General features: G+C 64.7%; 34 protein-coding genes and 1 pseudogene. 17 read left to right on the top strand and 18 right to left on the bottom strand.

Features of this window, described 5'->3' with window-relative positions; translation table 11 throughout:
• Positions 1-578: 578 nt before the first annotated feature.
• Positions 579-1124, bottom strand: coding sequence for a WG repeat-containing protein (locus tag GIW57_RS17290; RefSeq protein ID WP_236512111.1), 546 nt, complete (start codon positions 1122-1124; stop codon positions 579-581).
• Positions 1121-2827, bottom strand: a complete 1707-nt coding sequence (locus GIW57_RS17285) for an alkaline phosphatase (protein WP_100461153.1) — start codon at positions 2825-2827, stop codon at positions 1121-1123. Before GIW57_RS17285 ends, GIW57_RS17290 begins: the two co-directional genes overlap by 4 nt.
• Before the next feature lie 154 nt (positions 2828-2981).
• Here GIW57_RS17285 and GIW57_RS17280 point away from each other — a divergent pair, with 154 nt between their 5' ends.
• The 7 genes from GIW57_RS17280 (at position 2982) to GIW57_RS17250 (ending at position 10070) form a co-directional block, all read left to right on the top strand.
• Complete coding sequence (locus tag GIW57_RS17280) at positions 2982-4316, top strand: dicarboxylate/amino acid:cation symporter (protein WP_100461150.1); 1335 nt, start codon at positions 2982-2984, stop codon at positions 4314-4316.
• A gap of 230 nt (positions 4317-4546) precedes the next feature.
• Positions 4547-5086, top strand: coding sequence for a hypothetical protein (locus GIW57_RS17275; protein WP_100461146.1), 540 nt, complete (start codon positions 4547-4549; stop codon positions 5084-5086).
• Positions 5083-5697 (top strand): hypothetical protein, encoded by a 615-nt coding sequence (locus GIW57_RS17270; RefSeq protein ID WP_100461143.1) that lies wholly within the window; start codon positions 5083-5085, stop codon positions 5695-5697. Before GIW57_RS17275 ends, GIW57_RS17270 begins: the two co-directional genes overlap by 4 nt.
• A gap of 44 nt (positions 5698-5741) precedes the next feature.
• Positions 5742-7124, top strand: coding sequence for an adhesin (locus tag GIW57_RS17265; protein WP_236512109.1), 1383 nt, complete (start codon positions 5742-5744; stop codon positions 7122-7124).
• Positions 7125-7264: 140 nt separating this feature from the next.
• Positions 7265-7969, top strand: a complete 705-nt coding sequence (locus GIW57_RS17260; protein WP_100461139.1) for a C39 family peptidase — start codon at positions 7265-7267, stop codon at positions 7967-7969.
• A gap of 13 nt (positions 7970-7982) precedes the next feature.
• Positions 7983-8735, top strand: a complete 753-nt coding sequence (locus GIW57_RS17255; protein WP_100461136.1) for a hypothetical protein — start codon at positions 7983-7985, stop codon at positions 8733-8735.
• A 45-nt stretch (positions 8736-8780) separates the two neighbouring features.
• Complete coding sequence (locus GIW57_RS17250; RefSeq protein ID WP_100461134.1) at positions 8781-10070, top strand: transporter; 1290 nt, start codon at positions 8781-8783, stop codon at positions 10068-10070.
• A 44-nt stretch (positions 10071-10114) separates the two neighbouring features.
• On the opposite strand, the gene GIW57_RS17245 is transcribed toward GIW57_RS17250, so the two are convergent.
• The 3 genes from GIW57_RS17245 to GIW57_RS17235 form a co-directional block, all read right to left on the bottom strand.
• Positions 10115-11467 (bottom strand): sigma-54 dependent transcriptional regulator, encoded by a 1353-nt coding sequence (locus GIW57_RS17245; RefSeq protein WP_100461441.1) that lies wholly within the window; start codon positions 11465-11467, stop codon positions 10115-10117.
• A gap of 231 nt (positions 11468-11698) precedes the next feature.
• On the bottom strand, positions 11699-12475 hold the full coding sequence (locus GIW57_RS17240; RefSeq protein WP_236512107.1) for a C40 family peptidase: 777 nt from the start codon (positions 12473-12475) through the stop codon (positions 11699-11701).
• 132 nt (positions 12476-12607) lie between these two features.
• Entirely contained in the window at positions 12608-13147 is a 540-nt protein-coding gene (locus tag GIW57_RS17235) for a C40 family peptidase (protein ID WP_100461128.1), read from the bottom strand.
• A gap of 111 nt (positions 13148-13258) precedes the next feature.
• On the opposite strand from GIW57_RS17235, the gene GIW57_RS17230 reads away from it, so the two are divergent.
• The 7 genes and pseudogenes from GIW57_RS17230 (at position 13259) to GIW57_RS17205 (ending at position 18877) form a co-directional block, all read left to right on the top strand.
• Positions 13259-13741 (top strand): peptidylprolyl isomerase, encoded by a 483-nt coding sequence (locus GIW57_RS17230; protein ID WP_025876084.1) that lies wholly within the window; start codon positions 13259-13261, stop codon positions 13739-13741.
• Between the two features lie 99 nt (positions 13742-13840).
• Positions 13841-15085 (top strand): DUF418 domain-containing protein, encoded by a 1245-nt coding sequence (locus GIW57_RS17225; protein WP_236512105.1) that lies wholly within the window; start codon positions 13841-13843, stop codon positions 15083-15085.
• Positions 15086-15148: 63 nt separating this feature from the next.
• Positions 15149-15291 (top strand): annotated as a pseudogene (locus tag GIW57_RS23815) (amino acid dehydrogenase); the annotation flags it as partial.
• Complete coding sequence (gene gorA / locus GIW57_RS17220; protein ID WP_100461122.1) at positions 15288-16646, top strand: glutathione-disulfide reductase; 1359 nt, start codon at positions 15288-15290, stop codon at positions 16644-16646. The pseudogene GIW57_RS23815 and the gene gorA, both read left to right, overlap by 4 nt.
• Positions 16647-16853: 207 nt before the next feature.
• Positions 16854-17774 (top strand): DMT family transporter, encoded by a 921-nt coding sequence (locus GIW57_RS17215; protein WP_236512103.1) that lies wholly within the window; start codon positions 16854-16856, stop codon positions 17772-17774.
• Positions 17681-18109: an MGMT family protein gene (locus GIW57_RS17210; protein WP_236512101.1), complete on the top strand. Its 429-nt coding sequence runs from the start codon at positions 17681-17683 to the stop codon at positions 18107-18109. The genes GIW57_RS17215 and GIW57_RS17210 overlap by 94 nt, the downstream gene beginning before the upstream one ends.
• A gap of 93 nt (positions 18110-18202) precedes the next feature.
• Positions 18203-18877, top strand: a complete 675-nt coding sequence (locus GIW57_RS17205; RefSeq protein WP_176020047.1) for a rhomboid family intramembrane serine protease — start codon at positions 18203-18205, stop codon at positions 18875-18877.
• 181 nt (positions 18878-19058) lie between these two features.
• On the opposite strand, the gene GIW57_RS17200 is transcribed toward GIW57_RS17205, so the two are convergent.
• Positions 19059-20645: an NAD(P)/FAD-dependent oxidoreductase gene (locus GIW57_RS17200; RefSeq protein WP_236512099.1), complete on the bottom strand. Its 1587-nt coding sequence runs from the start codon at positions 20643-20645 to the stop codon at positions 19059-19061.
• The gene (locus GIW57_RS17195; protein ID WP_236512097.1) at positions 20642-21124 is read right to left on the bottom strand and encodes a VOC family protein; all 483 of its coding nucleotides are present in this window, start codon (positions 21122-21124) and stop codon (positions 20642-20644) included. The genes GIW57_RS17200 and GIW57_RS17195 overlap by 4 nt, the downstream gene beginning before the upstream one ends.
• A 125-nt stretch (positions 21125-21249) precedes the next feature.
• On the opposite strand from GIW57_RS17195, the gene GIW57_RS17190 reads away from it, so the two are divergent.
• Complete coding sequence (locus tag GIW57_RS17190; protein ID WP_236512095.1) at positions 21250-22905, top strand: SDR family oxidoreductase; 1656 nt, start codon at positions 21250-21252, stop codon at positions 22903-22905.
• 127 nt (positions 22906-23032) lie between these two features.
• Here GIW57_RS17190 and GIW57_RS17185 read toward each other — a convergent pair whose 3' ends face one another.
• From GIW57_RS17185 to GIW57_RS17150, 8 genes are all read right to left on the bottom strand, one after another.
• On the bottom strand, positions 23033-25039 hold the full coding sequence (locus tag GIW57_RS17185; protein WP_236512094.1) for a M13 family metallopeptidase: 2007 nt from the start codon (positions 25037-25039) through the stop codon (positions 23033-23035).
• Positions 25040-25211: 172 nt separating this feature from the next.
• Entirely contained in the window at positions 25212-27317 is a 2106-nt protein-coding gene (locus GIW57_RS17180; RefSeq protein ID WP_100461108.1) for a M13-type metalloendopeptidase, read from the bottom strand.
• 190 nt (positions 27318-27507) lie between these two features.
• Positions 27508-30498, bottom strand: a complete 2991-nt coding sequence (locus tag GIW57_RS17175; protein ID WP_236512092.1) for a TonB-dependent receptor — start codon at positions 30496-30498, stop codon at positions 27508-27510.
• A 480-nt stretch (positions 30499-30978) separates the two neighbouring features.
• Positions 30979-33840, bottom strand: coding sequence for a TonB-dependent receptor (locus GIW57_RS17170; RefSeq protein WP_100461104.1), 2862 nt, complete (start codon positions 33838-33840; stop codon positions 30979-30981).
• A gap of 184 nt (positions 33841-34024) precedes the next feature.
• Positions 34025-36061, bottom strand: coding sequence for a prolyl oligopeptidase family serine peptidase (locus GIW57_RS17165; protein ID WP_236512090.1), 2037 nt, complete (start codon positions 36059-36061; stop codon positions 34025-34027).
• A 161-nt stretch (positions 36062-36222) separates the two neighbouring features.
• Positions 36223-39027 carry a TonB-dependent receptor gene (locus GIW57_RS17160; RefSeq protein ID WP_236512088.1) on the bottom strand — a complete coding sequence of 935 codons (2805 nt, stop codon included), beginning with the start codon at positions 39025-39027 and terminating at the stop codon, positions 36223-36225.
• A 387-nt stretch (positions 39028-39414) separates the two neighbouring features.
• Positions 39415-42222 carry a TonB-dependent receptor gene (locus GIW57_RS17155; RefSeq protein ID WP_236512085.1) on the bottom strand — a complete coding sequence of 936 codons (2808 nt, stop codon included), beginning with the start codon at positions 42220-42222 and terminating at the stop codon, positions 39415-39417.
• A 362-nt stretch (positions 42223-42584) separates the two neighbouring features.
• Positions 42585-45380 carry a TonB-dependent receptor gene (locus tag GIW57_RS17150; protein WP_100461097.1) on the bottom strand — a complete coding sequence of 932 codons (2796 nt, stop codon included), beginning with the start codon at positions 45378-45380 and terminating at the stop codon, positions 42585-42587.
• A 215-nt stretch (positions 45381-45595) separates the two neighbouring features.
• On the opposite strand from GIW57_RS17150, the gene apbC reads away from it, so the two are divergent.
• Positions 45596-46450 (top strand): iron-sulfur cluster carrier protein ApbC, encoded by an 855-nt coding sequence (gene apbC, locus GIW57_RS17145; protein WP_236512083.1) that lies wholly within the window; start codon positions 45596-45598, stop codon positions 46448-46450.
• 79 nt (positions 46451-46529) lie between these two features.
• Positions 46530-47096 (top strand): dCTP deaminase, encoded by a 567-nt coding sequence (gene dcd / locus GIW57_RS17140; RefSeq protein WP_089236335.1) that lies wholly within the window; start codon positions 46530-46532, stop codon positions 47094-47096.
• 65 nt (positions 47097-47161) lie between these two features.
• Here dcd and GIW57_RS17135 read toward each other — a convergent pair whose 3' ends face one another.
• The 3 genes from GIW57_RS17135 to GIW57_RS17125 are packed head-to-tail and all read right to left on the bottom strand — an operon-like array spanning position 47162 to position 48435.
• Positions 47162-47329, bottom strand: a complete 168-nt coding sequence (locus GIW57_RS17135) for a DUF5668 domain-containing protein (protein ID WP_025876120.1) — start codon at positions 47327-47329, stop codon at positions 47162-47164.
• Between the two features lie 15 nt (positions 47330-47344).
• Positions 47345-47767 (bottom strand): HIT family protein, encoded by a 423-nt coding sequence (locus tag GIW57_RS17130; RefSeq protein WP_032975033.1) that lies wholly within the window; start codon positions 47765-47767, stop codon positions 47345-47347.
• Entirely contained in the window at positions 47764-48435 is a 672-nt protein-coding gene (locus GIW57_RS17125; protein WP_236512081.1) for a dienelactone hydrolase family protein, read from the bottom strand. Before GIW57_RS17125 ends, GIW57_RS17130 begins: the two co-directional genes overlap by 4 nt.
• Positions 48436-48581: the final 146 nt, after the last annotated feature.

The raw sequence follows: 48581 nt of genomic DNA, 5'->3' as shown, positions 1-48581 counted from the left end.
GACGTCTCTTACTGTCTGCCCCTCTACAACGACAAGGCGAACCGCCTCGTCCCTCATGCCCTGAGTGATCTGTTTTGCCATGGGTCTACCTCGATGCTCGAAAATGATCCTATCGAGTGTCCAAGTTGATTAGACCACCGCAACCCATCCATGGGGGCTTGGCCGCGGCATCCATGCCGCGGACACCCCCGCAACCGGACCCACCCCGCCTTCGACAGATCTCCGCGATCTGTTGGAACGGCATGGCGTGCCCTTGGTGGGTGTCGACCTTGGTCGACACGTAGATCCACGCCATGCGTGGATGAATTTCAATCGAAATTGAATATTTCGACAGTTGATCGAAGAGCATCCACGCATGGCGTGGATCTACTGGCCACCGGCCAACTGTCAAAGGCGGGGCACTGTGGGTTTGCGGGGTGTGAGCCGCATGGATGCGGCGACCAAGCCTCCATGGACGGATTCACGGCGTCCCCGCAAACTCACAGTGCACCGCCATCCCACGGAATGCCGCTGTTGCTGTTGTTTCGGCCGTTGCTCTTGCTTCGGCAGGTGCAGGGCGCAGCCCTGCCGAAAAACCCTTACTTCACCCGACGACCTTGGCGATCGATACGGAACCACTCGCCGCCTTCCATCGGCGTGTGCCCATCGCCATCGGGTGTGCCGCGTCGGCAGCCGTTGCAGACCTCGGCCACGCCGTCCTGGAACGGCCAGGCAAAATCGAACGTGGCCGCAATCACCTGCTCGAAGGCGGCGTTGAAGTAGCCCACGCGCTCGCCGACGCGGCCGCGGAACAGGCCTTCCTGCAGGGAGTCTGCGCCGTTGTCCCAGGCGATCACCGCCTGGCTGCGGCCGCGACGGTCGACGTAGTGAAAGCCGTCGGCGGTCTGTACCAGCGCCAGGCCATCACCGTCGTAGGGAAGATCCTGCAGGGTGTCCGCGCTGATCTGCGGCTTGTGATCGACGACCTCGCAGCCGGGCAGCATCCACAACCCGTGTTCTTCGGTCATGACCTTGCAGGCCGGCCCCTGCGCTGACGCGCAGGTACTGGCCAGCACGCCCAGCAGGGCCAGCCAGCGCGCACGGCGCAGGCGGGCCAGGGCAGGGGGTGCCGGCCGTGCCATCACTTGCTGTCAGCCTTGCGTTCGAAGGTCGCCGGTGCCGGCAGTTCCACCGGTACGCCCTTGTCGTCGCAGGTGCCGGCCTTGCACAGGCGATCGCGCAGGGCCGGGGTGGCCTGCACGATCATGTGGTAGATCGCGTTCTGTTCCAGGGTGCCGCGGATCGCCTTGCTGCCCGGGCCGCGTGCCCAGATGCCGACGTCCTCGCCACCATGCGATTCGGACTTCATCGGGACCAGCGCTTCCTGCATGTAATCCGGATGCTCGGTATCGACATCGTGCAGGTTCGGGCGGCCGTTGGCCGGCTCGAAGCTGCTGGGGTTGTGCGGATAGCGCTTCGGGCCCGCCGGCTGCTGGTTGCTGGTGCCGGTATGGCCGGGGCCGTTGGCATAGCTCAGGGTGGTGTAGGGCTGGCCGTTGCCATCCAGCGCCAGGTCGAGCTTGCCCGCGCCGTCTTCGCCACCCTTGTCCTTCACCTTGCCCAGGATCGGGTTGCCACGGGCCGGGTAGCCGACGAAGTTCAGGGTGTGCGAATGGTCGGCGGTGACGATGATCAGCGTGTCGTCGGCCGAGGTCAGCTCGTTGGCCACGCGCACGGCATCGGACAGGGCCACGGTTTCGGTCAGTGCCCGGTAGGCGTTGCCGCTGTGGTTGGCGTGGTCGATGCGCGCGCCTTCGATCATCAGCACGTAGCCTTCCTGGTGGCGCGACAGGTTCTTGATCGCTGCAGCGGTCAGCTCGGCCAGGCTCGGCTCACCGGCCGGGTCCTGCGGGCGTTCGTACTCGTAGCGCATGTGGTCCGGCTCGAACAGGCCGAGGATCGCCGGTGCGTTGGCGGCGGCCTGCAGCTGCTTGCTGTTCCACACATAGGCGCCCTGCGGGTGTGCCTGCTGCCATTCCTGCACCAGGCTGCGGCCGTCCAGGCGCTGGCCGACCTTGTCGTCGTACTCGGGGTCGCGCTCTTCCACGGTGGTGAATTCACCACGACCGCCGCCCAGGGCGACCAGCGGGCCACGGCCGTAGCGCGAGGTCGACAGCAGCTGCTGGGCGATGTCCTTGCAGCCGGCGGCCTTGGCCGCTTCGGTCAGGTCGGTGTCGTTTTCCCAGTTGCGCTCGGGCGAATGCGCGTAGGTCGCGGCCGGCGTGGCATGGGTCAGGCGTGCGGTGGAGACCACGCCGGTGGCCAGGCCGGCGCTGTCGGCCAGCTGCAGCCAGGTCAGCAGGCCCTTGGACAGGCTGTCGGCGCAGTCGGTACGGGTACCTGCGCTGACGCCGATCGCACCCATGTGGGTCTTCACGCCGGTGGTGATGGCGGTCATGGTGCCGGCCGAATCCGGCGTCTGCGAATCGGTGTTGTAGGTCTTGCTGAACGCGGTGGCCGGGAAGCGCTCCCACGACAACAGGTTCTCTTCGCCCGAGCCGCCCTTCTGCTGGCCTTCGTAGATGCGCGAGGCAGCCACGGTGGTCAGGCTCATGCCGTCACCCAGGAACAGGATGACGTTTTTGGCCTTGCCGGCCATCGCACCATTGGCGGCCGCCTGGGCGGCACCGCTGCGGTACCACCACTGCGGGGTTTCACCGGCAGGGTGGGCGACGGGGGCAACGCTGACCTTCAGGCCGGCCGGGGCGGACGCGGGGGCGGTGCTGGCGCAGGCGCCGAGCAGCAGGGTCGTGGCGCAGGCGGCCAACAGGGAGACGGAACGACGCATGGACGCTGGGATCTCACAAAGTGTAACGGGACGTTCATTATGCCCGGCCCCGCAAGGCACGCCGATGACACACTGATTTGCCACGCGGGCGGTCGTTCTGCGGCCCGCCTTGGGCTATCGTGCCAGCATCCCTTCCTACCCCCTTGGATTGCCTATGAAGCTGGTCTCTGCCTGGCTGCGGATTCCATTCTGGCAGCGCGTGGTCGGTGGCTTCGTGCTTGGTGCGCTGGCCGGCTGGGCGCTTGGCCCGGCTGCTGAAACCTGGTTCGGCCCGCTCGGCGAGCTGTACGTGACCCTGATCAAGATGATCGCGGTGCCGCTGGTGTTCTTCGCGGTCATCAACGCGATCTCTTCGCTGCACGGCCAGAAATCGGTGGCCGCGCTCAGCGGGCGCACGTTCCTGTGGTTCGTGATCACTGCCGCGCTCGCGGTATGCGTGGGCCTGGGCGTGGGTACAGTGCTGCAGCCCGGCGCCGGTGGCCTGCAGCTGTCGATGGCCAGCAACTATGTGCCGCGCGAAGTGCCCAGCGTGGTGCAGGTGCTGCTGGATGTGGTGCCGTCCAACGTGTTCTACGCGCTGTCGGGCATCGGCACCAAGGTCAACGCCGCCGGTGAAACCGTGTTGGCCGCAGGCCGTGGTTCGATCCTGCCGGTGATCTTCTTCGCTGGCCTGGTCGGCTTTGCCATCGTCAAGCTCGGCGAGAAGGTGACCGAAGCGCGCAAGCTGGTCGGGCAGATGAGCGACATCATGATCCAGGTGACCCGCTTCGTGCTGGAAGTCACCCCGATCGGCACCTTCGGCCTGATCGCCGGCCTGGTCGGCAGCTATGGCTTCGAGAAGCTGTTGCCGCTGGGCCACTTCGTGCTGGCGCTGTACGTGGCCTGCGCGCTGCACATCGTGGTGGTGTACAGCGCGCTGCTGCTGGCGCACGGCCTGAACCCGCTGAAGTTCTTCCGCGGTGCGGCACCGGGCATGCAGGTGGCCTTCGTCAGCTCCTCCAGCTTCGCGGCGATGCCGGTCGCGCTGCGTTCGATCACCCACAACCTGGGCGTGAACAAGGACTACGGTTCGTTCGCGGTTCCGCTGGGCGCGAGCATCAAGATGGACGGCTGCGGCGCGATCTATCCGGCGCTGTGCGCGGTGTTCATCGCCCAGTACAGCGGCGTGCCGCTGACGCCCGAACAATACGTGGTGGTGCTGATCGCTTCGGTGCTGGGCAGCTTCGGTACCGCCGGCGTGCCGGGTACGGCGGTGATCATGGCGACGGTGGTGCTGAGCGCGGCCAACCTGCCGCTGGAAACCATCGGCTATCTGTATGCGATCGACCGCATCCTGGACATGATGCGCACGATGACGAATGTGACCGGGCAGATGCTGGTACCGGTGATCGTGGCCAAGGAAACGGGCCTGCTCGACCAGACGGTGTACGACAACCCGTCGACCAACGTCGGCATCGATGATCCCGACCCGAGCCCGCCGCGCGCCTGAAGCGGCACTGCAACGGGCTGTATCAGTACCTGTAACACTGCTGATACAGCCCCGATGGCGCCTTGCGCAGTGGTGTTTCCTGCGCGTTAAGGCGAACGGAATCCGAACGAAGTTGTAACACTGCGGCGTCATGCCGCCGCGGTGTTACCCGTCAAACCCCCGCTGCGACGGCCTCCCGGTGTTGGCACGAAAGCTGCTCATTCCCCTCGCATATGCAACGGGAGAGCGGCATGGACGGCAGCACCACCCTTATCACTGTTTCTGGCTGGCAGCTTGCGCTGCTGCTGGTGCTGGCCGTTCCGCTGGCGGCCGCTGCTTCGGGCGCCCGCCAAGGGGTGAAGGCGCAGCCAGGTGAAATCGTCCTGCTGCGCGATGTCGCCACGCGCCCGGCCTACCGCATGGCGCCGCCCGGCGTGGCATTGATCGCCGATCCGAAACCGCAACATGAGATCGCCGCTGCACTCGGCAGCGGTGGCGCCGCCAGCGGCATGGATGAACTCAGCGAGGACGACTACGCCGGTCTCGGTGCCGGTCAGTCCGGCAACGTGCACGCGCACGGTGTCACCACCGTCGAGCGGGTGACCCAGCAGGCATTGGGCGGAACCCTCGGCCGCTCGGGCGAGGGGATGATCAGTGGCAGCAGCCTCAGCGGTGCGATGAGCGGCCCGCTGGGTGCGGTCGGCAATACCACACGCGGCATCGGCGATACCGTGCGCGGCGCACTGTCGCAGTTCCCGCTGGGCGCACCGGCGCAGGCGGGTGGCAAGTGAAGCGCGCAGTGCTGCTGGCGGCCTGGCTGGCAGTGCCGGCCGCAGCCCTGGCCGACGACTACAGCGGCATGTTGGCCTACCTCGATGTGACCCGCATCGACGGCCGCGCGCTGGCCGGTGCCAGTGGTGCCATCGCCATCAACCAGGCGGCGGGCGATCTCAACATCCAGGCCAACCTGCATGGCATGGCCAGCGGCGACCGCGCCGACGTGGCCATCGCCGCACGGCAGCAGCACAGCAACGATGTCGTGCTGTCGGCACCACTGGAAGCCAGCGCGCACATCGCCGGACAGGCGCTGGCAGGGGCCAGCGGCATTGCATCGATCAACCAGGCCAGCGGCATCGCCAACACGACGCTCAATGTCGTCAGCGCGACGCTGGCCCGGCAAGGAATACGCGAGTCCGATGACACGGCGTTGGCCGCCTCGGACATCGCGTCAGCAGGGGGGCAGGGCGATACCGGTGACGGTGTTGCGGCGGGTATCCGCAGTGTCGGCGTTTCATCGACGGCACTGCGGGGCTTCGACGGTGTCCTGCAACTCAATCAGATCGCGGGAGCGCGAAACGATACGGCCAATGTTCTGGGCCTGGTCGTGCAGGGCAACCCGTGAGTACCACCCACCCGAACCAATCACCTGATGAGAGAGAGGGCACCATGAAAGCGACTGTCAAAAAGACCGTACTCGCCATGGCAATTGCCACTGCCTCGACCGCTGCTGCGGCCAATGGCTGGGACAACCAGAACGCCAATGCGAACATCAACCACAACCACGTCGTGACCGAAACCCGCAACGACACGCACAACCACACCGACAACGAAGTCCGCAACTGGACCCGCAGCAACACCACGGTACGCAACAATACCGACACCTCGAACGTGACCCGCAATCGCACGGTGAACGTCAACGAGCAGGTGCAGAAGAACAGCAACATCCAGGCCGACGAGCGCAAGGAAAAGAACAACCACGGCGTCGACGTGAACCTTGAGAAGGACCTGCGGCTGAGTTCGGACATCAACTTCTCCGGCGATCCGACCATCACCGGTGACATCGATCTGGATTCGGCCGCCATCGCCGTGATCGACAATCGCCAGTCGATCAGCAACAACCTCACCGGCAACAGCCTGGTCACCAACAGCGCTTCGATCGCCGATGATGTCGGCGCCGGTGCCTCCGGCAACCTCGGCTTCAACGTGGTGGCTGGCGACAACAACGCGCAGGACAACGCTGCGTCGCTGTCGGCTGCGGATGCCTCCTTCAGCTTCGGCATGGCCGACGCCGAGGTGTTCGTCAACCAGGCCGGCTTCGGCAACACCACCATGAACTCCGGCGTCACCAACGCCGCTGGCCTCGGTGGCAATGCCTTCGGCGGTGCATCGGGCAACATCGGTGTGAACATCGCTTCGGGCAACAACAACGAGCAGAAGAACGCACTTGCTGCATCGGTAGCCACCAGTGCGATGGCGCAGTCGAGCATCAGCTCCAACCAGGTGTCCACCGGCAACACCGTGTCCAACGCCGGCTTCGTGCAGTCCTACACCGATACGGTGCAGGTCGGCCTCAGCGGTCGCGTCGCTGGCGGTACCCTGGCCGTGGGTGCCGGTACCTATCGCGGCACCGGCAATGCCTACCAGATGGCCAACTACTACCTCGATACGTGGAGTGGCGATCTGCCGCATCCGGGTGGCAACGCGACCGGGCACATCGATCTGGACAGCGAGATCCAGAACGCAACGATGAACCCGAACCGGCCGGGAGTGGGTGGCCTGGGCTTCGATACGCGTGAAAGCGGCACCAGCCAGTTCGTCGAGCTGGGCGTGGCCGACCTGTATGCCAGCCTCAGTGGCACGGTCAGCACCACCCGCTGGGTGAACGTCAATGCGACCAACACCTCGGCACTGTCCGGCAGCGCGTTCTCCGGCGCGTCCGGCAACATCGGCGTGAACGTGGCATCGGGTACCGGCAACCTGCAGGCCAACAGCCTGGCATTGGCCGTGGCACAGCCGAGCACCGGTGGTGGGACCGGCGGCGGCGAATGATCCACGGTGTGACCGCTTTCGCAGCGAACCTGCGTTGAGCGCAACAAGCCCGGCCATCCGCCAATGGCCGGGTTCCCCCGGGAGCCCCTGTCCCTCCTCCCCCTTGGGGCAGGGGCTCCTTCCTTCTCGTGGAGAACGGCATGGCCGGTCATCGCTGGTGGTTGCGTTTGCTGCCCTGCCTGCTGCTGTTGACCAGCGCATCTGGCTGGGCAGGCGAGGTGGTGTTCAGCGGGGTGCTGCCCAATGGCGCGCTGCTGCAGCAGAAGGTGGAAAGCATGCAGGAGCGGCGTTACCGCAACCTGGTGCGGCAGCACACCGACTACAGCTGCGGGGCGGCCGCTCTGGCCACCATCCTGCGTTATGCCTACCACCTGGACACCACCGAGGCGACGGTGATCGAGGGAATGATGGGGGTATCCGATCCACAGCTGGTCAAGGAACGCGGTTTCTCGTTGTTGGACATCAAACGCTATGTCGAATCGCTGGGCATGCGTGGACGCGGCTATCGCATCGATGAATCGCGGCTGCGCACGTTGCGGGTTCCTGGACTGGTGCTGATGGATGTACGCGGCTTCCGGCATTTCGTGGTGCTCAAGCAGGTGCGCGACGGCGTGGTGGAAGTGGCCGATCCGATCCTGGGCAACCGCAGCCTGTCGCTGGCCGAGTTCAGCGCCGCCTGGCCGTCACGTGCTGTTTTCGTCGTGATCGGCAGCGACTTCGATCGCAATACGGCGCTGCTGCAACCCAGCGAACGGCCCAGTGCCCGCGCGTTGTATGCGCGGCAGGGACCGATCACCGATGCCGAACTGGTCGACTTCGGCTTCAGCCACGCCGACCTGTTCTGAAGGAGGCACGATCATGCAATGCCAACGTGTAGTACTCGCCCTGCTGCTGATGCTGTCGGTGTCGCCGTTGATGGCGGCGGACGGCGCACCGGGGCGTGGCCTGAAGGAAATACCCGATCCCGAACTGAACCTGATGCGTGGCCGCTACACCGTCGGCGGCAACAACGTGGCCTGGTTCGGGGTGACGATGATTTCGCAGTGGCAGGGCCCCAACGGTGCGGTGGTGCAGGGCGCGCTGACCCTGGGCATGGATTTCCGCAATGGCGGAACACCGAAGTTGAGTTTCCAGCCGAGCGTCCACGTCACCGCCGCTGACGCACCGTTGCCGACCACGGCAGGGCGCAGCATCGACAGTGCCGGCCTGGCCAATGCCAGTGGACTGGTGCAGAGCGTGCAGGTAGCCGGCGATGGCAACACCGCGCGCAACGTGACCACGCTGACCGTGCGTGATGGCGCGGTGCCAACAGCGATGACCGACGACGGCAGCCGCATGGCGCAGGCACAGCAGGGTGGCGCCACCGCCACGGCCATGCTTGATGGCAACCAGGCGCGCCTGCTGTTGCAGGTCGACGGGCAGAGCCTGGTACAGCAGTGGATCCGCAATGGCAGCGTGGGGCAGGGCATTGCCCTCGCCGGCGATGGACAGACGGCCAGCAACCGGCTGCAGCTGGAGCTGGTACGCAACACCGCGGCCAACAACCTGCCCTTGAGCCAGAACGTGGCCCAGGCGATCGGGATGAACCGCGGCATGGGCCCGGGCCAGTAACACGGCCTGGTCAGGGGGAATCGACGTACAACGCAGGTCACCGACATGCACACTCTCTTCCGGCTTACTCCGCTGGCGCTGGCGGCGCTGGCGGCCACTGCCTTCGCCCAGCAGCCTGCGCCCAATGAGGGCGCCGACATGCAGGCACTGATCGCGCAACTGGAACAGCTCAAGGCCAATTACGCACAGGAGGTACGCCGCCTGCGCGAACTGGACATGCAGGTGCAGGCGATGCAGGCGCGGCTGAGCGGTCGCGCAGGCCCCGGTACGACGCCCGCAGCGCCGTTGGCGCCCGCTGCAGCATCCGCCGTTCCGCCCAGCAGCGAAGGCTATGCCAGCAGCGCGGCCGAGGCACAGCAGGCCAAGCAGGAGGCACGGCGCAGCGTGGACGACGTCAAGCAGCAGCAGGCGGCGTTGTTCTCGCGCCGGTTCACCATCGAAAACGGCCTCACCTATGCGCGCTACGACCGCAAGCAACTCACCCTCAACGGCTTCCTCGCCCTGGATGCGATCTTCCTCGGCAACATCGCGATCGAGAACGTCGAATCCGATTCGTTGACGTACAACCTGGCCGCGCGCTGGGGCGTCAGCCCCAACCTCACCTTGAACATGGACGTGCCATACCTGGCCCGGCGCACGGTCTACCAGAAGGGCGGTGCCGGTGGTGCGGCGGCGGCGATCGCGCAGGAAGAAACCAACGGCAGCGGCATCGGCGATGTCAGCCTGAGTGCCAATTACCGGCTGTTCGCCGAACGTGGCTGGCGCCCGGAGACGGTGCTGACCGGTGGTGTTACCGCGCCGACCGGACGCGCACCCTACGGCCTGGACTGGAAAGTGATCGAACGCGACGACGATGACTACATCCGCTTCGCGGTGCCACAGGAACAGCCGACCGGCAACGGTGTGTGGCAGGCCAACCTGGGCGTGTCGATGGTGAAGACCGCCGATCCGGCCATCCTGTTCGCCAACGCCGGCTACATTCATTCGTTCCCGCGCGGCTTCAGCGATATCGACAGCAACCCGGATACGGTCAACCCCGGTGACGTGAAGCTGGGCGGCTCGGTGTATTTCGGTGCCGGCGTGGCATTCGCGTTCAACGAGCGCACCAGCCTGAGCATCTCCTTCAGCGACAAGATCAGCACGCGTGCCTCGACGCGGTTCAAGGGCGGTGAATGGGTGAAGGTGATCGGCAGCGATGCCAATGCGGCGTCGCTCAATCTCGGCGTGACCTACGCGTTGAACCAGCACACCACGTTGGTGACGATGCTGGGCATCGGCCTGACCCCGGATGCGCCGGACTTCACGCTGGCGTTCAAGGTGCCGTACATGTTGTAGGCGAGGCGGCCGGGCCATGCCCGGCTGCTTCATGCTGCCAGCGGTCAGCGCTGCGCCGGCAGCTCAAGATGATGTTTGCGGCACAACCGATAGACCGTCACCCGCGAGATCTGCATGTGCCGCGCACACGCCGACACGTTGTAGCCATGCTGGCGCAGGGCCTGCAGCAGTACATCGCGCTCCACCTGGCCACGCGCATCCTGCAGCAGCGCACGCCGTGCGGGCGCATCGGGTTCGGCCAGATCCAGGTCGGCCGCGCTGATCAGTTCTCCCTCCGCCACGATTGCCGCCCGCTGTACGCGGTTCAACAGTTCGCGCACGTTGCCCGGCCAGTCGAACCCACGCATCGCCTGGTGCGCGCCGGAATCGAACCCACGTGCGCGGCCGGCATGACGTTGGCGGAACGCGCGCAGGAAGTGTTCGGCCAGCAGCAGGACATCGGCGCCGCGTTCGCGCAGTGATGGCATCGGCAGGCGCAGCACATTGAGGCGGTAGTAGAGATCGCGCCGGAAGCGGCCCTGGGCGACCGCCTGTTCCAGTTCGACATGGGTGGCCGCCAGCACGCGCACATCCACCCGCAGTGGCTGGTTGCTGCCCACCCGTTCCAGCGTGCCCTCCTGCAGCACCCGCAGCAGACTGGTCTGTGCATCCGCAGGCAGGTCGCCGACCTCATCGAGGAATACGGTGCCACCATGGGCTGTTTCGAACAGGCCGATGCGACGCTGGGAGGCGCCAGTGAAGGCACCACGCTCGTGACCGAACAGTTCGGACTGCACCAGATTGGCGGGAATGGCGCCGCAGTTCACCGCCAGGAAGGGCTTCCCCGCACGCCCGGACAGCGCATGCAGCGCCTGCGCGGCCAGCTCCTTGCCGGTGCCGGTTTCGCCCGTCACCAACACCGGCAGTTCGACCGGGGCGAATTTGTGCAGGGCAGTGCGGACGGCCAGCAGGGGGGCGCTGTTGCCGATCAGTGCTGGAAGACCGCCACCCTTGTGGACCGCGGCAAGTGGCAGGTCATCGCCGTCGCACTGGCGCTGCATTGCCGACAGCAGGTCGGGCAGCTCCAGCGGCAGCGAGAACTGATCCTGGCAGGCCCGCAGCAGTGCCCCCCAGGCGGGAGGAGGGCTGCCCAAGCCCGCGGGCAGCACGGCCAACCACGGCAGGTGATGGTGCTGCTCGACCCACGGCAGCAACAACTGCGCCGCCTCTGCATCCAGATGGCGAAGATCGACGACGGCGACCAGATGATCGCGGCCGCGCAGGCCAATGGCCATGGCGGGCGCAGGGCTGACACAGCGCAGTTGCCATCCGGCGGCCGCCAGCGCGCCGCGTTCGGCGGCCGGTGGCTGGCCGAACCAGATCACGCAGCGCGATGGAATCTCCTGGCTTGCCGCCATGCCTTCCCCCAGCATCCGGGCAACGCGGGCGGCTGACAGGTCATCATCGGTGTGCCGCCCCACGCCGGGATGCTGCGGCCACGCGTGGGTGGCCGGTTGCGGCCCAAACGGACCGTGACATCAATGACCAACGCAGCATGCGTCGAGCAGCGGCCATCGCCGGCCCAATGAACCAACAAAAAAGCCGCTGCAGGGCAGCGGCTTGTCAGATCACGCGCGGACGGCCTCGAATCAGAGGTCGACCCGGCGGGCCTGCATGAACTTGTTGCCCCAGTAGCCACTGAGCAGGGTGTCGACGCGGACGTCCTTGCCGGTGCTCGGGGCATGCAGGAAGCGGCCATCACCCACATAGATGCCGACGTGGTCGACCCGGCCCTTGCGGCCGAAGAACACCAGATCGCCTGCGGCCAGGGCGGCGCGGTCGTTGATCAGTTCGGCATTGGCGTCATGCGCCATTTCACGCGAGACGCGCGGCAGCTCGATGCCCAGGGCCGAGCGGAACACATAACCCACCAGGCCGCTGCAGTCGAAGCCGCTGTCCGGATTGCTGCCACCCCAACGATACGGGGTGCCGAGCAGGGTCATGGCCCGGCGCAGCAGCGACTGCACCTTGCCGTTGTCGGCAGCGGTACCGACCACGACGCTGCCATTGGCGGCGCTGCTGGTGTCGTAATTGGCGAGGAGGCGACTGAGGTCACCGGCCACCATGGCCGAGCGGTCCATCAGGGGAATGGTGTCATTGGCGGCCAGGTGCGGCAGCAGGGCGGCCAGAGTGGCGCTGGCGGCGGCATCGGCGCGGCTGCGCTGCGGAGCGGTGGCGTCGGCCTTGGCGGCTGCGCGGGGGGCGGTCTCGGCGGTGCCAGCCGGGGTCGCATCGGTACGGGTGGGAGCGGACTGCGACCAGGCGGGAAGGCTGGTCAGACACAATGCCAAGCCCAGCAGAAGCGGGCGGACACTACGCGAAGAAGCGGCGGTCTGGCCTTGGCACGTCGGGTCGTTTGTCGTCACGCGTCGGTCACAAGGAAAAAAACGATGGGGCATCATGCCCTGTAAAAGCAGTAATAAGTTAAAAATTCCGTTAGTAAATCGTTAGTTGCGTGGTGATGACTGTCACAGTTTTGAACATATCGCCTGTTCATTTTAGCGAAGGACGCGTTTTGCCCCTGTGTAGTGGTCCTTCCAGTAGGGGCCGCTGAGCGAATCCAGGCGGACCGTTCCGCCGGTGCTCGGGGCGTGCACGAAACGGCCCTCGCCGACGTAGATCCCCACGTGACTGACATTGCCGCGGCTGCCAAAAAAGACCAGGTCGCCGGTCGCCAGGCGCTTCGGGTCGATCTTCGGCCCCTGGACTGCGGCCAGGTCGCGTGAGGTCCGCGGCAGCTTCAGGTCCAGCATTTCACGGTAGACGTAAGCAACCAGCCCGCTGCAGTCGAAGCCGGATTCAGGCGTGTTGCCGCCGTAGCGGTAGGGCGTGCCGACCAGGCTGATGGCGCGCATCAGCACCGAATTGGCGGCCTCGGGGTTGTCCGGTGTGGTGCTGGGCCAGCCTGCCGCAGGCGGTGGCGGTGTGGAACGGACGGCCTTGCCGCCGCCACAGGCGGTCAGCACAAGGGGCAGGGCGAGCAGCAGGGCGGGCGCGAGGCGCCGGCGCGTGCCGGACGAAACTGGCGTGATGTGCATGTTCTCCGGATAATGCGCGACCTTGGATTGGCCGTCATGATGGCGGCGTCCCCGCCGGGCGACAACCCGCCCCAACCCGCCTGCCTCCGGCAGATCCAGACAGAGTTGCGCATGAAGATCGAAAAAGACCGCGTTGTCCGCTTCCACTACACCGTCTCCGAGGCCGGCCAGGAGCCGATCGAATCGTCCAAGGACCGCGGCGAGCCGCTGGCGATCCTGATCGGCCACGGCAACATCATCCCGGGCCTGGAAAACGCCATGATGGACAAGGAAGCCGGCGCGACCTTCGACGTCGACGTCAAGGCGGCCGATGCTTACGGCGAGCGCCGTGATGGCCTGTCCCAGCGCGTGCCGAAGAAGCACTTCGGTACCGCCAAGCTGGTCCCGGGCCAGCAGGTCGTGCTGCAGACCAACTTCGGCCCGCGTGCCGTGACCGTGCAGAAGGTCGGCATGAGCGTGGTCGACGTCGACCTGAACCATCCGATGGCCGGCAAGGACCTGCATTTCGATGTCGAGATCGTCGACGTGCGCGAAGCCGGCAAGGAAGAGCTCGAGCACGGCCACGTCCACGGCGACGGTGGTCACCAGCACTGATCGCGTTGCGATCGTGATGGCAGCAACGGCCCGCTTCGGCGGGCCGTTGCGTATGTGGAACAGGACAAGGCCATCCATGGTCCGCAGGCCGGCGGCATAATGACGGACCTGCACGCCGGATGCCCCGTGAACACCGCTTCCCCTTCCCTGCAACCGGTGGCTTCCGGCGAACGCATCGCCCTGCTGGACATACTGCGTGGATTTGCCCTGCTGGGCATCCTGCTGATGAACATCGAGGCCCTCAGCGGACCGCTGGACCTGGCCTTCACCGGCATCGACGCCCATTGGCAGGGCATCGACTACTGGGCCGATGCCTTCGTCTATGTGTTCGTGCAGGGAAAATTCTTCACCCTGTTCTCGCTGCTGTTCGGTGCGGGCTTTGCGGTGATGGCCCAGCGTGCTGAAGCGGCGGGTCGCCAGTTCACGCCCTTCTACCTGCGCCGCAGCGCCGGGCTGCTGCTGATCGGCCTGTGCCACGCGCTGCTGGTCTGGTCGGGCGACATCCTGGTGCTGTATGCACTGGCCTCGCTGCCGTTGCTGGCCTGCCGCGAAGCACCGCGCAGCTGGCTGCCGTGGATGGGTCTGCTGGTGTATGCACTGGGTATCGCGCTGATGCTGCTGGTCGGCATGATGGTATCGATGGCCACCCCGCAGGACCTGCAGAAGATGCTGGTCGACGCGCAGCAGGGCATCGACCAGCAACGTCTGGTGTACGGCCAGGGCGACTGGATGCAGGCCAACGTGCAGCGCCTGCAGGAGTTCGGCGCGTCGCTGGGTGGCATGTTCATTGCCGGACCCGAAGTGCTGGGCATGTTCCTGCTGGGCGCCTGGTTCGCTGGCAGCGGCGCATTGACCGCGCCAGAGCGTTTCCCGCGGCTGTACGCCGGCCTGCGCTGGGTCGCGCTGCCCCTGGGTCTGCTGGTCACCCTGCTGGGCGTGGTGTGGAAGCCCTATCTGGTGCCGGGTGTCTATGATCTGCCGACCACCACGGCAATGGCACTGGTGGCCGCGGGCGGCGTGCCGATGTGCCTGGGCTACCTGGCGTGGATCGTGCACTGGCGTGCGCGCCTGGGCTGGTTGGCGCCGGTCGGCCGGATGGCGCTGACCCACTATCTTGGTCAATCGCTGGTCTGTACGTTGCTGTTCTATCACTACGGGCTGGGGTGGTTCGACGCAGTGCCGCGTGCCTGGCAGCTGCTGTTTGCCTTGCTGCTGTTCGCTGCGCAGGTAATCCTCAGCCAACTGTGGCTGCGCCGTTTCCGCTTCGGTCCGATGGAATGGTTGTGGCGTGCGATGACATACCGGCAGTGGCCAGCGATGCGCCGTGGGGCCGCGCAGGGGTGATCGATGCAGGCCACGCACATCTCTTCCTGCGTGGCTGCGTGCATCGCCACGCGTGTCGCTGTACACCCTCACGTCTGGCCTGCAGCGGGCCATGGCATGCTCGCTGCAGCATGAGCGCCTGCGCCAGCCAGCTGCCCGTCGATCTTCTCTGCGGGCGCACGCCCGCCATCGATCCTGTTCCCTGTCGACCCGAGCGATTCCGATGAACACTCCCTCTTATGACTACGATCTGATCGTCCTTGGCGGCGGTTCCGCTGGCCTGGCCGGCGCCATCCGCGCTGCGCAGCATGGCAAGCGTGTTGCCCTGCTTGAGCCGGGTGAACTGGGCGGCACCTGCGTGAATGTAGGTTGCGTGCCGAAGAAGGCGATGTGGCTGGCGGCCGATCTGGCCGAGCGCATCGGCCTGGCCAGCGCGATGGGCTTCGACGTGGAGGCGCGCCCGGCGCTGTCGTGGAAAGAACTGGTGATCCATCGCCAGGCCTACATCAGCAACATCCACACCAGTTATCACAAGCGCCTGGATGAAACCGGCGTTGTGCGTATTCCGGCCCGTGGCCATCTGCTGGATGCGCACACCGTGGCGTGCAGTGACGGCGTGCGGTACAGCGCCGCGCAGATCCTCATCGCTACCGGGGCGCATCCGCAGCGGCCCGACATTCCCGGCGCCGAACTGGGCCTGGTGTCCGACGATTTCTTCGACCTGCGTGCGGCACCGGCCGAGGTCGCGATCATCGGCGGCGGCTATATCGCGGTGGAACTTGCCGGGCTGTTGCAGGCGCTGGGCAGCAAGGTGAGCCTGCTGGTGCGTGGTAGTCGCCTGCTGGAGCGCTTCGACTACGAGTTGACCGCGCAGCTGGCCGAGAACCTGCGCCAGCAGGGTGTCCGCATCCACTTCGATTACCGCCTGCGTGAGTTGAAGCGCGACGGCGAGCGCGTGCGCGCTTTCGGCCATGATGGCCCGATCGACAGCGTGTTCGACGCCGTGTTCTTCGCGACCGGCCGGCGCGGCAACAGCAGGGATCTGGGCCTGGAGGCGCTGGGTATCGGCATCGGCGAGCACCAGCAGGTGGAGGTGGACGAGTGGCAGACCACGGCGGTGCCGAGCGTGCATGCGGTTGGTGACATCGCTGGCAAGGTCGGGCTGACGCCGGTTGCCGTGGCTGCATCGCGTCGTCTGATGGATCGTCTGTTTGGTGGCCGCCCGGACGCGAAGATGGACTATGACAACGTGGCCAGCGTGGTGTTCTCGCACCCGCCGCTGGGCGCAGTGGGCATGAGCGAGGAAGACGCACGTGCGCGTTTCGAGCAGGTGACGGTGTACCACAGCCGGTTCCGGCCGATGCTGCAGGCACTGGCCAACGGCACCCAGCGCAGCCTGTTCAAGATGGTGTGTGCCGGGCCGGAAGAGCGTGTGGTCGGCGTACACCTGCTCGGCGAAGCGGCGGATGAGATCCTGCAGGGTTTCGCGGTGGCGGTGAAGATGGGCGCGACCAAGGCGCAGTTCGACGATACGGTGGCGATTCACCCGACGTCTGCTGAAGAAGTGGTGTTGATGCGCTGAGCCGACACTCACGGTAGTGCCGGCCGCTGGCCGGCAACCTCTGTTGGTAGGTGTCGACCTTGGTCGACACGGTAGATCCACGCCATGCGTGGATCCGGAGTTGTAGTGGGCATGAACGAACATCGGATCGTTCGCCCGGAAGTGCCATGAGACAATTGGAAGCTATCCGGCTCCTTCCAGCCGCCCGTGCGGCCCGTTTTCTTCCTGATGTCTACCTCTTCTCCCCGCCTCGCCACCACGTCCCCGCGCATCGCTCTGGGCGGCATCGGCCTGGCTGCGATCGGCGCCATTGCCGCCTCGGGCAAGGCCATCATCGTCAAGCTGGGGCTGCGCCATGGCGTGGATGCCACCACGCTGCTGGCCCTGCGCATGCTGATGGCGCTGCCCCTGTTCGCGCTGATGGCGGTGTGGGCGTCGCGCCGTGCGGAGCGACTTTCCTGGGCTGACCGCGCACGCGTGCTGTGGCTCGGCTTCACCGGTTACTACCTGTCCAGCCTGCTGGATTTCCAGGGCCTGCAGTACATCAGCGTGACCCTGGAACGGTTGATCCTGTACTTGAACCCGACCCTGGTGCTGCTGATCAACGTGCTGCTGGCGCGGCAGCGGCCGGGTCGCTGGCAGATCGGCGCGCTGGTGCTCAGCTATCTCGGCGTGCTGATCGCGTTCGGCCATGACCTGCAGCGCGAAGGTGGGCAGATCATTCTCGGCAGCCTGCTGGTGCTGGGCAGTGCGCTCAGCTATGCGCTCTACCTGTTCGGCAGCGGCCAGATGGTCGCCCGAATCGGTGCGGTGCGTCTGACCGCCTACGCCAGCTGCGTGGCCAGCGTGCTGGTGCTGCTGCATTTCACCATCACCCATCCACTGCCATTGCTGTGGCAGGCCCCCGCCGCCGTGCAGTGGCTGTCGCTGATCAATGCGACGGTCTGCACCGTGCTGCCGGTGCTGGCGATCATGCTGGCGGTGCAGCGCGTCGGCTCGTCGCTGGCCGCGCAGGTGGGTATGCTGGGACCGGTTTCCACCATCGTGATGAGCCTATGGCTGCTCGACGAACCGATGGGGCCGGCGCAGATCGTCGGCACCGTGCTGGTCCTGCTCGGCGTACTGCTGGTGACGCGGCTGCGCCGCTGACGCCGGAGCAGGCGCGTGCGCGCATCCTGGCGGTGATCCATGCGATTCCACCGGGACAGGTGATGGGCTACGGCCAGGTCGCGATGCGCGCGGGCCTGCCCGGACGCGCCCGGCTGACCGCGCGCATCCTCGGCCAGAACGAGGATCCCTCGCTGCCCTGGCACCGCGTGCTGCGCTCGGATGGGCGCATCGCCATGGCTGAAGGTTCGGCCGGCTGGCGCGAACAATCGCAGCGGCTGCGGGCCGAGGGTGTCGTCGTGGAAAACGGCCGGGTGCGGATGCCGGAGGCCGACCCGGCGGCGGCGCTGGATGCGGCCGTATGGGGTCCGGGCTGATCGCTGCCTGCGACTGAACGGGCGAGCGTCCGCTCTGGTCAAAAAGGGCCGGTGCTGCGGCTATGATGGAGGCCGTTCCATGCCGGTGCCCCCATGTTCCCGCGACTGCCAACCGTCACCAAGGCCCTGTTGATCGCCAACGCGATCCTGTTCCTGCTGCAGCAGCCGTTCCTGCTCGGCATGCAGACCTTCGAGCCGTTCATGCTGCAGCCGCTGCAGCAGGGCTTCGATGCGTTCTCGCCGGGCGGCAACTTCCAGCCCTGGCAGCTGCTGACCTACGGCTTCCTGCATGGCAGCTTCGGGCATCTGTTCTTCAACATGCTGGCTGTTTTCATGTTCGGTGCGCCGCTGGAGCAGACCTGGGGCGAGAAACGCTTCCTGCTGTACTACCTGGTGTGCGTGGTCGGCGCCGGCCTGTGCCAGTTGCTGGTCGGCACCATGCTCGACAACCCGGCCACGGTGCTGGGCGCTTCCGGTGGTGTGTTTGGCCTGCTGCTGGCCTACGGCATGCTGTTCCCCAACCAGCGGGTGATGCTGCTGTTCCCGCCGATTCCGATGAAGGCGCGTACGTTCGTGATCCTGTTCGGCGTGGGCGAGCTGGTGCTGGGCATGACCGGCTGGCAGCCGGGCGTGGCCCATTTCGCGCACCTGGGCGGCATGCTGTTCGGCTGGCTGCTGATCCGCTACTGGCGCGGCCAATCGCCGTTCAACAAGCGTCGTCCCCCCGGCCCGCCGAAGCGCCCGAACCATCTGCGCAGCGTGAAGTGAGGCGCTACGCGCCTCGTTTCACGCGGGTAGGTGCCAACCTTGGTTGGCACGCTTTGACGCCGGTAGATGCCAACCTTGGTTGGCAATCATCTCTGCCACGTTGTGCCAACCAAGGTTGGCGCCTACCAACAGCGGGCAATGCAGGCGGCGGGTTGTACCCACATCCACGCATGGCGTGGATCTACTGGTCCTGCAGCACCACCTGCGCTGCATTGTGCCCGGGTGCACCGGTCACCCCGCCGCCCGGATGCGTGCCCGCGCCGCACAGGTACAAACCGGGCAGGGCGCCGCGATAGCCGGCCTGGCCGACCATTGGCCTCGCCGAGAACAACTGGTTGGCACTGAGCGCGCCGTGGAAGATGTCGCCGCCGATCAGCCCGAACGTCCGCTCCAGATCCAACGGTGAAAGCGCCTGTCGACCGAGCACGCTGTCGGCGAAGCCGGGGGCATAGTGATCGACGGTAGCGATCATCAGGTCGGCGACGGTATCCCGGTGGTCATCCCAGTGACGACCATCGGGCAGCTCCGGCGCCACGTGCTGGCAGAACAGGCTGGCCACATGCTGGCCGGGTGGCGCCAGCGAGTCGTCCAGTGTGCTCGGAATCAGCATCTCCACGATCGGCTCGCGCGACCAGCCATCGCGGCGTGCATCCAGCCAGGCACGGTCCATGTAATCCAGGCTGGGCGCCATGATGATGCCGGCACTGAGGTGGTCGCCCGGGCCAGGCAGAGCGCGGAAATCCGGCAGTCGCGACAGTGCCACGTTCATCCGGAACGTGCCCGAGCCGCAGCGCCAGTTCGCCATGCGTTCGCGGGTGGTGGCTGGAACCTGCGCAGGCTGCAGCAGCTGTTCGTACAGCAGCTTCGGATTGACGTTGGCCACCACGGCACGTGCGCGCAGGCTCTCACCGCCGGACAACGTGACGCCGACCACGCGTCCGTCCTCAACCTGCAGGCGCTGCACGCCGGCATCCACGAGCAGCTCGGCACCGGCCGCACGCGCGGATGCAGCGATGGCCTGGCTGATCGCTCCCATGCCACCGATGGCGTGGCCCCAGGCACCCTTGACCCCGTTGCACTGGCCGAACACGTGATGCAGCAGCACGTAGGCGCTGCCGGGCGTGTAGGGGCTGGCGTAGTTGCCAACAATGCCATCGAAGCCGAACAGGGCCTTGATCGGCTCGCTCTCGAACCAGCGGTCCAGGTATTCGGCGGCCGACAGGGTGAACAGATCCAGCAGTTCCTGCCGCAATGCCGGATCAAGTACGGCCAGCTCGCGCCCCAGCCGGCCCATCTGCCACAGCGCGGGCAGCGCGCGCCAGCCAGCCGTCACCCCGAGGTCGGGCGGCGGACGCAGCGCCCAGTCGCGCAGCACGTCGGCAAATACTTCCAGGCGCGCTTCATAGGCGGGCAGCGCCTGCGCATCGCGCTCGGAAAATTTCGCCACTTCCGCCTGGGTGCGGCCCGGTGCAGACAGCAGGTAGCGACCATCGGGCAACGGCAGGAAGTTGTTGGCCGGCCGCGCGACGATGCGCAGCCCGTGCGCATGCAGCTGCAGCTCCTCGATCACCTTCGGCTGCAGCAGCGACACCGTGTACGAGGCCACCGAGTTGCGGAAGCCGGGATGGAACTCTTCGGTGACCGCCGCACCGCCGAGTACACCGCGGCGCTCCAGCACCAGCACCCGTTGCCCCGCGCGCGCCAGGTACGCCGCACACACCAGCCCGTTGTGGCCGCCGCCAACGATGATCGTGTCCCACGTCGTCATGCGTTGCGGATCGCCGCGTCGATGGTGGCGATGTCGATCTTCTTCATCGGCATCATCGCGTTGAAGGCGCGCTTGGCCAGGGCCTTGTCCTTGCTGGTCACCGCTTCGATCAGCATGCGTGGGCTGATCTGCCAGGAGATACCCCAGCGGTCCTTGCACCAGCCGCATTGGCTCTCCTGGCCACCATTGCCGACGATGGCATTCCACAGACGATCGGTCTCGTCCTGGTCCTCGGTGGAAATCTGGAACGAGAACGCTTCGCTGTGCTTGAAGGTCGGGCCGCCATTGAGCCCGACACAGGGGACACCGCAGACCGTGAATTCGACGGTGAGGACGTCACCCTGCTTGCCGTCGGGGAAGTCGCCCGGCGCGTGATGCACGGCGGTTACTTCACTGTCGGGAAAGGTCTTTGCGTAGAACGTGGCGGCCTCGAGCGCACCGCTGTCGTACCAGACGCAGATGGTGTTCTTGTGAGCCATGGTGGGGCTCCGCAGTGGACGAAGGCGCAGCGATAGCATGGGCCGTGTTAATGCCGGATCGTGCTGCACTGCGGAAGCCGGCGGCGTCGCGCTACCATGGGCAGACGACACGACAGGGACGATGCGTGAAGATCCTGATTCTGGGTGGATATGGGGTGTTCGGGGGGCGTCTGGTCCGCTTGCTGGCGGACCTGCCGATGCTGGAACTGCTGATCGGTGGCCGCAACCTGGTGGCGGCGCGGGCCTTCTGTGCAAGCTACGTGGGGCAATCGACACTGCGCCCACTGCAGGTCGACCGGCAACAGCTGGCCACGGCTCTACAGACCGAGCGGCCGGACCTGGTGGTGGATGCCTCCGGTCCTTTCCAGGACTACGGCGAACACCGCTACGGCGCGATCGAAGCCTGTATTGCCGCCGGCATTGACTATCTGGACTTCGCCGACGCGGCGGACTTCGTATTCGGCGTTTCGCAGTACGACGCGCAGGCCAGGGCGGCCGGCATCTACGTGCTGTCGGGCGTCAGCAGCTTCCCGGTACTGACCGCCGCGGTGCTGCGCGAGATGGCCACGCACATGGATATCGTCAGCGTGGAAGGGGGCATCGCGCCATCGCCGTATGCCGGCATTGGTCTGAATGTGATGCGTGCGGTCGTCGGCTATGCCGGTGCACCGGTGAAGCTGCGCCGCAACGGTCGCGATGGGCACGGCATCGGCCTCGCCGAAAGTCGCCGTTTCACTGTCGCGGTGCCGGGGCGGCTGCCGTTGCGCAACCTGCATTTCTCCCTGGTGGATGTGCCCGATCTGCAGGTGCTGCCACCCGAACATCCGACGATGACCGACATCTGGATGGGGGCTGGCCCGGTGCCGGAAATCCTGCATCGCGTGCTGAACCTGCTGGCCAAGGCGCGTCTGCACCTGAGGCTGCCGTCGCTGGAGCCGTGCTCACGGTTGTTCTACACCGTACTGAACCTGATGAAGTTCGGCGAACATCGCGGCGGCATGATCGTACGCGCGGTGGGCACCCGAGATGGCGCGCGCGTCGAACAGAGCTGGCACCTGCTGGCCGAGGCAGATGACGGCCCGTACATTCCGTCGATGGCGATCGAGGCGGTGATCCGCAAACAGTTGGCTGGCGATCGGCCGGCGCCGGGTGCGCGTGCGGCCACGCATGCACTGGAACTGTCCGACTACGACCGGCTGTTCGAAGGGCGCACCATCCATACCGCTCTCCGCCGGGACATGCCGGGTGCCAGCCTGTACCAGCGCCTGCTTGGCAGCGCATACGCGCAACTGCCGGCCAGCGTACAGGCGTTGCACGCACCGTCTGCAGCCAAGCGCTGGAGCGGCACGGCATCGGTCGAACGTGGTCGTGGACTGCTGTCGCGGTTGCTGGGGAAGGTGTTCGGCTTTCCCGCAGCGGGTGAGGGTGTGCCGGTCAGTGTGGAGTTCAACCCGGAGGCGGGTGGTGAGCGTTGGACGCGGACTTTTGCCGGCCGTCGTTTCTCTTCGTTGCAGACGCAGGGGCAGGGGCGCAACGAAGCACTGCTGGTCGAGCGCTTCGGCGTGATCTCGGTGGCGTTGGCGCTGCTGGTCGACAACGGGCGGCTGCAGCTTGTGCCGCGACGCTGGTCGATCCTGGGCATGCCGTTGCCGCGCGCGCTGCTGCCGGGGGAGAACAGTTTCGAGCATGAAGTGGACGGGCGATTCGTGTTCGACGTGGAGATTGGTGCGCCGGTGGTGGGGCGGATCGTGCATTACCGGGGAACGCTGGAGCCGGGTTGATGCCCATCCACGCCTGGCGTGGATCCACCCCAGGCAACGGCAGTAGATCCACGCCATGCGTGGATGGCCAGAACCACGAAAAAGGGCGCCCGAAGGCGCCCTTTCCGTTACGGCTATCGCATCAACCTCAGCGCCAGATCTTGATCTGCTCGGCGTCGGTACGCTGCATCGGCTGACCCGGCTTGCAGCTGAAGCTGGTGCCGAACGCCGGCAGGTTCGACAGCGGGCCGTTGGTGCGCCAGCGACCGGGTGCGCGAATGTCGGCAGTCAGGCGGCGTGCGGCCTCGTTCGGCGACAGCTGCTGCGGCCACAGCGCGGCCCAGGCGCGGAAGAAGCCCTGCTGCTGTGCCGGCTTGGCCTTCGGCTCCTGCGCGGTGTAGGCGGCCCAGGCCAGTTCCAGGCCAGCGATGTCGGCCAGGTTCTCTTCTTGGGTCAACGTGCCGTTGACCTTGGCTCCCTTTACGCCGGGGAACTCGTAGCCGCCGTACTGCGTGGCGACACGGCTGCCGAGCAGGGTCCAGGCGGTCTTGTCGGCCGGCGTCCACCAGCTGCGCAGTTCGCCCTTGGCATCAACCAGTGCACCCTTGGCGTCGATCGCGCGGGTCAGCTCGTGGCCGACCAGGCCGCCGAAGCTGCCGAACTTGTCGGCGGCATCGGCCTTGGCGTTGAACACCGGGCCCTGCAGGATCGCGGCGGTGACGATCAGCCGGTTCTGCGCCAGGTCATAGGCCAGCGACGGCTGCTGCGGCAGCACGTCCCAGCGGCGGTCGGCGTTGCCCTTGCCGATGCGCTTCATTTCCTCGCGGTGACGCCAGGTCGAAGCGATCAGCATGTTGCCGCCGAACGAACCACGGCCCATCGGCTGCACGCTGTAGTCCAGGTCGCGCAGCGGGGTGCCGATCTCGATCTTCAGCGCGGCCAGCTTGGCCTGCGCTTCGGTCTTGGCCTCGGCGCTCATCCAGCTGTTGTTCTTGACCGCCTCGATCTGCACTTCGCGCACCTTGTCGACGATCCACGCCGCCTGGCGACGGTCTTCGGCGGACAGGTAACGCGCGGCGTATTCGCGGCCGACCATCGGGCCAGCGGCCACGTTGATTGCGTCCAGCACGCTTTCCCAGCGCTGCGGCGGCAGGGTCTCACCACGCAGCACGCGGCCACGGAACTCGAACTCCGCATCGCGGTACGCCTTGGACAGGTACGGCGCCATCGAGTCGCCCACGCGCCAGCGCAGGTAGGCCTTCCACTGGTCCGGCTTGAGCTTGCTGACCATGCCGTCGAGCTGCTTGAACAGCGCCGGATCGGCCAGCGACACCAGGTCATCGTTGACGCCCTGTGCCTTCAGGAACGCATCCAGCTGCAGGTTGCGATAGCGGCTGTTGAGGTCCTTGGTGGAGATCGGCGCGTAGTTGTTGAACGGGTTGTTGATGCCCGCCAGCGACTGCGCGTTGCGGGCCAGTTCGGTTTCCAGCGCGATCACCGCCTGCGACTCGGCGTCCAGCTTGGCGGCCGGGGTGCCGGTGAGTGCCAGGATCTGCTTGACGTAGTTGCGGTAGCGGCCCATCAACGCAACGGTGTCGGCGTCGGTGCGGGTATAGAAGGCCGGATCAGGCAGGCCCATGCCGCCCTGCATGAAGTAACCGATGTGGCGGTCCAGCGCCTTCAGGTCCACGTCCGGACCGAAGTTGAAGGCCACCGGGATGCCGACCTGGTGCAGCGCGGCGATCGAGGCGGGAATGTCCTTGGCCTTCTTGATCGCGTTGATGCGGGTCAGCAGCGGCGCGATCGGGTTGGAACCATCGGCCTCCACGGCCGCTTCGTCCAGGCCGCTGGCCCAGAAGTCGCCCAGCAGCTTCTGCACGTTGCCCTGCGGCGCCTTCATCGAGGCGTCCAGCAGTTCACGCTGCTGCTGCCGGCTGCGGTCGACCAGCTGGCCCAACGCGGTGGCGGCACCGGTCTGCGGCACCGGGTTGGCCTTCAGCCAGCCCGCGTTGGTGGCATCGTAGAAATCGCTGCACTGCGCACTGACGGCCGGGGCGCGTGCGGCCTTCTTCTTGGCGGCGAACGCATCGTGGGTCGGAACCAGGGTCGCCAGGCTGATGCCCAGGGCGATGGCAAGCGGACGGAAGTTGGGCATGTAGAACGAATCCGTGATGGATTGAGGGCGGGCGAACTATAGCAAGCCGGGCAGGGTGGGAGATGCATGCGCTGTGACGTCTGCAGCGACGCAGATGATCTCCACCGCGCGGAAACACAAAGGCCCGGGAAATCCCGGGCCTCTGCAGGCAAACCGTGGCCTCAGCCGTGGCTTACCAGATCACCACCTGCGAGTCGCCGGTGCGCGACATCGGCGTACCCGGCTTGCACTGGAAGGCCGCGGTGAAGGTCGGCAGGTTCGACGGCGCACCGATGGCGCGGAACTGCGCCGGCGCGTGCGGGTCGGTTGCCAGGCGGACCTTGGCATTCTCCGGGGTGTACTTGGTGCGCCACACGGTAGCCCAGTTGAAGAAGAAGCGCTGATCGCGGGTGAAGCCATCGATCTTCGCGTCTTCCTTGCCGGCCGACGCCTTCTGCAGTGCGTCGTAGGCGGTGGCCAGGCCACCCAGGTCGGCGATGTTCTCGCCCAGGGTCAGATGGCCGTTCACGGCCTGGCCGTCGACCTTGTACTGATCGAACTGCTTGACCAGCTTGCCGGTCAGTCCAGCGAAGTTCTTCGAATCGGCTTCGGTCCACCAGTTCTCGAAGTTGCCGGTCGGCCCGAAGCGGCTGCCCTGGTCGTCGTAACCGTGGGTCATTTCGTGGCCGATGACCGCACCGATGCCGCCGTAGTTCAGCGCGTCGTCGGCCTTGGCATCGAAGAACGGCGGCTGCAGGATGGCGGCCGGGAACACGATCTCGTTCTGCAGCGGGTTGTAGTAGGCATTGACCGTCTGCGGGGTCATGCCCCATTCGGTCTTGTCCACCGGCTTGCCGATCTTGGCCAGGTTGTACTGGTAGTTGAACGCGGTGGCTGCGCGCACGTTGCCCAGGTAGCTGTCGCGGTTGGTCTGCAGGCCCGACCAGTCACGCCACTTGTCCGGGTAGCCGATCTTCGGAGTGAAGGTTTCCCACTTGGCGATGGCCTTGGCCTTGGTCTCTTCGCTCATCCAGGACAGGCCCTGGATGCGTTCCTTCAGCGAGGCGGCCAGGTTCTTCACCAGCTCCTCCATCTTCGCCTTGGCTTCCGGCGAGAAGGCGACCTTCACGTACAGCTGGCCGAAGGCTTCGCCGGCATCGCTCTCGATGGTGCCCAGCACGCGCTTCCAGCGCGGCTTCTGTTCCTTCTGGCCATTGAGGGTCTTGCCGTAGAACTCGTAGTTCTCCTGCACGAACGCATCAGCCAGGTACGGCGAGGCGCCATCCACGGTGTGGAAGCGCAGGTAGGCGCGCCACACCGACGGATCGGTGTCGCCCAGCGCCTTGCTCACTTCCTGGTGGAAGGCCGGGATGGCCAGCGAGAACTTCTCCGGCGCGGCCACATTCTGCGACTTGAAGAATTCGGTCCAGCTGAAGTTCGGGGTCAGCGCGTCGGCCTCGGCCAGGCTGACCGGGTGGTAGTACAGCGAGACATCGCGCGACAGCTCGACGCTGGACTTGGATGCCTTGGCCAGGCGGGTCTCGAACTTGACGACTTCTTCAGCCTGCTTGGCAGCATCGGCAGCGGCCACGCCGGACAGTTCCAGCACCTTGGCCACGTGGGCCTGGTAGGCCTTCAGCTTGTCTGCCTTGGACGCGTCGGTATAGAAGGTCTTGTCCGGCAGGCCCAGGCCGCCCTGGCTGGCGTAGGCCATGTTCACGGCCGAGTTCTTGAAGTCGGCTTCGGCGCCGAAGCCGAACAGCACGTTCTCACCCTTGGCGGCGCTGGTGCGCAGGTAGTTGGCAATGGCGGCCTTGTCCTGCAGGCCATCGATCGCAGCCAGGTCGGCCTTCAGCGGCTCGATGCCCTGGGCGTTGACCTTGGCTTCGTCCATGCCGGTGGCCCACAGGTCGCCGACGATCTTCTCGATGCCGGCCGGGTTCTTGACCTGCGCGACCTGCTCGGCCAGCTGGTGCTGCACGGCCACCGAACGCTCGTCGAGGATGGTGAAGGCGCCCCAGCTGGTGCGGTCGCCCGGAATCTCGTTGGCGGCCAGCCACTTGCCGTTGACGTAGTCGCCGAAGGCATTGCAGGCATCCAGGTTGCTGTCCAGATCGCTGGCCTGGAAGGCGTTGTAGGCCGGCAGCTTGCTCTCGTCGAGCTTGTAGGTGGTGGCGGCGTCGGCCGCGGCCGGCGTGGAGGCGGTGGCATCCTTTGCCGGGGTTTCGTTCTTGCCGCAGCCGACCAGCGCGGCCGAAACGGCCAGGGTCAGCAGCACGATCTTGGGAGTACGGGTCACTTGAATGGCCTCCAGGCCGAGTGAGTCAGGGAAGGGCCGGGGGAACGGCCGTGGGCCGAACAATACGCCGCCGGCCCGCACTGCAAGGGTGTCGAAGGTCATGGCCGGGCGCAAGGGGGCCTCGCCGGCACCGGAAAAAGGCAGACCCGGCAAAAGCCGGGTCTGTCGAGGTTCTACATCTGTTGCCGCATCAGAACTTGTAGGTAGCACCCATGTACATGTAGCGGCCGATGTTGTCGTACATTGCCGAACCGACGTCGGAACCGAAGTAGTTCACCGGCGGGTCCTTGTCGAAGGCGTTGTCCACGCCCAGGTAGACATCGATCTTGTCGCCCGGGAAGCGGTAGCCGAACTGGAAGTTGTGGTAGACGTACGAGCCGTTGCGGATCGGGCTGGTCTGGCCCGGGTTGGCCTGGTAGCTCTTGGGCTGTACGCGCAGGTTGCTGCTCACGTAGTTCAGGTCCCACGACGCGCGCCACTGACCCAGCGAGTACTTGGTCTGCAGCGAACCGCGCCAGCGCGGGTCGGTCACCCAGGTGACGTTCTCGTCGTACTCGTTCGGGAAGTCCTGGAAGGCCCACTCACGCGACTGCAGCAGGCGCGTACCGACCAGGCGGATCACCGTGTCGCCCTCGGCCAGCTTGAAGCGGTAGTCCATTTCCAGATCGACGCCGACGCGGCGCGAGCGGGCCAGGTTCTCGTTCAGCGCAACCCAGCGGCTGATCGAATGCTCCGGGAAGGTACGGCCGCCCGCATCGGTCTTGCCACCGACCGGTGCGCGCTCGATGAAGCCGCAGAAGCTGTTGTTGATGCCTCCCGGCGAGTCCACGCAACGCGTGGCGTTGGTCTGCGCCGAGACGGCACCGATGGCGTCCTTCAGGCTGATCCACCAGTAGTCCACGGACATGCCGAAGCCCTGCAGGAAATCAGGCTGCCAGACCAGGCCATAGGTGAAGCTGCGCGCGCGTTCCTGCTTCAGGTTCGGGTTGCCGCCGCTGACGCCGGGGCGGTTTGCGGTGTAGGTATCGACCCAGCCCACCGGCACGCCCAGCGCCGAGCAGTTGGCCTGGCGCAGGGCCGGATCAGCTGCCGTATTGGGGCGGTTGGAATTGGTGGCCAGGTAGTTGCAGGGATCGTTGACGGTGGCGAAGTTCTCGCTCTGCGGGTTGTACAGTTCGCCGATGCTCGGCGCACGCACCGCCTGCGACAGGGTGCCGCGGGCACGCAGGGACGGAATGATCGTCCAGTCCAGGCCGACCTTCCAGGTGGTGGTCTTGCCGATGCTGCTGTAATCGGACCAGCGGCCTGCAGCGTCCATGGTCAGGTTGTAGATGCCCGGGATGTCGGCCAGCAACGGCACGGTAGCTTCGACGAACGCTTCGCGCACGTCGTACTTGCCCATCCGGTTGGGGATCGCGTTGAGGAAGGTCAGGCCCTGCGCTGCCAGCGGATCGGTGATTTCACGGCTCTTCTCGCGGCGGTATTCCACGCCACCGGCCACGCCGACGTCGCCTGCCGGCAGGCTGAACAGCGAGGCGTTGGCCAGCGAGGCGCTGAACACCGACTGCTGCAGGCGCGAATAGTTGAACGACCTGACGTTCATCCAGTCCCGTGCGGCCTGGGTCACTGCACCGTTGCCGAACACCGAGAACGGTACGCAACCCTCGCGGGCGAACTGCGAGTACACGCGGTTGCCGTTGTTGGGGTTGGTCGCGTTCGGGTTCAGCGTGGTGCGGCAGACGATCTGGCCGGTGGCCGGATCGACCACGGTGTCCAGGCCTGCCTGCCAGCGCTCATTGATACGGTTGTTGAGGTTCCAGCGCTTGACTTCGCTCTGGCCCCAGTTGCCATACACGTCGTAGGTCCAGTTCTCGGTCAGGTTGCCCTCCACGCCCAGCACGAAGCGCTGGGTGTTGCGCTCAACGTGCTCACCACGCTGTCCGGCATCGACGTTGAAGCGGCTCAGGGTCAACTGGCTGGCGCCGTTGGCGACCATCAGCGCGCGCAGCTCCGGAGAAACATAGGCATTGTCGCGCTGGATGCGCAGGGTCTGGTCGAACGACGGCTGGGCCAGGAAGTCCGATACGGTCTCGGTGTACTTGCCTTCGAAATACAGGCGATGGTTGTCGGTCAGATCGAAGTTGACGACCGTATTGACGCTCTTGCGGTCGAAGCCGGGCTGCAGATCGGCAACCGAATTGAGGTCGGCGAAGTCGCAGTTGACGCAGCTGGTGGTGCTCGGCATCACGCCGTCATAGCGCTGCGGGCGATAGGTGCCGTCCGGATTGAACTGGTAGCGGTTGCCCCAGGTCGCCTTGTTGGTGGGCGAGAACGCACCCAGCGTGAAGGTGCCGCCGAAGGAGATCGAGTGGTTGCCACCCGGGCCGCTGAGCACGGTCTGCGGATTGCTTTCGTTGGAGGGCTTGGTCGGGTCGTAGTTGGGGTTCGGCACCGATACCAGGAATTCGTTGCCGATGGCGCGGTCGCTGCGGACGAAACGGTCCTGCTTGCTGTACTCCAGTGCGATCGCCGCGCTGCCGCGGCCGTTGGCGAAGTCGGTGCCCGCCGAGGCGCTGATGAAGGAACGGTTGAAGCCGCCTTCACTGGCCATGCCGGTCTGGGCGCGCACTTCGGCGCCGTCGAACGACTTCTTCATGATGAAGTTGACGACGCCGGCCACGGCATCGGCGCCGTACACGGCCGAGGCACCACCGGTGATGACTTCAACACGTTCGATCCACTCGACCGGGATCGTGTTGACGTCCACCGCCGAGGAGCCGGAGGTCGCGCCGACATGGCGGCGACCATTGACCAGCACCAGCGTACGCGAGGTGCCCATGCCGCGCAGGTCCATCAGGCCCACGCCGGCGGTGCCGATGAAACGGGTGGAATTGCCCAGCGTATAGGTCGGGCTCAGTGCCGGCAGGCGCGCCATCAGGTCGCCGATGTTGTTGGCGCCGGTGGCGCGGATTTCTTCGGCGGTGATGGCGGTGACCGGCGAGGGAGTCACGAAGCCGGTACGCGCGATGCGCGAGCCGGTCACGCTGACGCGGTCCAGGTCGATCGGGTTGCTGCCGGAGCTTGCCTCCTGGGCCAGAGCCGGGGCCGCGGCAGCCATCATCAGGCCGGCGAGCAGGGCGTTGGTCAGCGGGTGGCGACCGGGCGTGCGGTAGTGCGTCATCAGGTAAATCCCCCTAGTGGAAAGAGATCGACCACCTCCCTGTGTCTGTTATGTGGATGTTCATGTGTCGTCCTGACGTTAATCGAACCTAACACGCGCTTAACGGAAAAAGCATGGGTTCGTCACATTTCCTTGCGGAATAAGGGGTTTTTGACCATCAAATTGCAACAATTACAGTGTCTTAGTCTCAGTTGTGATAAGTGAACTTTGTTTTCTCTTCGCTTTATGAATTGGGTGTTAAGGGCGTCTTTGCGCAATCTGGCGGTTGGCGGGTGGGGCGCTTGCCTCAAGGAGAGGCGTAGCGAGGGCGCCAGACAGTTCCATTGATGCCGTTCTCCCTGCCTCTCTTGATCTTTCTGGCAGCCACTGCAAAGCCAGGCCACCGTCGGGCCTGTGATCAGGGGGAGGAGGAGGGGCAGGCCCGCAAAAGGAAAGGGCAGCTTGCGCCGCCCTTTCCGGGGTGCTGCTGTTACTGCTGGATCAGAACTTGTACTTCAGACGCACGAACGGGGTGCGGCCATACAGGTCGTACTGGGTGGCGAATGCGGCGGTGTTGCCGTAGCGAGTGCCTGCGCCGGTAGAGATCAGCGCCGGCTTGGTGTTGAACACATTGGAGATACCTACCAGCACTTCCCAATCGGCCTGCTTGTAGCTCAAGGAGGCAGTGTGGTAAACGCGGGCATCGGCCACGAGGTCACGGTACGAATCCGGACGGCCCTGATAGGTGAAGCGGGAATTGAGAGTGGTGTTCTCGGTCTTGCCGATGTACTGGGTCAACCAGTTGTACTCCCAGTCGCCGCGGGTCAGGGTCAGGCCCAGGTTGGCCACCAGGTCCGGACGACCGATCAGGCCAAGCTGATCCGACGATGCCAAGCCGCTGGCTTCTGCGCTGTCAAACAGCTGTGCAACGTCTTCCACGGTGTAGGTGACCTGGGAATCCAGGGCGAACTTGCCGAAGCCGAACTCGTGCTCCCAGTTCAGGGTCATGTCCCAGCCGCGGGTGCGCTGCTGGTTGATGTTCAGGTACTGGGCGTAGATGTTGCGGATCGAGTTGGCATCGGGACCGCTGGTCGGGTTGCGCTCCAGCAGGTCACAGTAGCGGTTCGGATAGGTGCTGGAACCGTAGCAGCCCGTGGTGATGTCCAGTGCGTTCAGCGAGGTGATCTGGCCGCGGATATCGTAGTCGAAATAGTCGATCGCCACGCTCAGGTCGGCAAACGAAGGGGTGAATACGATACCGGCGCTCTTGGCGCGGGAGGTTTCCGGAATCAGGTTGCCAGCGCCGCCACTGGTGTACACGGTGGCACTGGAGCCTGCGCCCACGTAATCGCCCGGGATGCCGGCGGCGCCGCAGTTTGCGCGGATGTTGGTGTTGTCGCTCTCTTCCCAGCGGATGCAAGGATCAATGGCGGTCTGGTTCTGGAAGCCAGTCTGGTTGCCCAGGTAAAGCTCGTACAGGCCAGGGGCGCGATAGGAGGTACCCACCGTACCGCGGATGCGCAGCGACGGGATGATCTGCCAGTTCAGGCCGGCCTTCCATACCTTGTCGCTGCCGCTGACGGAGTCGTACTTGAAGACACGGGCCGAGGCGTTGGCAGTGAGCGATTCGATACCGGTCACGCCCTTGACCAGCGGGATGTCGAATTCGACGAACGCTTCCTTCACCTTGTCATTGCCCTTGGTCACGTCAGCGGTCGACGCACCCCACAGGTCCTGATAGTTCTCGTCCGGCGTATCTTCGATGGAGTAGTAGCGGTATTCCAGACCAAACGCAGCACCGAGCGGGCCGGCCGGCAGGTCGAACAATTCACCGGAGAAGATGGCGTTGATCGTGGCCGTGTCGTAGGTGGTCTTGCCGGTCGCGGTGATGCCCAGGATGTCGACCAGCTCATCGACCTTGGCGCCGCTGAGGTAGCCCGGGTCGAAATAGTTCGCCGCTGGCGTGTCACCGGTGCCCGGACGCAGCAGATCGCCGGTGATCGAGTTGCGGATGCCCAGCGAACTGTACTTGCCGCTGGAGCGGCTGGCGTTGGCATTGACTTCCCAGCCCCAGCTGCCGGTGAACAGGCCGTCGAACTTGTTGGCCAGGTAGTAGTAGTTCACCTCGGTTTCCGAGGATGACTTGAACGGCAGCACCGGCTGCGCATAGCCGGTGCTGGTGCCCGGCGCTTCCACGGTCGGGAAGAACTGGCGCCACTGGAAGTTGTTGGTCTTGCGGTTGTTGTAGAGGAACTGGGTCTTCCAGTTGAACCCTTCGAAACCGAAGTCCGAAGCGAAGTACGCCGACTTGCGCTCCTGGCGGTTGATGATGTGGCTACGGCCCCAGCCATCGAAGTTCAAAGGCTCTTCGTAGTACGCCACCGGGCTGCCATTGGCGTAGGTCCGGTTGGCGCGCGGGCGGTAACCGGGGAACGGGCCGACGGTGCTGCCGTCCGGCGAGGGGATGTAGCGTATCGGTGAGTCGTACTCGTCGATGACGTTGATCAGCAGGTTGTTGCAGTTTGCCAGGTTGGTCCCTGCGGTGATCGAGCGATCTTCCCGGTCGATGCGATTGCCGTTGGCGTCCTTGATCAGGTCGTTGCCGCACTTCAGGAAATCGCGGTCACCGCGGGTCAGTTCGTTGTGGCGATACCACTCGACGGCGGCGACGATGCTGCCCTTCTCGAAGTTCCAGCCATTGGCCAGCGAGCCCTGGAAGACTTCACCGCCACCTTCGGTAGGGATGCGGCCGGTGACGGTCAGTTCCGGGCGCTCGAAATTCTTCTTGGTGATCAGATTGACCACGCCGGCCACGGCATCGGAACCGTAAATGGACGAAGAGCCATCCTTCACGATTTCAGCGCGCTGCAGAATGGCAGTGGGAATGACGTTCAGGTCGAACGCGCCGACCGCGCCGCGGGTACCCGCCGGGCCGGGGCGTTGGCCGTCCAGCAGCACCAAGGTGCGGTTGGCACCGAGGCCGCGCAACGAGAACGTCTGCACACCGGTGCCACCGTCTACGACGAAGCCGCCGAACTGATGGGTGATCTGGGTCTCGGCCGCGCCAATCGCGGACTTCTGCAGGAACTCGCCAACCGAGACCTGGCCCTGCGCTGCGTTGTGCTCGGTATCGATGGTGAACACCGGGGACGAGGTCTCGTAATCCGCACGTCGGATCAGAGAGCCGGTGACGGTGATCTTGTCAAGATCGGTTGCGCGCTGGTTGCGGGTGGAAGTGCTTGACGCCGTGGCTTCCTGCTGGGTGGTCTCCTGGGCCAGGGCCGGTGCGGCCTGCAGGCAGGCCAGCACAGCGAGAGTGAGCGGGACGCGGCTTGGCTTGATGTGGCGGGTGGCGTTGCGCATTTCGGTGTGATCCCCACTTGTTATGCTTCGGTTAATGGAGTGTATGGGTGGCGTAAAGTAAATGCAACATGAATGGAATGCTTTTGTAACCCATTGTTGCTTATGGAAAATTCAGGAAATTGCGCATGAAAAAACCCCGTCGGTTAACCGACGGGGTTCGTGTGCGGCCCAGATTGCGGCGGGTTTACAGGCCGCCTGGCCCGCAGTCCTTGCCCAGGAAATCGGCCATCAACGGCAGCGTCGCGCGATAGTGGCTCGGGTACCACGGCATGCTGTGCGGCATGTCGGGAATCAGCTCGAAGCGGGCCGGCACCTTGTCCTTCACGCCGTTGTAGAAGTTCCTGGCGTGGGAGGCCGGGGTGCGCACGTCGCGATCACCAACGAAGGTCAGCAGCGGAATAGCGGCCTTGGAGGTGTTCTGCATCGGGTCCATGCCCTTCACGGTCTGACCCTGCAGGATGCGCTGCAGACGGTTCTCGCTCCAGGAAACGCCAAGGCGGGCCAGATCGGTCACAGGCGCGCCTGCAATGGCGCACTGATAGGGTGATGGACTGCGCACCACTGCGGCGGCGGAGGCGAAGCCGCCGTAGGAGTAGCCGAAGATCGCGATGCGGTCCTTGGCAGCGATACCCTGCTGAATCAGCCATGCCGCAGCATCATCGTTGTCGTCCTGCATCGTCAGCCCCCATTGCTTGTCGCCGGCGATCCAGTGCTCACGGCCGAATCCGGTCGAACCCCGGTACTGGGGACGGATCACGGCGTAACCGCGCGAGGTGAAGAATGGCACCCAACCGGACGCATCCCAGCCGGTGTAGTCACGGGCCCAAGGGCCGCCATGGGGATGGACCAGCGCCGGCAGCGCCGCGTCACCGTTTTTCCAGCCCGCAGGCAGGTCGACGATGGCGGGGATCTTGCGACCATCCCGGGCGGTGTAGGTTATCCAGCGCTGTTCGCCGATCTGCTTGCCATCTACCCAAGGGCGTTCGCTGCCCAGCGTGGTGACCTGCTTCCGATCGATCAGGATCTGGTAGCTGGTGGGCGAGCTTGCGCTGTTGGTGGTGAACAGTACGCGCGAAAGATCGTCGTTGTAACCGCTGATGGCGATGTACTTGCCCGGATATGCCTGCTTGAGGCCGTCGTACAGGGCTTTCATCTGCGGATCGACGTAGACCGCTTCACGTCGGGGGCCGTCGACGTAGAAGCCCAGCACCTGGTTGAAGTTGCTCGGTTTGGTGCCCAGGATCAGGCCACCGATAGGATATTCCGGATGGGCCGCCAGCGGTTCGTTGTCGAACGCTTTGGTCGCCGGGTCGTACAGGCGCGCCTGCACCTGGTCGGAGAACTTGTCGGTGAGGATGTAAAGCTTGCCGCTCTGGTCATCGATGCCGACCACTTCCATGGTGTAGCGGTCGGACAGCCGGGTGGTGAGCGTTTCGTGCTTCTCGAACTGACCGCTGGCTTTGCTCTTGACCAGGATCTGCTGTTCATAGTCGTTGGAGCCCGCAGGCTCGATCTGCGTACGGGTCAGCAGTTCGCCGTTGCGTGGATGGAAGAGACCCGGCGTGGAGCGGGCGTCGCCACGGAACAGCAGCTCGGTCTGCCCGGTCCTGAGGTTGAACAGGTAGTAGCTGGCAGAGAAATTGGTCTGGTTGATCTGTGAAATGATTACCTTGTCCGGATCCAGCGGAAGCGAGTGCACCAGGGACGCTGTGCCGGCAAGCTCCAGGCAGCGTTGGGTCTGCTCGCTGATGCCAAGCTTTCGCGTGTTGTCGGCGAATGCTTCGTCGAACTTGGCTTGGCTGCTGTCGGTGAGAAAGGCCTTGGACAGGAAGGTTTTGGTCGAGCCGACTGAATTGCCTTCGCCGCAGCCGGACAGCTGCGCGGTCAGTTCCTGGCGACCGATGACGAGACTGCGGCCTGCCTTGAGTGCGCTGGCGGCAATGAACTTCATCCGATCACCGGACGGGGTGATCGCCACGGGTGCCGAGCCGGGGGTGTCCAGGTTCCAGTTGGCCAGCGCGGTGTCACCATTGTTGCTGCCTGGTGCGGCGATGATGGCAACCAACTGCTTGCCGTCCGGGCTCATGCTGACGGACTGGATTGACGGAATCCTGGCGAAATCCTCGACCGGGAGGGGCGCGGCGGAGGCGTGGGTGATGTGCAGGCCCACCAGCAATGCGATGGCGGTACCCAGATGGGCAGGTGTGAAGCGGGATTCCATGGTCATTGGTTCCTTGTGGCACGGCACGTAAATATGACCTGAAGATGAACGAAGGTTTGGTTTCCGTCAACTCGACGTGAACGGGGCCGGTCCTCACCGCTGGCCGCAAACAGGGAGACCCCGCCGAAGCGGGGTCTCCAGAAGCAGGCTGCCTGTGGCCCTTACTGGTTGCCGAACTCGTACTTGGCCTGCACGTAGATGGCACGGCCATAAGCGTTGTACAGGTAGTTGTTGTACGGCTGGCCGCTGGTGCCGGCGAAGCTGTACCGCTGGTTGTCGGGCATCTTGTTGAACACGTTGTTGACCATCAGCGACAGGGTCAGGTTGTCCATCGCCCGATAGTTCACGCTCAGGTTGTAGGTGGTGTATGAACCCCACTTGCCGGCTTTGTAGCCGGAACTGTGGACGTAGTCGTAGCCGTTGCCCAGGTAGGCCATGTAGTTCGGCGTCTTGCCGATGTAGTTGGCATACAGGGTGGTGGTCCACTTGTCCTTGGCCCAGCCGATCGAACCGTCGGCACGCACCTTGGCGTACGAGTCGTACACCCACATCGCATACGGGTCGCGCAGCAGGTCCAGGTACTCATCGCCCGGCTGCGGCTGCAGTTCGCGCTTGAGCATGTCGGTGTAGTTGCCGGAGAACTGCAGCGAACCGAAGCGGCCGATGTCCTGCACGTACTTGAAGCTGGCCGTCAGCGCCTGCAGGTTCTGGCTGGCCACGTTCATCTTCGGCGTATAGATCTCATCGAGTACGCCGGAGCCATCACGGGTGATCCAGTCGCTCACGTTCTGGCAGCTGGCCGAGGTGTTGTTGGTCTGGCCGTTGCGGCAGTAGTACTCGGCCAGCAGCAGCTGATCGGAGCTGAGGGTGTTGACCTCGTTCTTGATCTTCCAGTTGTAGTAGTCCACCGACACCGACAGGTTGTTGATCGGAGCCCACACGATGCCGGCGTTCCATACATCTGCGGTGATCGGTTCCAGGTCGGGGTTGCCGGACTGCGTTCCAAACACCGACACGCTGTCATACGGGCAGCCCGTCGTGTTGGCCGGGTCGTAGCCAAGCTGGCCGCAACGGTAGTAGTCGGTGGAGCCGTTGGCGTAATAGCCGCTGACACCCTGGAAAGCGTCGGACAGGGTGGGCGCACGGAAGGCGGTGCCGTACTTGCCACGGAACAGCAGGCTGTCGATTGGACGGAATTCCAGTCCGACGCTGTAGGTTGCCTTGTCGACGGTGCTGCTGCCGATCTTGAAGGCGTCGTAGCGACCGGAGCCGGTTACCGTCAGCGATTCCAGCAACGGCATGCGCAGTTCAGTGGTCACTGCATAGTTGCTGCGATGGCCTGCGCCGGACACCGCGGTGGTGCCCCAGACGCTGCCATCGACCAGGCGTGCATCCGGCGTATAGTCCCAGCCTTCGCTGCCACCTTCGACCACCACTGCGAAGCCGGCATCGCCGCCGGGCAGCTTGAACAACGAACCGTTGGTGACCTGCGCACGCAGCAGGTTCTGCCAGGTCCGGCTCTGGCTGTAGGTGTAGCCGGTGAAGCTCTGGAAATCTCCGCTCGGCAGCGGCGAGTAGAACGCTTCCCAGTCCGGGCTGTAGATGTCGTAGCCGGTACTGGTGGTGCCCAGCACCGGCCCCAGCACACGCTGCTCGAAGTAATCATTGATCGGATCGTTCCAGCGCACGAAGTTGCGCTCGGTCAGCTTGTACTCGCCGCGCGTGAAGCTTGCGCTGTAATCCCAGTTGCCGACCGTACCGCGACCGCCGAGCGTGACCTGGTAGGCCTTGTTGCGATCGGTGTTCATGATGTCGCGGTAGCCGCCGCCGCCGATGTCCTCCGGCGCGAACACGCGCTGCAGGTTCATGTACTGGCCGCTGTCCTGATCATAGAAGCGGCCCCAGCCGGAGGAGGTACCCCACCAGGTGTAGCCGGAGCCGGTGGCGTACTTCACTTCTTCCAGACTGTAGAGCGCGTCGCCGAACAGCTGGAAGTTGTCGTTCACATCGAAGGTCATCGAGCTGTAGATCTGCCCGCTTTCCTTGCCGTTCTTGATGGTCTTGTAGCCGGTGCCATACACCGAACCACAGGCCTGGCCGGTCGGCCGGGTGCCGAGCACGGTGGTACCGTCGAACTGGCCCGCCACGTTGGCGCACAGGTTCGGGTCCATCATCGCGTAGCGGTTGCTGTTGGCCGGCAGCAGTACCAGGAAGTCGTTGGAGACGTACTGTGGGCTGTAGCCGTCGGGGTTGTTGACCTTGGTCAGGTCGCGCTGGTAGCCCCAGATCGGGCTGGTCTTTTCGTACTGCACGTTGACCAGCGCATTGAAGCGGTCGTCCTTGGAATTGAACCCGCGGGCGCCGCTGAAGCGGAAGCTGTTGCCGCCCCCTTCGCTGTAGGCGCCGCCGCGGATGTTCAGCACGCCGCCGTCCATGCGTTCCTTGAGGATGATGTTGACCACGCCGGCGATCGCATCCGAACCGTACAGCGACGACTGGCCACCGGGCAGAATCTCGATGCGCTCGACGATGTCGATCGGAATGCCGCTGATGTTGTTGAAACTGTCGCTGCCGTTGTACAGCGCCGGATACGAGAGCATCGGGCGGCCGTTGATCAGGTACTTGGTGTAGCCGGGGCTGAGCCCGAACATGCCGGCTGCCTCGGCACCCTGGGTGAACGAAGCAGAGGTCTGTCCGCCCTGCAGGCCGCCGGTCGACAGCGAGGACTGCTGCAGGACGTCGGCGACACTGGTGAAACCGCGGGTCTGGATGTCCTCGGCGGTAACGGTCAGGACCGGCGTGTGGTTCTCGATCTGCGTCTGCGGGATCAGTGAACCGGTGACGGTGACGCGGTCGAGCTGGGTCGGCGCGTTGTCCTGTGCGTGGGCTGCGCCGGAGGCGAGCAGGGTGCCGATCAGGGCGAGGGTCAAGGGGTGACGCGAAGGCGTGGAGCGATGGCGAGACATGATGGATCCCCGTATGAGCGATGTCGTCTGGCTATGTCGTCCTTGACATCTTCACGATCTGTTCAGTTTCAATCCATTCAGCAAGACCGTAACACGGCGTTCACGTTGTCAAAATGGTGCTGTCATACGGATGTGTCCGCTGTTTCCGGAAAATTCCTTTGTAATCAATGAATAAACGGGTTTGTCTGGGAATGTTTCAAAATGTTGCGATGCAGAACAGTGTTGGTCGACAGTGATATTTATCTTCAGGATCAAAGACTTGTGGACGCCCCTGGAATAGTTCTGGATAGTTAATTTATGGGACTTTTTGTTTTCGTCCGTCTCAATTGACGGGCATGAAAAAGGCCCCGCCGAAGCGGGGCCCTTGGGTTGCTGCGGGAGCGGCGCTTACTTCTTGCCGAACTCGTACTTGGCCTGCACGTAGACCGCACGGCCGTAGGGGTTGTAGATGCTGCTGTTGTACGGCGCGCCGATGTTGCCGGCGTAGCTGTGGGCCTGGCCGTCGGGCATCTTGTTGAACACGTTGTTGACCATCATCGACAGCGTCAGGTTGTCCATCGCCTGGTAATTCACGCTCAGGTTGTAGGTGGTGTACGAGCCCCACTTGCCGGCCTCATACCCAGACGGATGCACGTAGTCATAGCCCTTGCCCAGGTACGCCATGCGGTTGGGCGTCTTGCCGATGTAGTTGAAGTACAGGGTGGTGGTCCACTTGTCCTTCGCCCAGCCCACCGCACCATCGGCACGCACCTTGGCGTACTGGTCGTAATTCCACATCGCGTACGGGTCACGCAGCAGGTCCAGGTAATCGTCGCCCGGCTGCGGCTGCAGTTCGCGCTTGATCATGTTGGTGTAGTTGCTGGAGAACTGCAGCGCGCCGAAGCGGCCGATGTCCTGCACGTACTTGAAGCTGGCCGTCACCGCCTGCAGGTTCTGGCTGGCGATGTTCATCTTCGGCGTGTAGATCTGGTCCAGCTTGCCGGTGCCGTCACGGGTGATCCAGTCGGCAACGTTCTGGCAGCTGGCCGAGGTGTTGTTGGTCTGGCCGTTGCGGCAGTAATACTCGGCCAGCAGCAACTGGTCGGAACTGAGGGTGTTGACCTCGTTCTTGATCTTCCAGTTGTAGTAGTCGACCGACACCGACAGGTTGTTGATGGGGGCCCACACGATGCCGGCGTTCCAGACGTCAGCAGTGATCGCTTCCAGATCGGGGTTGCCGGACTGTTCACCGAACACCGACTCGTTGGCGTACGGGCAACCCACGGTATCGCTCGGGTTGAAGCCAAGCTGGCCACAGCGGTAGTAGTCGACCGAACTGTTGGCGTAGTAGCCGCTGCGGCCCTGGAACGCGTCGGACAGGCTGGGCGCGCGGAAGGCGGTGCCGTACTTGCCGCGGAACAGCAGGCTTTCAATGGGACGGAACTCCACGCCGATGCTGTACGTCGATTTATCGACGGTCTTGTCGGCGATCTTGAACGCGTCGTAGCGGCCGGAGGCGGTCACCGTCAGCGACTCCAGCAGCGGCATGCGCAGCTCGCTGGTCAGCGCGTAGTTGCTGCGATGGCCGGCACCGGCCACCGAGGTGGTGCCCCACACGCTGCCATCGAGCAGGCGCTGGTCCGGCGTATACGACCAGCCTTCGCTGCCGGCTTCGGCCACCACGGCCAGGCCCGCATCGCCACCGGGCAGCTTGAACAGCGAACCGTTGGTGATCTGCGCGCGGCCAAGGTTCTGCCAGGTGCGGCTCTTGTTGTAGGTGAAACCGGTGAAGGTCTGGAAATCACCGGCCGGCAGCGGCGAATAGAACGCGCCCCAGTTCGGGTTGTAGATGTTGTAGCCGTCGTCGGTGACGCCCAGTACCGGACCCAGCACACGATCTTCGAAGTAGCTGTCGATCTCGTTGGCCCAGCGCGCGAAACTGCGTTCGGTCAGCTTGTACTCGCCGCGGCTGAAGCTGGCGCTGTAGTCCCAGTTGCCGACGTTGCCGCGACCGCCGAGGGTGACCTGGTAGGCCTTGTTGCGATCGGTGCTCATGATGTCGCGGTAGCCGGCGGCGCTGATGTCCTCTGGCGCGAACGCGCGCTGCAGGTTCATGTATTCGCCACTGGCCTGGTCGACGAACGCACCGAAGCCGACATCACTGCCCCAGAAGGCATAGCCCGAACCGGCGTTGTACTGGACCTCTTCCAGGCTGTAGAGCGCGTCGGCGAACAGCTGGAAGTTGTCGTTGACGTCGAAGGACATCGACGAATAGATCTGGCTGCTTTCCTTGCCGTTCTTCAGCGTCTTGTAGCCGGCACTGAAGGGCGAGCCACAGGATTCACCGACCGCACGCGTGCCCAGTACGGTGGTGCCACCGAACTGGCCGGCCACGTTGGCGCAGCGGGTCGGGTCCATCATCACGTAAGCGTTCTGCTGGTCCGGCAGGTAGACCAGGAAGTCGTTGGTCGGCACCTGCGGCGTATAGCCCTTGGTGTTGTTCTGCTTGGTCAGATCACGCTGGTAGCCCCAGATCGGGCTGCTCTTCTCGTACTGCACGTTGACCAGCGCGTGGAAGCGGTCATCGAAGGCGTTGAAACCATGCGCGCCGCTGACGCGGAAATCGTTGCCACCGCCCTCGGTGTAGGCGCCGCCGCGTACGTTCAGCACGCCGCCGTCCATGCGGTCCTTGAGGATGATGTTGACCACGCCGGCGATCGCGTCCGAGCCGTACAGCGACGACTGGCCGCCGGGCAGGATCTCGATGCGCTCGACGATGTCGATCGGGATGCCGCTGAGGTTGTTGAAGGTGTCGCTGCCGTTGTAGAGGGCAGGGTAGGACAGCATCGGCCGTCCGTTGATCAGGTACTTGGTGTAGCTCGGGCTGAGGCCGAACATGCCCGAAGCTTCAGCGCCCTGGGTGAACGAGGCGGAAGTCTGGCCGCCCTGCAGGCCGCCGGTGGTCAGCGAGTTCTGCTGCAGCACCTCGGCCACGCTGGTGAAACCGCGCGTCTGGATGTCCTCGGCGGTGACGGTCAGGACCGGCGTGTGGTTCTCGATCTGCGTCTGCGGGATCAGTGATCCGGTGACGGTCACGCGTCCGAGATCGGTGGGAGTGTTCTCCTGGGCGAGCGCGATCGCGCTGCTGCTGGCCAGGATCAGGCCGCTGAGGACGGCGCAGGTGAGCGGGTGACGCGGGAAGCCATTGCGAGACATGCGGTACTCCGTGTGGTCGTGAGAAACGCGTTTTCCCTTTCCTGGGAACTCATGGATTGTTCAGCAGCCTGCAAACTCAGGAAGGCGGCGTTTTTGGAACGTAACACACGCTTAACTTGTTTTTCTCGGACTTGTCGCGCTCTTGCAATGGCTCGCTGTGGGTTAATAAAAAGATCTTTAAAAACAATGTATTGCGATATCGGTACGAATTTGCCGAATGTGGCTTAATGAATATTCATTAAATGATTTGGTATTTAACAATCGAGATATTCATGTGCTGATCGATGCACATGCGTTGGCCCAAAAAAAAGGCCCCGCCGAAGCGGGGCCTGGTCCGGAATCAAACCCGGAAAACGACGGGATTACTTGCCGAAGTCGTACTTGGCCTGCACGTACACGGTGCGGCCGTAGACGTTGTACAGGTAGTTGTTGAACGGCGTGCCGGAGGTGCCCTGGTAGCTGTGGGCCTGCTGCTCGGGCATCTTGTTGAACACGTTGTTGACCATCAGCGACAGGGTCAGGTCATCCTGCACGCGGTAGTTCACGCTCAGGTTGTAGGTGGTGTACGAAGCCCACTTGCCTGCCTTGTAACCCGACGCACCATGGGTGTACTCGTAGCCGTTCAGGCCCGCCAGGTAGTTCGGGGTGTGGCCGATGTAGTTCGCGTACAGCGTGGTGGTCCACTTGTCCAGCGACCAGGCCACCGACGCGTCGGAACGGACCTTGGCGTAGCTGTCGTAGTTCCACATCGACTTCGGGTTGCCCAGCAGGTCCTGGAAGTCCTCGCCCGGCTGCGCCTGCACTTCACGCTTGAGCATGTTGGTGTAGTTGCCCGAGAACTGCAGCGAACCGAAGCGGCCGATGTCCTGCAGGTACTTGAAGCCGACGGTCACGGCCTGCAGGTTCTGGCGGGCCACGTTCATCTTCGGGGTGTACAGCGAGCTCAGGTTGCCGGCCGAATCACGGGTGACCCAGTCAGCCACGTTCTGGCAGGTGGCCGAGGAGCCGTTCGGCAGACCGTTGCGGCAGTAGTACTCGGCCAGCAGCAGCTGGTCGGTGCTGGCCGTATCGACTTCGTTCTCGATCTTCCAGTTGTAGTAGTCGGCCGAGATCGACAGGTTCGCCATCGGCGCCCAGACGATGCCTGCATTCCAGACGTCGGCGGTGATCGGCTCCAGGTCCGGGTTGCCGGCACGCTCGGAGTAGACCGAGACGCTGTCGGCGTAGCGGCAGGCGTCGGTGTTGCCCGGCACGAAGCCCAGCTCACCGCATCGGTAGTAGTCGGTCGAGTTGGCAGCGTAGTAGCCGCTGCGGCCCTGGAACGCGTCGGGCAGGGTCGGTGCGCGGAAGGCGGTACCGTACTTGCCGCGGAACAGCAGGCTTTCGATCGGACGGAACTCCACGCCCACGCTGTAGGTGGCCTTGTCGACGGTGTTGTCGGCGATCTTGAAGGCGTCATAGCGACCGGAAGCGGTCACCGTCAGCGACTCCAGCAGCGGCATGCGCAGCTCGCTGGTCACCGCGTAGTTGCTGCGATGGCCGTTGCCGGCAACAGCCGACGAGCCCCACACATCGCCGTCCAGCAGGCGCTGGTCCGGGCTGTAGTCCCAACCTTCGCTGCCGCCTTCGACGACCACGGCCAGACCGGCGTCACCGCCCGGAAGCGAGAACAGCGAGCCATTGGTGACCTGGGCACGAGCCATGTTCTGCCAGGTACGGGCATGGTTGGTGGTGTAACCGGTGAAGCCGGCGAAATCTTCCGGCGCGATCGGCGAGTAGAACGCGCCCCAGTTGGTGTTGTAGATGCCGAAGCCATCCTTGGTGCCGAGCTGCGGGCCCAGTACCTTGTCGGCGAAGTAGCTGTTGATGGCGTTGCCGAAGCGCTGGAACTTGCTTTCATCCAGGCGGTACTCGCCGCGGGTGAAGCTCAGGCTGTAGTCCCAGTTGCCGACCGCACCCTTGCCGCCCAGGGTGACCTGGTAGGCACGGCTCTTGTCGTTGTTCAGGATGCCCTTGTAGCCTTCGCCGCCGATGTCTTCCGGGGCGAACGCGCGCTGCAGGTTGACCAGCTTGCCCGACGCCTGGTCGTAGAAGCCGCCCATGCCGCTCTTGGTGCCCCACCACAGGTAGTTCGAACCGGAGGTGTATTCGGTCTTTTCCTTGCTGTACAGCACGTCGGCGAACAGCTGGAAGTTGTCATTCACGTCGAAGGTCATCGACGAGTAGAACTGGCCGCTGTCCTTGCCGTTCTTCAGGGTCTTGTAGCCGGCGCCGAACACCGAACCGCAGGACTGGCCGGTCGGACGGTTGGCCAGCACGGTGGTGCCATCGAACTGGCCGGCAACGTTGGCGCAGTTGCTCGGGTCCATCATGTACAGCGCGTTGGTCTTGGCGTCGATGACGGCGAAGTCGTTCGACGGCAGCTGCGCGGTGTAGCCGTTGGTGTTGTTCTGCTTGGTCAGGTCACGCTGGTAGCCCCAGATCGGATTGCTGCTTTCGATCTGCACGTTGACCAGTGCATTGAAGCGGTCGTCCAGCGCCGAGAAGCCGTGTGCGCCGCTGATGCGGAAGCTGCTGCCGCCGCCTTCAGTGGTGGTGCCGCCACGCACGGACAGGCTGCCGCCTTCCATGTGGTCCTTCAGGATGATGTTGACCACGCCGGCGATCGCATCCGAACCGTACAGGGAGGACTGGCCACCCGGCAGGACTTCGATGCGCTCGACGATGTCGATCGGAATTCCGCTGATGTTGTTGAACGCGTCGCCACCGTTGTACAGCGCCGGATAGGACATCATCGGGCGGCCGTTGATCAGGTACTTGGTGTAACCCGGATTCAGGCCGAACATGCCAGCGGCTTCAGCGCCCTGGGTGAACGAGGCGGAGGTCTGGCCGCCCTGGATGCCGCCGGTGGTCAGCGAAGACTGCTGCAGCACTTCGGCGACGCTGTTGAAGCCGCGTGACTGGATGGCTTCAGCGCTGATGGTCATGACCGGGGTCTGGGTCTCGACCTGGGTCTGCGGGATCAGCGAGCCGGTGACGGTGATCTTGTCCAGGTTGGTGGCCTTGTCCTGGGCCATTGCCGGCGAGGCGGCAACCAGGGCGGAGATCAAGGCGACAGCGAGGGTGTTGCGACGTGCGGAATTGCGAAGGTCTTTCATGTAGTTCCGTTCAGAGAGCAAATACGAGTACGGCACTGCGCATGCGCCATCGTGCGTGCTGTAGAACCAGCAGCGCAGCCCAAAACCAGTGCTTAGCGAACGTAACATGAACTTAACAATCTGTGCACGAATCTGTAGCAATCCTGAATTTCAGTCAGCGTACGTCCAGCTAGTATGATGTTGGGTTCTTCTTATCGATTCACCCGGAGTCCGCAGTGAACAGTTCTTCCCGTCGTCCGCATGCCAGCCAGGTGCAGAAGGGACTGGCGCCGCATGCGCGCATCCGCAACGTGATCGCGGTGGGCTCGGGAAAGGGTGGGGTGGGCAAGTCGACCACGGCGGTCAACCTTGCCGTCGCCCTGCAGCAGCTTGGCGCGCGCGTCGGCGTGCTTGACGCGGACATTTACGGCCCCAGCGTGCCGGCGATGCTCGGCCTGTCCGGCCGCCCGGAGAGCCCGGACAACAAGAGCATCGAGCCGATGCGTGCGTTCGGCGTGGACACCATGTCGATCGGTTATCTGGTCGAGGACGAGACACCGCTGATCATGCGTGCACCGCGCGCGACGGCGGCGCTGACCCAGCTGTTCGAAGACACGCTGTGGGATGACCTGGACTACCTGCTGATCGACCTGCCGCCGGGTACCGGCGACATCCAGCTGACCCTGGTGCAGAAGATCCCGCTGGCCGGCGCGGTGATCGTCACCACGCCGCAGGACATCGCCACGCTGGATGCGAAGAAGGCACTGAAGATGTTCGAGAAGGTCGAGGTGCCGGTGCTGGGCGTGCTCGAGAACATGGCCGTGCATACCTGCAGCAACTGCGGGCACGTGGAGCACCTGTTCGGCGAGGGTGGTGGCGAGCGCATGGCGGCGCAGTACGGGGTACCGCTGCTGGGGTCGCTGCCGCTGCAGATCGGCATCCGCGAGCAGGGTGACGCCGGTACCCCGATCACCGCCGCGCAGCCGGATTCGGCCGCGGCCCAGGCCTACCATCGCGCTGCCCAGCGTCTGGTCGAGGAGGTGGGCAAGCGCCCGCGCGCCTCGATCCCGATCCTGTCCTCGCTGCTGTAAGGGCCCGCTGGCGGGGCTGCGGCGGCGACGCCCGGCCCCCTGCTAGAATCCTCGCGCCCCCTTGCACCCAGGACAGAGCATGAGCATCAAGAGTGACCGTTGGATCCGCCAGATGTCCGAACAGCACGGCATGATCGAGCCGTACGAGGCCGGGCAGGTCAAGCAGGTCAACGGCGAGCGCATCGTCAGCTACGGCACCTCCAGCTACGGCTACGACGTGCGCTGCTCGCGCGAGTTCAAGGTGTTCACCAACATCAACTCGACGATCGTCGACCCCAAGCATTTCGACCCGGGCAGCTTCGTCGACATCGTCGGCGATGAGTGCATCATTCCGCCGAACAGCTTCGCGCTGGCGCGCACGGTCGAATATTTCCGCATTCCGCGCGACACCCTGGTGGTGTGCCTGGGCAAGAGCACCTATGCGCGCTGCGGCATCATCGTCAACGTGACCCCGCTGGAGCCGGAGTGGGAAGGCCATGTGACCCTGGAGTTCAGCAACACCACGCCGCTGCCGGCGCGCATCTACGCCAACGAAGGCGTGGCGCAGATGCTGTTCTTCCAGTCCGATGAAGTGTGCGAGACCTCGTACAAGGACCGTGGCGGCAAGTACCAGGGCCAGACCGGCGTGACTCTGCCGCGCACCTGAAGGTGGCGCCGGGCGATGCCCGGCGTTCTGCGTGATCACGAAGGCGGCGCATGCGCCGCCTTCGCTTATTTGCCGCGACCGAACAGGATCGCGATGCCCACGGCCACCAGGCCGAGCGGCCACCAGGTCAACAGCAGGCGCGACAGGTTCAGGTTGGTCCAGCCCAGGTTGCTGGCCAGCATGAACAGGCCGATCAGGATCAGCAGGATGGCGGCGACGATATTGAATCGCATCGGGTCGGCACTGGCTCAGGAATGGGCCGGATATCCTAGCCGTTCCTTCCAGTAGGCGACATGCTGGTCCAGTGCGGCCGGTTCATAGCGGTGCGCCGGGCCGCTGCCCCAGACCGGTCCCGGCCATGCCGGATCGCCGTCGTGGCGGCCGATCACGTGGAAATGCAGCTGGCGCACGATGTTGCCCAGTGCACCGATGTTGATCTTCTCCACCCCGTCCGAACCGTGCAGCGCCTTGCAGGCGCGGTTGAGCTCGGTGCGCAGCTTGTCCTGCTGCTCGCCGTCCAGCTCGATCCACTCGGTCACCCCGGCCAGGCGCGGCACCAGGACCAGCCAGGGGAATCGTTCGTCGTTCATCAGTCGCACTTGCGACAACGGGCCTTCGGCCACCAGCACGCTATCGGTGGCCAGGCGTGAATCGAGTTCGAAATCGCTCATCCAAGATGCTCCGAGAAGAAGTCCAGGGTGCGTTGCAGCGCCAGGGCGGCGCTGTCTGGATCATACGCATGTCCGACCTCCCGGTTGAAGGCATGGTCGGCCGGATAGACGTAGGTCGCCATCTGCGGCAGCTTCTCGCGGTGGGCCTGGATCGCCTCCGGCGGGATGCTCTTGTCCTGCGCGCCGAAGTGGAACATCACCGCGGCCTTCGGTGTTTCATCCAGGAACTGCACGTTGCGCGCGCCGTAGTAGCTCACCGAGGGCAGGCCCAGGCGCAGCGCCGACAGCAGGGCGACGCTGCCACCCCAGCAGTAGCCGACCGTGCCGACCTTGCCATGCGGGGCCAGCCGTGTGGCGGCGGCGCGGACCACTTCCAGCGCCTTTTCCATGCCCAGGGCGGTGACCCGTTGCAGGCCATCCTTCACGCCTTCGGGGCTGTAGGGCAGAGCATCCGGGTCGGCCTCGGGACCATCGACCAGGTCGAAGAACGACGGCGCCAACACCGCGTAGCCCTCGGCCGCGAAGCGCTCCGCCACGCTGCGGATGTGCGGGTTGGCGCCGAAGATTTCCTGCACCACCACCAGTGCGCCGCGGGGTTTGCCCTCGGGCAGTGCCTGCCAGGCGCGGACCGGGCCATGATGCGTGTCCAGGGTGATCCATTCGGACATCGGGAGGTGCCTCGTTGCAGGGGACAGGCCTGCATTGTCGGCGCTGGGCGGGTTAGCGCAATGTCAGCGGCTGTGCGGGATCGGGCGGCTCACGCGATTCAGAGGCCGCCCCCCCAACCCCGGTATACTGGCGCCCTTTCAGGCCC

This window comes from Stenotrophomonas sp. PA-6-5C, from assembly GCF_021605635.1.
GTDB classification, from domain to species: Bacteria; Pseudomonadota; Gammaproteobacteria; order Xanthomonadales; family Xanthomonadaceae; genus Stenotrophomonas; species Stenotrophomonas lactitubi.
Note: the sequence above shows the minus strand (reverse complement) of the source record. Positions and strands in the feature narration are given on the sequence as shown.

Coding starts and splice junctions, on each gene's coding strand:
- GIW57_RS17285 (WP_100461153.1), bottom strand. CDS start 2,827: ATGCGTCGTTCCGTCTCCCTGTTGGCCGCCTGCGCCACGACCCTGCTG.
- GIW57_RS17280 (WP_100461150.1), top strand. CDS start 2,982: ATGAAGCTGGTCTCTGCCTGGCTGCGGATTCCATTCTGGCAGCGCGTG.
- GIW57_RS17275 (WP_100461146.1), top strand. CDS start 4,547: ATGGACGGCAGCACCACCCTTATCACTGTTTCTGGCTGGCAGCTTGCG.
- GIW57_RS17265 (WP_236512109.1), top strand. CDS start 5,742: ATGAAAGCGACTGTCAAAAAGACCGTACTCGCCATGGCAATTGCCACT.
- GIW57_RS17260 (WP_100461139.1), top strand. CDS start 7,265: ATGGCCGGTCATCGCTGGTGGTTGCGTTTGCTGCCCTGCCTGCTGCTG.
- GIW57_RS17255 (WP_100461136.1), top strand. CDS start 7,983: ATGCAATGCCAACGTGTAGTACTCGCCCTGCTGCTGATGCTGTCGGTG.
- GIW57_RS17250 (WP_100461134.1), top strand. CDS start 8,781: ATGCACACTCTCTTCCGGCTTACTCCGCTGGCGCTGGCGGCGCTGGCG.
- GIW57_RS17245 (WP_100461441.1), bottom strand. CDS start 11,467: ATGGCGGCAAGCCAGGAGATTCCATCGCGCTGCGTGATCTGGTTCGGC.
- GIW57_RS17235 (WP_100461128.1), bottom strand. CDS start 13,147: ATGCACATCACGCCAGTTTCGTCCGGCACGCGCCGGCGCCTCGCGCCC.
- GIW57_RS17230 (WP_025876084.1), top strand. CDS start 13,259: ATGAAGATCGAAAAAGACCGCGTTGTCCGCTTCCACTACACCGTCTCC.
- GIW57_RS17225 (WP_236512105.1), top strand. CDS start 13,841: ATGACGGACCTGCACGCCGGATGCCCCGTGAACACCGCTTCCCCTTCC.
- gorA (WP_100461122.1), top strand. CDS start 15,288: ATGAACACTCCCTCTTATGACTACGATCTGATCGTCCTTGGCGGCGGT.
- GIW57_RS17215 (WP_236512103.1), top strand. CDS start 16,854: ATGTCTACCTCTTCTCCCCGCCTCGCCACCACGTCCCCGCGCATCGCT.
- GIW57_RS17210 (WP_236512101.1), top strand. CDS start 17,681: ATGGCTGCTCGACGAACCGATGGGGCCGGCGCAGATCGTCGGCACCGT.
- GIW57_RS17205 (WP_176020047.1), top strand. CDS start 18,203: ATGTTCCCGCGACTGCCAACCGTCACCAAGGCCCTGTTGATCGCCAAC.
- GIW57_RS17200 (WP_236512099.1), bottom strand. CDS start 20,645: ATGACGACGTGGGACACGATCATCGTTGGCGGCGGCCACAACGGGCTG.
- GIW57_RS17195 (WP_236512097.1), bottom strand. CDS start 21,124: ATGGCTCACAAGAACACCATCTGCGTCTGGTACGACAGCGGTGCGCTC.
- GIW57_RS17185 (WP_236512094.1), bottom strand. CDS start 25,039: ATGCCCAACTTCCGTCCGCTTGCCATCGCCCTGGGCATCAGCCTGGCG.
- GIW57_RS17175 (WP_236512092.1), bottom strand. CDS start 30,498: ATGACGCACTACCGCACGCCCGGTCGCCACCCGCTGACCAACGCCCTG.
- GIW57_RS17170 (WP_100461104.1), bottom strand. CDS start 33,840: ATGCGCAACGCCACCCGCCACATCAAGCCAAGCCGCGTCCCGCTCACT.
- GIW57_RS17165 (WP_236512090.1), bottom strand. CDS start 36,061: ATGGAATCCCGCTTCACACCTGCCCATCTGGGTACCGCCATCGCATTG.
- GIW57_RS17160 (WP_236512088.1), bottom strand. CDS start 39,027: ATGTCTCGCCATCGCTCCACGCCTTCGCGTCACCCCTTGACCCTCGCC.
- GIW57_RS17155 (WP_236512085.1), bottom strand. CDS start 42,222: ATGTCTCGCAATGGCTTCCCGCGTCACCCGCTCACCTGCGCCGTCCTC.
- GIW57_RS17150 (WP_100461097.1), bottom strand. CDS start 45,380: ATGAAAGACCTTCGCAATTCCGCACGTCGCAACACCCTCGCTGTCGCC.
- dcd (WP_089236335.1), top strand. CDS start 46,530: ATGAGCATCAAGAGTGACCGTTGGATCCGCCAGATGTCCGAACAGCAC.
- GIW57_RS17135 (WP_025876120.1), bottom strand. CDS start 47,329: ATGCGATTCAATATCGTCGCCGCCATCCTGCTGATCCTGATCGGCCTG.
- GIW57_RS17130 (WP_032975033.1), bottom strand. CDS start 47,767: ATGAGCGATTTCGAACTCGATTCACGCCTGGCCACCGATAGCGTGCTG.
- GIW57_RS17125 (WP_236512081.1), bottom strand. CDS start 48,435: ATGTCCGAATGGATCACCCTGGACACGCATCATGGCCCGGTCCGCGCC.